The sequence below is a fragment of the Spongorhabdus nitratireducens genome, from assembly GCA_947387575.1.
Taxonomy (GTDB): Bacteria; Pseudomonadota; Gammaproteobacteria; order Pseudomonadales; family Endozoicomonadaceae; genus CANDOC01.
This window is the reverse complement of the sequence record CANDOC010000011.1, coordinates 173,015-220,096: the sequence shown is the minus strand read 5'-3', so window position 1 is coordinate 220,096 and position 47,082 is coordinate 173,015. Positions and strand designations below refer to the sequence as shown.

General features: G+C 49.5%; 46 protein-coding genes, 2 tRNA genes and 1 rRNA gene (1 of these 49 running past the window's edge). 31 read left to right on the top strand and 18 right to left on the bottom strand.

What is annotated here, in order from left to right:
* Both rrf and ACYZZ0_RS19420 read left to right on the top strand, forming a co-directional pair.
* A 5S ribosomal RNA gene (gene rrf, locus ACYZZ0_RS19425) occupies positions 1-76 on the top strand; the annotation flags it as partial.
* A gap of 124 nt (positions 77-200) precedes the next feature.
* Positions 201-611: a hypothetical protein gene (locus tag ACYZZ0_RS19420; protein ID WP_461538316.1), complete on the top strand. Its 411-nt coding sequence runs from the start codon at positions 201-203 to the stop codon at positions 609-611.
* A gap of 168 nt (positions 612-779) precedes the next feature.
* On the opposite strand, the gene ACYZZ0_RS19415 is transcribed toward ACYZZ0_RS19420, so the two are convergent.
* The 5 genes from ACYZZ0_RS19415 to ACYZZ0_RS19395 all read right to left on the bottom strand — a co-directional run bounded on the left by ACYZZ0_RS19415 (position 780) and on the right by ACYZZ0_RS19395 (position 4,134).
* Positions 780-855 (bottom strand) — tRNA-Trp (locus ACYZZ0_RS19415).
* A 156-nt stretch (positions 856-1,011) separates the two neighbouring features.
* A tRNA-Gly gene (locus ACYZZ0_RS19410) sits at positions 1,012-1,085 on the bottom strand.
* Positions 1,086-1,175: 90 nt separating this feature from the next.
* Positions 1,176-2,099: an ABC transporter permease subunit gene (locus ACYZZ0_RS19405; protein WP_461538315.1), complete on the bottom strand. Its 924-nt coding sequence runs from the start codon at positions 2,097-2,099 to the stop codon at positions 1,176-1,178.
* Positions 2,096-3,004, bottom strand: coding sequence for an ABC transporter permease subunit (locus ACYZZ0_RS19400; protein ID WP_461538314.1), 909 nt, complete (start codon positions 3,002-3,004; stop codon positions 2,096-2,098). The genes ACYZZ0_RS19405 and ACYZZ0_RS19400 overlap by 4 nt, the downstream gene beginning before the upstream one ends.
* Positions 3,001-4,134, bottom strand: a complete 1,134-nt coding sequence (locus ACYZZ0_RS19395) for an ABC transporter ATP-binding protein (RefSeq protein WP_461538313.1) — start codon at positions 4,132-4,134, stop codon at positions 3,001-3,003. Before ACYZZ0_RS19395 ends, ACYZZ0_RS19400 begins: the two co-directional genes overlap by 4 nt.
* Positions 4,135-4,451: 317 nt before the next feature.
* Here ACYZZ0_RS19395 and lrp point away from each other — a divergent pair, with 317 nt between their 5' ends.
* A complete protein-coding gene (gene lrp / locus ACYZZ0_RS19390) occupies positions 4,452-4,940 on the top strand; it encodes a leucine-responsive transcriptional regulator Lrp (RefSeq protein WP_461538312.1) in 489 nt (162 codons plus the stop codon).
* 113 nt (positions 4,941-5,053) lie between these two features.
* On the opposite strand, the gene ACYZZ0_RS19385 is transcribed toward lrp, so the two are convergent.
* Entirely contained in the window at positions 5,054-5,401 is a 348-nt protein-coding gene (locus ACYZZ0_RS19385) for a PilZ domain-containing protein (RefSeq protein WP_461538311.1), read from the bottom strand.
* A 348-nt stretch (positions 5,402-5,749) separates the two neighbouring features.
* On the opposite strand from ACYZZ0_RS19385, the gene ACYZZ0_RS19380 reads away from it, so the two are divergent.
* The 9 genes from ACYZZ0_RS19380 (at position 5,750) to ACYZZ0_RS19340 (ending at position 17,197) form a co-directional block, all read left to right on the top strand.
* The gene (locus tag ACYZZ0_RS19380) at positions 5,750-6,796 is read left to right on the top strand and encodes a Leu/Phe/Val dehydrogenase (RefSeq protein WP_461538310.1); all 1,047 of its coding nucleotides are present in this window, start codon (positions 5,750-5,752) and stop codon (positions 6,794-6,796) included.
* Between the two features lie 150 nt (positions 6,797-6,946).
* A complete protein-coding gene (gene pdhA / locus ACYZZ0_RS19375) occupies positions 6,947-8,041 on the top strand; it encodes a pyruvate dehydrogenase (acetyl-transferring) E1 component subunit alpha (RefSeq protein WP_461538309.1) in 1,095 nt (364 codons plus the stop codon).
* Positions 8,038-9,024: an alpha-ketoacid dehydrogenase subunit beta gene (locus ACYZZ0_RS19370; RefSeq protein WP_461538308.1), complete on the top strand. Its 987-nt coding sequence runs from the start codon at positions 8,038-8,040 to the stop codon at positions 9,022-9,024. The genes pdhA and ACYZZ0_RS19370 overlap by 4 nt, the downstream gene beginning before the upstream one ends.
* Positions 9,025-9,098: 74 nt before the next feature.
* Entirely contained in the window at positions 9,099-10,199 is a 1,101-nt protein-coding gene (locus tag ACYZZ0_RS19365; RefSeq protein WP_461538307.1) for a dihydrolipoamide acetyltransferase family protein, read from the top strand.
* A 472-nt stretch (positions 10,200-10,671) separates the two neighbouring features.
* Positions 10,672-12,594, top strand: a complete 1,923-nt coding sequence (locus tag ACYZZ0_RS19360) for a PrkA family serine protein kinase (protein ID WP_461538306.1) — start codon at positions 10,672-10,674, stop codon at positions 12,592-12,594.
* Between the two features lie 185 nt (positions 12,595-12,779).
* The gene (locus tag ACYZZ0_RS19355) at positions 12,780-14,066 is read left to right on the top strand and encodes a YeaH/YhbH family protein (RefSeq protein ID WP_461538305.1); all 1,287 of its coding nucleotides are present in this window, start codon (positions 12,780-12,782) and stop codon (positions 14,064-14,066) included.
* Between the two features lie 16 nt (positions 14,067-14,082).
* Complete coding sequence (locus ACYZZ0_RS19350) at positions 14,083-14,652, top strand: hypothetical protein (RefSeq protein ID WP_461538304.1); 570 nt, start codon at positions 14,083-14,085, stop codon at positions 14,650-14,652.
* 28 nt (positions 14,653-14,680) lie between these two features.
* A complete protein-coding gene (locus ACYZZ0_RS19345; RefSeq protein ID WP_461538303.1) occupies positions 14,681-16,195 on the top strand; it encodes a SpoVR family protein in 1,515 nt (504 codons plus the stop codon).
* A gap of 570 nt (positions 16,196-16,765) precedes the next feature.
* The gene (locus tag ACYZZ0_RS19340; protein ID WP_461538302.1) at positions 16,766-17,197 is read left to right on the top strand and encodes an H-NS histone family protein; all 432 of its coding nucleotides are present in this window, start codon (positions 16,766-16,768) and stop codon (positions 17,195-17,197) included.
* Positions 17,198-17,365: 168 nt separating this feature from the next.
* Here the strand turns inward: ACYZZ0_RS19340 and phoR are convergent, their stop codons facing one another.
* From phoR to ACYZZ0_RS19310, 6 genes are all read right to left on the bottom strand, one after another.
* Entirely contained in the window at positions 17,366-18,706 is a 1,341-nt protein-coding gene (gene phoR / locus ACYZZ0_RS19335; RefSeq protein WP_461538301.1) for a phosphate regulon sensor histidine kinase PhoR, read from the bottom strand.
* Positions 18,707-18,984: 278 nt separating this feature from the next.
* Entirely contained in the window at positions 18,985-19,674 is a 690-nt protein-coding gene (gene phoB / locus ACYZZ0_RS19330; protein WP_461538300.1) for a phosphate regulon transcriptional regulator PhoB, read from the bottom strand.
* Between the two features lie 106 nt (positions 19,675-19,780).
* Positions 19,781-20,674 (bottom strand): 4-hydroxybenzoate octaprenyltransferase, encoded by an 894-nt coding sequence (gene ubiA / locus ACYZZ0_RS19325; RefSeq protein ID WP_461538299.1) that lies wholly within the window; start codon positions 20,672-20,674, stop codon positions 19,781-19,783.
* Between the two features lie 86 nt (positions 20,675-20,760).
* Complete coding sequence (locus ACYZZ0_RS19320) at positions 20,761-21,399, bottom strand: chorismate--pyruvate lyase family protein (protein WP_461538298.1); 639 nt, start codon at positions 21,397-21,399, stop codon at positions 20,761-20,763.
* A 24-nt stretch (positions 21,400-21,423) separates the two neighbouring features.
* The gene (locus ACYZZ0_RS19315; RefSeq protein WP_461538297.1) at positions 21,424-22,677 is read right to left on the bottom strand and encodes an FAD-dependent monooxygenase; all 1,254 of its coding nucleotides are present in this window, start codon (positions 22,675-22,677) and stop codon (positions 21,424-21,426) included.
* Between the two features lie 89 nt (positions 22,678-22,766).
* Complete coding sequence (locus ACYZZ0_RS19310; protein ID WP_461538296.1) at positions 22,767-23,105, bottom strand: hypothetical protein; 339 nt, start codon at positions 23,103-23,105, stop codon at positions 22,767-22,769.
* A 144-nt stretch (positions 23,106-23,249) separates the two neighbouring features.
* Here ACYZZ0_RS19310 and ACYZZ0_RS19305 point away from each other — a divergent pair, with 144 nt between their 5' ends.
* Positions 23,250-23,615, top strand: a complete 366-nt coding sequence (locus tag ACYZZ0_RS19305) for a TraR/DksA family transcriptional regulator (RefSeq protein WP_461538295.1) — start codon at positions 23,250-23,252, stop codon at positions 23,613-23,615.
* A gap of 143 nt (positions 23,616-23,758) precedes the next feature.
* Positions 23,759-24,586 carry a glutamate racemase gene (gene murI / locus ACYZZ0_RS19300; RefSeq protein ID WP_461538294.1) on the top strand — a complete coding sequence of 276 codons (828 nt, stop codon included), beginning with the start codon at positions 23,759-23,761 and terminating at the stop codon, positions 24,584-24,586.
* Positions 24,587-24,613: 27 nt separating this feature from the next.
* Here murI and ACYZZ0_RS19295 read toward each other — a convergent pair whose 3' ends face one another.
* On the bottom strand, positions 24,614-25,720 hold the full coding sequence (locus ACYZZ0_RS19295) for a TRAP transporter substrate-binding protein (RefSeq protein ID WP_461538293.1): 1,107 nt from the start codon (positions 25,718-25,720) through the stop codon (positions 24,614-24,616).
* Between the two features lie 178 nt (positions 25,721-25,898).
* Between ACYZZ0_RS19295 and ACYZZ0_RS19290 the strand changes: the two genes are divergently transcribed.
* Positions 25,899-26,681, top strand: a complete 783-nt coding sequence (locus tag ACYZZ0_RS19290) for a hypothetical protein (protein ID WP_461538292.1) — start codon at positions 25,899-25,901, stop codon at positions 26,679-26,681.
* 46 nt (positions 26,682-26,727) lie between these two features.
* Here ACYZZ0_RS19290 and uvrD read toward each other — a convergent pair whose 3' ends face one another.
* Positions 26,728-28,887 (bottom strand): DNA helicase II, encoded by a 2,160-nt coding sequence (gene uvrD, locus ACYZZ0_RS19285; protein ID WP_461538291.1) that lies wholly within the window; start codon positions 28,885-28,887, stop codon positions 26,728-26,730.
* Between the two features lie 481 nt (positions 28,888-29,368).
* On the opposite strand from uvrD, the gene ACYZZ0_RS19280 reads away from it, so the two are divergent.
* Both ACYZZ0_RS19280 and znuA read left to right on the top strand, forming a co-directional pair.
* Positions 29,369-29,584 carry a PA3496 family putative envelope integrity protein gene (locus ACYZZ0_RS19280; RefSeq protein WP_461538290.1) on the top strand — a complete coding sequence of 72 codons (216 nt, stop codon included), beginning with the start codon at positions 29,369-29,371 and terminating at the stop codon, positions 29,582-29,584.
* A 211-nt stretch (positions 29,585-29,795) separates the two neighbouring features.
* Positions 29,796-30,842 carry a zinc ABC transporter substrate-binding protein ZnuA gene (gene znuA / locus ACYZZ0_RS19275; RefSeq protein ID WP_461538289.1) on the top strand — a complete coding sequence of 349 codons (1,047 nt, stop codon included), beginning with the start codon at positions 29,796-29,798 and terminating at the stop codon, positions 30,840-30,842.
* A 5-nt stretch (positions 30,843-30,847) separates the two neighbouring features.
* Here the strand turns inward: znuA and nfsA are convergent, their stop codons facing one another.
* Entirely contained in the window at positions 30,848-31,585 is a 738-nt protein-coding gene (gene nfsA, locus ACYZZ0_RS19270; protein WP_461538288.1) for an oxygen-insensitive NADPH nitroreductase, read from the bottom strand.
* Positions 31,586-31,748: 163 nt separating this feature from the next.
* Here nfsA and ACYZZ0_RS19265 point away from each other — a divergent pair, with 163 nt between their 5' ends.
* Together ACYZZ0_RS19265 and ACYZZ0_RS19260 are read left to right on the top strand one after the other, a co-directional pair.
* Positions 31,749-32,105: a hypothetical protein gene (locus ACYZZ0_RS19265; RefSeq protein ID WP_461538287.1), complete on the top strand. Its 357-nt coding sequence runs from the start codon at positions 31,749-31,751 to the stop codon at positions 32,103-32,105.
* A 276-nt stretch (positions 32,106-32,381) separates the two neighbouring features.
* A complete protein-coding gene (locus ACYZZ0_RS19260; RefSeq protein WP_461538286.1) occupies positions 32,382-32,855 on the top strand; it encodes a bacteriohemerythrin in 474 nt (157 codons plus the stop codon).
* Between the two features lie 37 nt (positions 32,856-32,892).
* Here the strand turns inward: ACYZZ0_RS19260 and ACYZZ0_RS19255 are convergent, their stop codons facing one another.
* The 3 genes from ACYZZ0_RS19255 to ACYZZ0_RS19245 all read right to left on the bottom strand — a co-directional run bounded on the left by ACYZZ0_RS19255 (position 32,893) and on the right by ACYZZ0_RS19245 (position 35,175).
* On the bottom strand, positions 32,893-33,357 hold the full coding sequence (locus ACYZZ0_RS19255; RefSeq protein WP_461538285.1) for a methylglyoxal synthase: 465 nt from the start codon (positions 33,355-33,357) through the stop codon (positions 32,893-32,895).
* On the bottom strand, positions 33,333-34,751 hold the full coding sequence (locus ACYZZ0_RS19250) for a purine-cytosine permease family protein (RefSeq protein WP_461538284.1): 1,419 nt from the start codon (positions 34,749-34,751) through the stop codon (positions 33,333-33,335). Before ACYZZ0_RS19250 ends, ACYZZ0_RS19255 begins: the two co-directional genes overlap by 25 nt.
* A 94-nt stretch (positions 34,752-34,845) precedes the next feature.
* Positions 34,846-35,175 carry a DUF3301 domain-containing protein gene (locus tag ACYZZ0_RS19245; RefSeq protein WP_461538283.1) on the bottom strand — a complete coding sequence of 110 codons (330 nt, stop codon included), beginning with the start codon at positions 35,173-35,175 and terminating at the stop codon, positions 34,846-34,848.
* A 167-nt stretch (positions 35,176-35,342) separates the two neighbouring features.
* On the opposite strand from ACYZZ0_RS19245, the gene ACYZZ0_RS19240 reads away from it, so the two are divergent.
* The 12 genes from ACYZZ0_RS19240 to ACYZZ0_RS19185 all read left to right on the top strand — a co-directional run.
* Positions 35,343-37,802: a heavy metal translocating P-type ATPase gene (locus ACYZZ0_RS19240; RefSeq protein WP_461538282.1), complete on the top strand. Its 2,460-nt coding sequence runs from the start codon at positions 35,343-35,345 to the stop codon at positions 37,800-37,802.
* Between the two features lie 96 nt (positions 37,803-37,898).
* On the top strand, positions 37,899-38,291 hold the full coding sequence (gene cueR, locus ACYZZ0_RS19235; protein WP_461538281.1) for a Cu(I)-responsive transcriptional regulator: 393 nt from the start codon (positions 37,899-37,901) through the stop codon (positions 38,289-38,291).
* Positions 38,292-38,381: 90 nt separating this feature from the next.
* On the top strand, positions 38,382-39,398 hold the full coding sequence (locus ACYZZ0_RS19230) for a LysR family transcriptional regulator (protein ID WP_461538280.1): 1,017 nt from the start codon (positions 38,382-38,384) through the stop codon (positions 39,396-39,398).
* A 101-nt stretch (positions 39,399-39,499) separates the two neighbouring features.
* Positions 39,500-40,945 carry an ethanolamine permease gene (eat, locus tag ACYZZ0_RS19225; RefSeq protein ID WP_461538279.1) on the top strand — a complete coding sequence of 482 codons (1,446 nt, stop codon included), beginning with the start codon at positions 39,500-39,502 and terminating at the stop codon, positions 40,943-40,945.
* Positions 40,946-41,045: 100 nt separating this feature from the next.
* Positions 41,046-42,419, top strand: coding sequence for a glutamine synthetase family protein (locus tag ACYZZ0_RS19220; protein WP_461538278.1), 1,374 nt, complete (start codon positions 41,046-41,048; stop codon positions 42,417-42,419).
* Between the two features lie 15 nt (positions 42,420-42,434).
* A complete protein-coding gene (locus tag ACYZZ0_RS19215) occupies positions 42,435-43,829 on the top strand; it encodes an aldehyde dehydrogenase family protein (RefSeq protein ID WP_461538277.1) in 1,395 nt (464 codons plus the stop codon).
* 23 nt (positions 43,830-43,852) lie between these two features.
* Positions 43,853-45,022 carry an iron-containing alcohol dehydrogenase gene (locus ACYZZ0_RS19210; protein WP_461538276.1) on the top strand — a complete coding sequence of 390 codons (1,170 nt, stop codon included), beginning with the start codon at positions 43,853-43,855 and terminating at the stop codon, positions 45,020-45,022.
* Positions 45,022-45,741 carry a glutamine amidotransferase-related protein gene (locus ACYZZ0_RS19205; protein ID WP_461538275.1) on the top strand — a complete coding sequence of 240 codons (720 nt, stop codon included), beginning with the start codon at positions 45,022-45,024 and terminating at the stop codon, positions 45,739-45,741. The genes ACYZZ0_RS19210 and ACYZZ0_RS19205 overlap by 1 nt, the downstream gene beginning before the upstream one ends.
* 236 nt (positions 45,742-45,977) lie before the next feature.
* The gene (locus tag ACYZZ0_RS19200; protein ID WP_461538274.1) at positions 45,978-46,565 is read left to right on the top strand and encodes a TetR/AcrR family transcriptional regulator; all 588 of its coding nucleotides are present in this window, start codon (positions 45,978-45,980) and stop codon (positions 46,563-46,565) included.
* Between the two features lie 34 nt (positions 46,566-46,599).
* Positions 46,600-46,770 (top strand): hypothetical protein, encoded by a 171-nt coding sequence (locus ACYZZ0_RS19195; protein WP_461538273.1) that lies wholly within the window; start codon positions 46,600-46,602, stop codon positions 46,768-46,770.
* 6 nt (positions 46,771-46,776) lie between these two features.
* On the top strand, positions 46,777-46,899 hold the full coding sequence (locus ACYZZ0_RS19190) for a hypothetical protein (protein WP_461538272.1): 123 nt from the start codon (positions 46,777-46,779) through the stop codon (positions 46,897-46,899).
* Positions 46,900-46,986: 87 nt separating this feature from the next.
* Positions 46,987-47,082, top strand: the beginning of a protein-coding gene (locus ACYZZ0_RS19185; RefSeq protein WP_461538271.1) for a sterol desaturase family protein. The gene runs 768 nt beyond the window's last position; the window shows 96 of its 864 coding nt (coding positions 1-96); it begins with the start codon at positions 46,987-46,989; its stop codon lies beyond the right edge, outside the window.

The window sequence follows — 47,082 nt, the reverse complement described above, 5'->3', positions numbered from 1 at the left end:
CGAACTCAGTAGTGAAACGGTTCCTCGCCGATGGTAGTGTGGGGTCTCCCCATGTGAGAGTAGGTCACCGTCAGGCTTTAAATATAAAACCCCAGCAGATAACTCTGCTGGGGTTTTTTCGTATGCGCAGAATAAAAAAAAATCAGGTAACTGGGTGATTGTGAGAAAAACTCTCAACCCTTCAGTTATACGTCAAAACTATGATCGAAAGATCAAATAAGCATCCAGCAGCTTTATTCGAGCAATTTGTGAGTGACTGGTTTGAGTTAATTGCACAAGGTAAATGGGATGAAGCATTCGCTTTGATTGATCTCCCTCCGAACTATGGTGATGCGTATACACCAGACAAGTACAAAGACGAAATTGAGAATGACCATTTTTGTCCTGGTACTATTTTCCGAGATGACAACCCAGAAATTATCTATAGCAACCCGAAAGATATATCTGAGAGTGCTAACCCAACTTTATATCCGTTAGATGGCACATCTGATTATTCATTTGAGTACGATGTCCCACTCAACGATAAAATCAGTGATCTAACATCAGGCTGGGAATTCAAGGATTTTGGTAAGTTCTATAAAGTTCGTTTGGATTTCTTGAATGTACTTTAGAAGATCAGTGCAAACGATATCAGGTGACGTTTATGGGCTTGGTAGGATATCCATGTGATTTTAGAAAACGTCTGTAGATTTGGTCAGTTGAGGCTCTGAGGCAATAACCAGAATAAAAGAAGCTGAATTGGATAGGATAAGAAAAGGGATAAGAGGAAAAGAAGAATATGGCAGGCCACGAGGGAATCGAACCCCCAACCCCCGGTTTTGGAGACCGGTGCTCTACCAATTGAGCTAGTGGCCTGCAGAAGACTGCGACAAACTGCCGTCTATCTCTGGCGTAGCAAAGGATAGCCACGCCGAACTGCGGAAAGAATACTAAAGCAGAGTGCTGTCAGGGTCAACTGTCTGAGGCTGAGAGGACGAGGCAAGGTAAATACGGGAGTAGGATAGAGATGTGTGGAGCGGGTGAAGGGAATCGAACCCTCGTCATTTGGTTGGGAACCAAAAGCTCTACCATTGAGCTACACCCGCATTCCTGAAGAAGAGTAGAAAGGCAGTAAATACAGAGGCTAAGAAAATACTAGCGATAGTTTCTTAACCTCTGCAAGTGACAGACGACAGTCAGCGCCTTAACAGAAGTGTGGCAGGTTGTTCGAGACCGGTTTCATCATCCGGATTTTGTTGGCGCTGCTCTTCAATATGCAGCTCTTCACTTTTACTCATCAGAGCCATTTGCTGCTGTTGTTGCTTCTCTGCGCGTCGCATCAGCCACCAGGCAATAAAAGCGACCAGAGACACGGCAAAGATGATCAGGGTGGCCAGAGCATTGATTTTAGGCGATACCCCCAGCCGCACAGACGAAAAGACAACCATCGGCAATGTACTGGCGCCAGGACCGGATACAAAGCTGGCAATCACCACATCATCCAGTGACAGGGTAAAAGCCAGCAGCCAGCCAGCTACAACAGCCGGCATGATTGATGGCAGTGTTATCAGAAAAAATGTTTTGACCGGTGGTGCACCCAAGTCCATCGCCGCTTCTTCAATGGAGATATCCATTTCTTTCAGGCGGGAAGAGACAACAACACAAACATAAGCCGTACTGAAGGTGACATGAGCTATCCAGATAGTGGTCATGCCCCGCTCTGCAGGCCAGCCAAACATCTGTGCCATGGAGACAAACAGCAGTAGCAGGGAAATACCGATGATCACATCAGGCATTACCAAAGGGGCTGCAATCATACTGTTAAACAGGGTTCTGCCACGGAAGTTACCAAAGCGGCTGACAACCAGTGCGGCCATGGTTCCCAGCACAATAGCCATAGTGGCACTGAAGAAAGCAATTTCCAGACTGGTCCATACCGCACTGATCAGTTGATCATCTTCAAACAGTTCAAAGTACCATTTGGTGGAAAAACCTGACCAGAGGGTCACCAGGCGGGACTCATTGAAGGAATAGACAATCAGCACCAGCATGGGCAGGTACAAAAAGATCAGACCCAGTATCAGCATGATATTGGAAAAACTGAAACGACTGCGGCTCATCGTTGTCCCTCCAGTTCACGGGACTGCTGGTGCTGGAACAGCATAATCGGTACCACAAGCACAACCAGCATCACCATGGCCAGCGCTGAAGCGATGGGCCAGTCGCGGTTACTGAAGAACTCCTGCCATAGCAGTTTGCCTATCATTAGCGTCTCTGAGCCACCCAATAACTCAGGAATAACGTATTCTCCGGTTGCAGGAATAAATACCAGCATGGAGCCGGCGATGATGCCGGCTTTGGACAGTGGCAGGGTCACTTTGAGGAACGTTGTCAGAGGACGTCCTCCGAGGTCTGCTGAGGCCTCCAGTAGCGAATTATCAAGTCTTACCAGGTTGGCATAGAGGGGCAGCACCATAAACGGCAGATAGGCGTATACGATGCCTATGTAGACGGCGATATTCGTATTCATGATCTGCAGTGGCTGATCAATCATACCGAGCCACATCAGACTGTTGTTGAGTAGACCGTTGGTACTCAGGATGCCCATCCAGGCATAAACCCTGATCAGGAATGAAGTCCATGATGGTAATAGAATCAGCAACAACAGAATGTTTTGCCATTTGGACTCCATCCGGGCCATGGCGTAAGCCATGGGATATCCCAGCAGCAGGCACAGCACTGTAGAAACAAATGCAATCTCTATCGCGCCGAGATAAGCATTGATATACAGACTGTCTTCTACCAGATAAAAGTAGTTACCCAGATTTAGCAGTATTTCCAGCTGTTCATCAGCATAGGTGACAAGATCACTGAAAGGAGGAATGGCTACCATTGCCTCGGCGAAACTGATCTTCAGTACGATGGCAAAGGGCACCATAAAGAAAATCAGCAACCACAGGTAAGGAATGGCCGTGACAATACGGCGGAGAACATTCCGGTCAGAATGGGAGGTGTATGCATTCATGAGTTCAGGACAACTCCACTGGTTGAGTCCCAGCTAACGTAGATTTCGTCCTCCCAGGTCGGGTGATCGGCAGTCCGAATGACATTGGCACGGTGAGATTGAATCAGCATGCCGGAAGGCAGGCGGATATGATAAACGGACTGGGCACCGAGGTAGGCAATATCTTCGATTACACCCTTGGTCCAGTTATATTCCTGTTCCGGTTTTTCCCGGGTAACCAGCATTTTTTCCGGACGCACTGCAACCCAGACTCGGGGCTCTTCGAGTGCACTGGTAATACCATGTCCGATATGAATTGGCGCTGTAATGGCTGAAGAGTTGATCATTACGTGATCAGCTTCCTGATGCTCAATTTCGCCCTTGAAGATATTTACCGAGCCCACAAACTCGGCAATCATGCGTGAATTGGGGGTTTCATAGATATCCACCGGGGTTCCGACCTGGACAATCCAGCCGGCATCCATAATGCCAATGCGATCAGCCATGGTCATAGCTTCTTCCTGATCATGGGTTACCATCAGGCAGGTGACGCCTACTTCTTCAAGAATATCGACAACTTCGAGTTGCATGCGGGTGCGCAGCTTTTTATCCAGTGCGCCCATCGGTTCATCAAGCAACAGCAGTTTCGGGCGCTTGGCCAGAGAACGTGCCAGGGCAACCCGCTGGCGCTGACCACCGGATAGCTGATGTGGCTTACGGCGGGCGTAGCTGGTCATATGAACCAGTTTCAGGATTTCATTAACACGGTCACGAATTTCATCTTTGGGCAGCTTGTCTTGCTTCAGCCCGAATGCGACGTTTTGTTCCACCGTCATATGTGGAAACAGGGCGTAAGACTGAAACATCATATTTATGGGACGCTTGTAAGGTGGCAGGTTGGTTATATCCTGACCATCGAGGATGATGCGTCCTTCGGATGGCTGTTCAAAACCTGCCAGCATTCTCAATAAAGTTGACTTGCCGGAACCTGAGCCACCGAGCAAAGCAAAAAATTCACCTTTATTGATTTTCAGGGTGACATCATCAACCGCTACGGTTTCATCAAAATGTTTGCTGACTTTTTCGATCGACAGCAGCACTTCTTTTTTTTCAGGCTGTGACTGTTTGCACGCCCCTGGAGGTAATGTCATTGCAGCTTTTCTCTTACAAGCGTTTCAGAACCATGTGTGACACCGGAAATATGAGGGGTTTATTCTCTTTTACCGAGGCGGCGCATTCTCGCTGATTTGTATCGGGTTGGAAATGGTGGCAGATGTACTTATTTAATCCGTGTCAAGACAGTGCTTTTTGATCGTAGTATCCCGTGCGATACCTGCTATTATTAGCCGCTGTTTTCACTTTCCGCGGTGACAGGGAGTGTCAGGAGTATAAAATAGAGTCGTAATTCGTACGATTCCGTACTTCCTCCCTCACTTTTTCAGTTACCCATGAGCCTTGTCTGTACATCATGAGAAGTAGAAAAGAAGTTACTCGTCAGCTGGACAGAATTGACAAAAATATTCTGCGCGCCCTTCAAGAGAATGGTCGTATCTCCTATGTGGATCTGGCTGACCAGGTGGGCCTGAGTACGACCCCTTGTATGGAGCGGGTTAAGCGACTGGAACGCGAAGGTATTATTCAGGGCTACTCGGCTGTTCTTAACCCGAAGCAGTTACGTGCCGGTTTGCTGGTTTTTGTCGAAATCAGTCTTTACTCGAAGTCTGCAGATATTTTTGACGAATTCCGTCAGGCTGTAGGCAGTCTGCCTAACGTTCTGGAATGTCATCTGGTATCCGGTGATTTCGATTACCTGATTAAAGCCCGTATTTCCGAAATGGCATCTTACCGTGAGCTGCTGGGGGATATCCTGCTCAAGCTGCCCGGTGTACGGGATTCCAAAAGCTATATTGTGATGGAAGAAGTGAAGGAAACTCTGAATCTGCCCATTCTGGACTGAACAGGGTAATCACGGCCTGCAGAATTTTGCCAAGCATTGAGTGACAGCATGCTGCAGGCCATGAAGGGTGTGTTGTCTGAGAATATTAATGTTCGGGGCTATTTTCTTTTGCGTTAGTAATCCCGGATGAAATATTTGAGTGCAACCGAATCCTGCTCTTCTATTTCGATCAGCTGAAAACCGGCAGCAAACTTTTCGGTATCTTCTACCGTAGGCTGGCACCATACACACTCCGCCTGAAGCCTGATCGTTCTGACGCCCGGATACTGGGGGGGCAATGAGAGATCAAATTCAAAAGTTTCGCTGGGCTTGACTGCCCGGTGGGTATGCAATTTGAAACCGGTACTGGATACATCAGACAGTTGACCGATATCTTCTCCGTTTTCGCTTAAACAGACTCTGGCATCAGCCTCGAGTTGCTTCCGAGGATTTAGACGCTGTTCTTTTATGGTTTCATCCATAATGCACTCCTGGCGTTTGTTCTCAATTAAGAAAACAATCCTTATATATTCTGTTTATGACTGAATAATTACTGCTTTATTCCATGGCAAAATGACTTAGATAAACCCTTTTTAAGGTTTGTTATTGTTCTTTGTCTTTTCAGAGAATGGAATTTCAGTATACGGGGACATTTATTTTAAAGCGAATCAGCCTGTAACCCTCTAAAACGCTGCCTTCTTTCGCTGTGTACTAAAATTAAAACAATGAATCGACACCGGGGAACCTGTGGGACAGTTTCAAGTCCGACAAGCTCCTGGAAGAGACTAACCTGAAGTTTCTATACCTGTCTGGTGCACGGAGGGACCCACATGTTCAGCCGAATGAAAGAAGCACAAATCAACGACATTCATTTCCGGCACGATAAACCAACGGGTTTAAAAGCCATGATTGCTATTCATAGCACACGGCGCGGGCCGGCTCTGGGAGGATGTCGCTGTATACCTTATGACCACACGGAAGATGCGCTGGCAGACGCCATCGATCTGGCCCGGGGAATGAGCTACAAAGCGGCATTAGCCGGACTTGATCTTGGTGGTGGCAAGGCAGTGATTATGGAGCCAGCTGAGGCTTATGACCGTGAGGCACTGTTCAAGGCTTTTGGACGCTTTGTCGAGGAGTTGGGCGGACGCTATATCACTGCGATGGACAGCGGCACCATGTTGCAGGATATGGACTGGATCTCCACCGAAACGAGGCATGTCACTTGTACTTCACACAGTGGTGATCCATCCCCCTATACCGCCAGAGGTGTCTTTGCTGCGATTAAAGCCTGCCTGCAGGCCTCAGATGCGTTACCGGATACATTGCAGGGATTGCGTGTTGCCGTTCAGGGCGCAGGTAACGTCGGATTCGAGTTGTGCCGCCTGTTACATGAAGCGGGTGCGCAGTTGCAGGTTGCTGATATTGATGAGGAACGGCGCCAGTGTTGTATTGATGCGTTTGGTGCGAACACTGTACCGGTGGATCAAATTCTGACAACAGAGTGCGACATCCTGAGCCCGTGTGGGCTTGGTCACATTCTAACCGAAGAGCTGATTCCCAAACTGCGTTGTTCTGCCATTGCCGGCTCAGCCAACAACCAGCTGGCAGGACCGGAAGTTGGTCTGGCGCTTTATCGACAGGGTATTCTTTATGCACCGGACTACCTGATTAATGCGGGTGGACTAATCTTTGTTGCGATGAGCCATGAAGGGCAATCAGAAGCAGATATTTATCACCGGGTTGATGAATTGGGTGATACCTTGCTGAAACTGTTTCATCGTCAGGAACAAAGCGGAGAGGCAAGCAGTCTCATTGCAGACCGGATGGCGGAACAAATTCTCTATGGCAATAATGATGAAGCTGTAGCAAGCTGAACAGAAGCCATACATAACACTACCCCCAAGGTGTCTTCAGGGATGAGCGTTGTGGATAACGACCGATCAGCCATGAGCAGAAAATGTCGCCACGCCTAACTATGAAAACAGCGGCATTTTCATAGTAATAACATCTGAAGAGGCTACTGCATGATAACTCCTCGTGTTGAGGTTCCTTTTCTTCAGTACCTGGATGAAAAGGGGGCGCCGATTGCCCCCCTTCCGGACTGGACAGCAAACCCGGATATTCTCCTCCACTATTACCGACAAATGGTTCTGGCCAGAGTTGTAGACCAGAAAGCCATTGCTTTGCAGCGTACCGGTCAAATGGGCACGTATCCTTCCTGCATGGGACAGGAAGCGGTCAGTACCGTATTTGGTCATCTGTTACAGCATGATGATGTGCTGGTACCCTATTACCGCGATGTGCCGGGTCAGCTACAACGAGGAATGGAGATTGAAGATATTTATCTCTATTGGGGGGGGGATGAAAGAGGCAGTGCGCGGCCTTCGCAACGCAAAGACTTTCCCAACTGTGTGCCTATTGCAACTCAGGCCGGCCATGCTGCAGGCATTGCGACCGCAATGCGAATTCGCAATCAACACAACGCCGTCTTGTGCAGTTGCGGTGATGGAGCGACATCTAAAGGGGACTTTCTTGAAGCACTGAATCTGGCAGGTGTCTGGCAGCTGCCCATGGTCTTTATTATCAACAATAACCAGTGGGCTATCTCTGTTCCTCGTAAGTTGCAGTGTGGTGCACCGACGCTGGCTCAGAAAGGTATCGCTGCGGGGCTGCCGTGTGTGCAGGTGGATGGTAATGATGTCATTGCATTGCATGAAGCCATTGATCAGGCTTTGCAGCATGCCCGCTGTGGCAAGGGGGCAACTGTTATTGAGGCGATCACCTACCGCCTCAGCGACCACACCACGGCTGATGATGCGACACGCTACAGACCTTCCGAAGAACTGAAGCAGGCTTGGCTGAAAGAGCCGATTAAACGGTTACAAACCTGGCTGCATCAGAACGATCACTGGGATGAAGGTAAGGAACAGCAACTTCAGGAAGAAGCCTCTGCCAAAGTTCAGAAAGCCGTCGAGAACTATCTGAATACACCGCATCAACCGATTTCGGAACTGTTCGATTATCACTATGCTGAGATTCCGCCAGGGCTGGAGAGCCAGAAAGAGGAAGCACTTTCAAGAATGACTGGGCAAGCAGCCGGGCAGGAGTCTTCGATATGAGTGAACAACGTATCACGCTGGTGGAAGCAGTAAATCAGGCCCTGCACTATTCGATGACCCATGATGATAATGTCGTGGTGTTGGGAGAAGATGTTGGCACAAATGGCGGTGTGTTTCGGGCAACCGTCGACCTGAAAGAAAAGTTTGGTCTGAAACGGGTGATGGATACTCCGCTGGCGGAAACCCTGATTGCGGGTATCAGCATTGGCATGGCCAGCCAGGGACTGAAGCCGGTTGCTGAAATCCAGTTTATGGGTTTTATCTTTGCTGCTTATGAACAGATGATCTCCCATGCTGCCCGAATGAGAAATCGCACCCGGGGCCGGCTTACCTGTCCGATGGTGATGAGAGCGCCGTTTGGTGGCGGAATTCATGCACCGGAACACCATTCTGAAAGTACCGAAGCGTTATTGGCTCATATTCCCGGATTAAAAGTTGTGATGCCTTCATCGCCACGTCGAGCTTATGGTTTGTTGCTGGCAGCCATCAATGATCCAGATCCGGTTATTTTCCTGGAGCCCAAGCGCATTTACCGTGCGGTTAAACAACCGGTTCCTGATGATGGTAAAGAGTTACCCATTGGCACCTGCTTTACGCTCAAACAGGGGGATGACATCACGCTTGTCACCTGGGGCGCATGCGTGAAGGAAACTCTGGAAGCATGGCAGCAACTGAAGCAGGAAGGTATCAATGCTGAAGTCATTGATGTGGCCACTATAAAACCACTGGATATGGATACCATTCTGGCTTCTGTTTCCCGTACCGGGCGCTGCGTCATTATCCATGAAGCGGCTCGCAGTTTCGGTGTTGGTGCTGAAATTGCTGCAGAAGTTTCCAGTCAGGCCTTTCTGAGTCTGGAGGCGCCAGTCAGGCGGTTAACCGGATACGACATCACGATGCCCTATTACCGAATGGAGCATCACTACTTGCTGAGTTCAAAAGATATTGTTCAGGCTGCCAAAGAAACACTTGAGTATCAGTAGATAGCAGTACATCAGCCTGTTTTTACAAACAAGGGCTTCATAAATAACGGGTTTCATAAATAAAGGTACTGATAATGAAGTTTTTCAAACTGCCTGATCTCGGTGAAGGTATTCCTGAAGCAGATATTGTCGAGTGGAAAATAAGCGAAGGTGATGAAGTTAAGGAAGACCAGATTATTGTTGCTGTTGAAACTGCCAAGGCTGTTGTAGATGTGCCGTCACCCTGTGATGGTGTGGTTGAGAAACTGTTTGGTCAGCCCGGTGACACGATTCATACCGGTGAGCCGCTGGTGGGTTTTGCCGGTGATGAAGAAGCCGGAACCGTTGTTGGCAAAATTGAAGAAGCTGTAAGCCATCAGGATGAAGACGATGATTTTATTATTGGCGCCGCTGCTGCAACAGGGCCGGTAATTAAAGCTACACCGGCAGTAAGAGCTTTGGCCCGGCAATTAAAAGTCGATCTGAATACACTGGCTCAAAGCAGTGGTGGAAAAACAATTACCGCGCAGGATGTTGAAGCTGCTGCCAAACCACCGGCCCTGTTTCCGGATGGTATGCCACTCAAGGGTGTACGCAAGCATATGGCGCGCACTATGGCTCAGTCCCATGAGCAGGTTTCGGCAGTAACCCTGTTTGATGAAGTGGATATTCATCACTGGAAAAAAGGTGAGGATATTACCATTCGGCTGCTGCAGGCTATTGTTGCTGCAGCCAATACTGAGCCAGCTTTGAACGCCTGGTTTGATGGTCCGAATCTTTCTGTACGACAGCACAAATCGGTTGATATCGGTGTTGCTGTTGATTCTCCACAGGGGCTTTTTGTTCCCGTGCTGCGCCATGCAGAAAAGTGTAATGGAAAAGAAATGAGACAGCGGCTGGATGAATTACGTGCCGGCGTTGCTGATCGTTCAATTCCTCAGGAAGACTTGCAGGGAGCGACGATAACTCTGAGCAATTTCGGCACAATTGCCGGCCGTTTTGCGACGCCGGTTGTTGTTCCGCCGATGGTTTGTATTATCGGTGTAGGGCGTATTCATCAGGCAGCTGTGGCGGTTGAGGGTAATATCGAAGCCCATAAAACAATTCCGTTGTCGCTTACATTTGATCACCGTGCAGCCACTGGTGGCGAAGCTGCCCGCTTTCTTGCCGTGCTAATTGAACATCTCAAAAACTAACCGCTATCTTTGGTTTTCCATCATTGAAAGATAATAATTTTTTGATGATGGAAAGCCGAAAAAACAAATAATTCATCATTTGTGCAACGTTTTTGGTTGCACAATGCCTTAAAAAATTCAAGAATCAAGTAAGTGTCAATTTTTTGAATAGTGTATTTGCCTGCTTAAACAAGCAAATCCATTAAGTCCTGCAATCAAAGGCGCAGGCTTCTAATAAAAAAGACACATCAAACAGTTAAAAGGGTAGAAAAAATTCATTGGCAAGGTAAGTCAGTGAATAAGAACAAAAAATACCCACTGTTTAAACCCGGGGAACTCTATCCCCGGCTGCTGACAAGGACGCGGCGGGCCGCCAGAGTGCAATCCAACGCATTGGTTTCCTGCCGAGAAAAGCAGCTCTGTAGTGTTGCCGTCGAGCTGTGGAAAACAAACCACCGGGCAGGCTGAACCGAACCACAGGGGCAGGTATAACATGGATATATTCAATAAATTTCAGGAACGTTATCAAAGCGTCCAGCAGGAAGAACTGACCCTTCAGGAATATCTGCAACGATGCAAGGAAGACCCAACCACTTATGCCAATGCGGCGGAGCGATTACTTTCCGCGATTGGCGAACCGGAGATGATTGATACTTCCAGAGATTCTCGTCTGAGCCGGATTTTTTCCAACAAACTGATTAAACGCTACCCTGCCTTTTCTGAATTTTACGGTATGGAAGAAGCGATTGAGCAGATTGTTTCTTACTTCAAACATGCGGCGCAGGGGCTGGAAGAAAAGAAACAGATTCTCTATCTGCTGGGACCTGTAGGTGGTGGTAAATCATCGCTGGCTGAACGTCTGAAAGCGTTGATGGAACGTGTGCCCTTTTATGCCATCAAGGGCTCACCGGTTTATGAATCACCATTGAACTTGTTTAATCCGACCGAAGATACGGAAATTCTGAAAGAAGAATATGGTATCCCCAGTCGCTATATCCGCGGTTTGATGTCCCCTTGGGCAGTGAAGCGCCTGAATGAATACGGTGGTGATATCACCAAATTTAAGGTGGTGAAGCTCTATCCCAGTATTCTGAATCAAGTGGCTATTGCCAAGACCGAGCCTGGTGATGAGAACAACCAGGATATCTCCAGCCTTGTGGGTAAGGTCGATATTCGTCAGCTGGAAGAATATTCCCAGAATGACCCGGATGCCTACAGCTTCTCCGGTGCACTCTGTAATGCCAACCAGGGCATTATGGAATTTGTGGAAATGTTCAAGGCTCCGATCAAGGTCCTGCACCCGCTGCTGACCGCAACTCAGGAAGGCAACTACAACAGTACCGAAGGCATGGGTGCAATTCCGTTTGACGGTATTATCCTTGCCCACTCCAATGAGTCCGAGTGGCAAACCTTCCGTAATAACAAGACCAATGAAGCGTTTATTGACCGGGTAAATATCGTCAAGGTGCCTTACTGTACCCGGGTCAGTGAAGAGGTGAAAATCTACGAAAAACTGTTGGCCAACAGCTCGCTGCGGGATGCACCTTGTGCTCCGGATACGCTGAAGATGCTGGCACAGTTCACCACGCTGTCGCGGATCAAGGAACCGGAAAACTCCAACCTGTTCTCCAAGATGCGGGTCTACGATGGTGAAAATCTGAAGGATACCGATCCCCAGGCCAAGCCGCTGCAGGAATATAAAGACAGTGCCGGTGTGGATGAAGGTATGGAAGGGCTTTCCACCCGTTTTGCCTTCAAGATTCTGTCCAAGGTCTTTAACTTTGACCCCTCTGAAGTGGCGGCTAACCCGGTGCATATGCTTTATGTGTTGGAGAAAGAGATCGAACAGCATCAGTTCCCGCAGGATACACAGGAGCGCTATCTGCGCTTTGTGAAAGAATTCCTGGGGCCGAAATACATCGAGTTTATCGGTAAGGAAATCCAGACTGCTTATCTCGAATCGTATAGTGAGTATGGTCAGAATATCTTTGACCGTTACATCACTTACGCCGACTTCTGGATTCAGGATCAGGAATATCGTGATCCCGAGACTGGCGATATTCTTGATCGTGTTGCCATCAATGATGAGCTGGAAAAAATCGAGAAGTCAGCCAGCATTGCCAACCCGAAAGACTTCCGTAATGAAGTGGTTAATTTCGTATTGCGGGCCCGGGCGAATTACAACGGCAAGAATCCAAGCTGGCTCAGTTATGAAAAAATGCGTACTGTAATTGAGAAGAAGATGTTCTCGAATACAGAAGATCTGCTGCCGGTTATTTCCTTTAATGCTAAAGGTAGTAATGAAGATCAGCGCAAGCACAACGACTTTGTACAGCGGATGATGGAACGTGGTTATACCGAGAAGCAGGTTCGCTTGCTGTCCGAGTGGTACATCCGGGTTCGTAAATCGCAGTAAGCTAAAATATAAGTAGTAAACAGGGGCGTGTCCGGTGCAGGGAAAAGGTGCCGGACACAGCCGGAAAAGCGGGGCAAAGGAGCCCGGGATGTAGTAAGAACAATAACAGCGATAGCAATGGCTGCAGTGCAGTAACAACCATAGCTGCAACATAGCTGCAACCAGGTACAGCGAGGGATAGTTGTATGAGCATTATTATCGACCGTCGGCTGAACGGTAAAAACAAGAGCACCGTTAACCGCCAGCGTTTTCTGCAGCGCTATCGCAAACACATCAAGAAAGCCGTTTCCGAAGCAGTTAATGGCCGCAGTATTACCGATGTTGAAAGCGGCAGCCAGGTAACCATTCCCAGTAAAGACTTGAACGAGCCGACTTTCCGTCATGGGCAGGGCGGCAAGTTCACTCATGTTCATCCCGGTAATAAAGATTTTATTAAAGGTGACCGCATCAAGCGTCCGCCCAGTGGCGGTGGCAAGGGCGGTTCCGGTTCAGGTCAGGCCAGTAACAGCGGCGATGGCATGGATGAGTTTACTTTCCAGATCAATCATGACGAATTTCTGGAATATATGTTTGATGATCTGGAACTGCCCAATCTGGTTCGTAAACAGATGATGGACGCGCAGGAATTCAATATGCGTCAGGCAGGCTATACAACGGATGGTTCGCCTGACCGATTGAATATTGTTCGTTCACTTCGCAGTGCTCATGCTCGACGGATTGCACTTTCCGGCAAGGACCGGCGGGAGATTCGCCAGCTAAAGCGTGAACTGCGAGAAATGGAAGTAAGCCCGGACGAAACCGATGAGTCCAGGGCAGAAGAATTGCGCGACAAAATTCGGGAATTAAATGGCAAGCTCAAACGACTGCCGTTTATTGATGAGTTTGACCTGAAATATAACAACTATGTGAAGGTCCCCAGCCCGAGCAATAAGGCTGTGATGTTCTGTGTGATGGATGTATCCGGCTCCATGACCCAGGAAATCAAGGATATGGCCAAGCGGTTCTTTATTCTGCTTTACCTGTTCCTGCAGCGAAATTATAAAGAGATCGAAGTGGTGTTTATTCGTCACCATACCGCTGCAAAAGAAGTGGATGAGGATGATTTCTTTTATTCACGGGAAACTGGCGGCACCATTGTTTCCAGTGCCCTTGAGCTGACCCATGAAACCATCTCCAGCCGCTACTCGCCAAAAGACTGGAATATTTATGTTGCCCAGGCTTCCGATGGTGATAACTGGGAAGGGGATTCCAGTGTCTGCAGCAAGATTCTGTGTAACAAGCTGATGCCATTGGTACAGTATTTCTCTTATGTCGAGATCACCGATCGTCAGCATCAGAATCTGTGGCGGGAGTACGAGTCAGTACAGGACCAGCATCCGGAAAGTTTTGCGATGCAGCAGATCAAGTCTGCCAATGATATCTATCCGGTGTTCAGAGAACTGTTTCTCAAGAAAACAGCCAAGGCTAACTAGAGGCGGAAGGCAGGGTATGGAATACCTGAAACGATTCGTCCTGCTATTTTTTGCTGCTGCACCGGTGATAGCTGACGACAGTATGTCTCAATCCGGCAATATGATGACGCCGCTGAATCTGGAGTGTACGACGTTTGTCCAAAAAATGGTCAACAACCGTCCCCTGAAAGAGCCGGTGATGGAAGTCAGCTGTGGTGTGAACGGCTCTTCTCTTATTCGGCAGGCTTACTTTTATCCCCAGCTGAGACCTTTTGATAATCGATATAACTCCGGTGATCCGGTTAAATCTCCCCTGTTAATCAAGCAGGCTGGAAAACCCGGATTTACCTTTTCAGTTCCTCTGAGTGAGAACTATGCGTCCTGCAGAATAGAAGGGTTCAGTAATACCAGAGGGTGTAGCCCTGCTTCATTTGATAATGGTCAGCCGGGCACTTTGTATATGGATTTCCCGATTCAGCTTCCGGGAACCCAGGGTTATGACAATCTGGGTGATGGCAGCTATTGCCGTTTTGTGTGTGCCCGAAATGAGATGCCAGCTGCGGAAGAAGCTCCGCTGGATATTACTGACTTCTCAGTACTTGAATAATTATAACAACATGTGTGAGTAACAGATTATGAGCAGGGAACCGCTATCTACTGGCTCTGAATGGACATTTGATCTGATCGATGAGTATGACCGGGAGCTGGCGCGTATAGCGGATGGTTACCGGCTCGATACTTATCCAAACCAGATTGAAGTTATCAGTTCAGAGCAGATGCTCGATGCCTATGCTTCAACCGGTATGCCCCTGATGTATAACCACTGGAGTTTTGGCAAACACTTCCTGAGTAACCAGCAGAATTACCAGCGTGGCCGAATGGGGCTGGCTTACGAGATTGTGATTAACTCCAATCCCTGTATTGCCTACCTGATGGAAGAAAACACCATGACCATGCAGGCGCTGGTACTGGCGCATGCCTGCTATGGTCATAACTCGTTCTTCAAGGGGAATTATCTGTTCCGGGCCTGGACAGATGCTGACTCAATTATTGATTACCTGTTGTTTGCCAAAAGCTATATCAGTCAGTGTGAAGAGAAATACGGCATTGAAGCTGTTGAAGATATTCTGGATGCCTGCCACTCGCTGATGAATCAGGGCGTCAATCGCTACAACCGCCCCCGCCCGGTTTCAGCAGAGGAAGAGAAAGAACGTCAGGATGAACGGGCAGAATATATTCAACGAACCCTGAATGATATCTGGTCGACAATTCCAAAGCAGGAAAGTACTGAAGAGAAGGTATCAGAAGAACGTTTTCCAAAAGACCCGGAAGAAAACCTGCTCTACTTCTTTGAGAAAAATGCTCCGCTACTGGAAACTTGGCAGCGTGAGTTGATTCGGATTGTGCGCAAGGTTGCCCAGTACTTTTATCCCCAGCGACAGACTCAGGTAATGAACGAGGGGTGGGCCAGTTTCTGGCATTATACGCTGTTAAATACCATGTATGATGAAGGTCTGGTAACAGACGGTTTTATGATGGAGTTTCTCCATTCTCACGCCAATGTCATTTACCAACCACCTTTTGATAGCCCTTATTATTCAGGTATAAACCCTTATACGCTTGGGTTTAATATGTTCTGCGATATCAAGCGAATTTGTGAAAATCCGACAGAAGAAGACAAACGCTGGTTCCCTGATATTGCCGGATCTGACTGGTTAGATACGCTTCACTTTGCGATGAAAAATTTCAAGGATGAAAGTTTTATCCTGCAATATCTTTCACCTAAAGTGATGCGGGAGCTTCGTCTTTTCAGCATTAATGATGATGAAGCAAGATCCTATCTTGAAGTTGAAGCGATACATGATGATTCAGGGTATCGGGAAGTGAGAGAATCTCTCGCAGCACAATACAATATTGGTAATCGCGACCCCAATATCCAGATCTACAATGTCAATGTTCGCGGCGATAGAACGTTAACTTTACGACACTATATGCATCAGGGAAGACCTTTGGATGATAGTTGTGAAGAAATCCTGCGGCACGTTCATCGGCTGTGGCGATTTGATGTGGTGATGGAGTCAGTTGATGAAGAAGGGAATGTAAAAAAGACTCGCCGCTGTCCTCCAGCTGATGGAAAGGAAAGCAGGTAGTGCAGGTGAAATAGAACAGGATAAATGGCGAGTTATTTGCTTTTCTTACGCACTTAGCCAGATGTTTTTTTATAGAAGAATTTTCTGCTTTGGCGGAAAATTCTTTTTTGTAACGATTCTAAATAGATATTTTACTTTATGAATCAGTTGTCTTCTCCCACCTTGTTTGATGATCACAATTGATAGTAAATAGCTTTCACTGAGTTTTTATCATTGCATGATTTTATTAGAAGACAGACAATACCCTCCTGAAAGATATTCACAGAGTATCTTTCAGAAGGGTATTGTAGAAAGTGATTCGAAAACAGAAGTAACCTGCTTGAAGGTGTGGAAGATATTGAACTGAGTTCCTCTGTATTAATACGGATCAATTTTAAAACGCTGATATTTGACCAGTTAATTATAACTTGTTAAAACAACCCTATATCCGGTATGCTCCACACCAGCCACTATGATAAAAGGGCGCAAGTAGCTGAAATTAAGGAATGGAATTACCCCCCCGCCCTGTTTTCAGTCTGCCAGAAATACATACCTTTAAATCAATAAAGTACCCATTCAGGTAGCCAAGTTATGAATATTTTTGAAGAGATCACTCATCGTCTGAGCAGTAAAACCCGTATTCGTTCTCTGTTTAAAGATGTTCACGCTGAAGACCTGGAGCGTATGATTGCGCGCATGTCTGATGTACTGGAAGAAAAGAAAGCTGTTTCTGCTGAAGAAGAAGCTCGTCGCAAGGAAAAGCAGGAAAGCATCGAAAAGATCAAGGAACTGATGGCTTCCCAGGGCGTTTCCATGGACGATCTGGGCACTCTGGCTGAAGCAACTACCAAGCGCAAGAAGCGTAACATCCAGAAGTACACCTTCGAATACCAAACTGAAGATGGCCAGACCCACTCCTGGGAAGGTGCTACCACCGGTCGTCTGCCACGTGACTTTCAGGAATACCTGAACCGCACTGGCAAGAAGCGTATTGAGTGTGCTGTTACCGAGATTGAAGAGTAATATCAGATTCTCACTTATTAACTGGCTAACAGTTAATAACACGTAACATTCAGACTTGTTTACATCGGAAGCTTAATAGCTTGTTGATACCAGTCTGGTTGTTATTAAAACAAGGGGGATAAGCAATGCTTATCCCCCTTGTTTATTTATGCAGTGATCACATAATAATCAAGCCTGGGCAATGGCTCGGGAATTTTTCAAATGCAGCAATCGTGAAGTTGGAAAATGACAGCTGAAACGACTTCCCTTGCCTAACTGGCTGCTGATTCCCAGCCGGGCGCTGTGTCGAATCATTACATACTTCACAATCGCCAGTCCCAGACCAGTGCCTCCTGTTCGAATGCTTCGGCTACGATCTACCCGGTAAAATCTCTCTGTCAGCCGGGGAATATGCTGGGGTTCAATACCTTCACCGGTATCTTCGACAATCAACTGTCCGCCATCCCGATCATCGTGCCAGCTAATCGTGATACGGCCTTCCGCCGGGGTATATCGAACAGCATTAAAAATAAGATTGGAGAAAGCACTGCGTAATTCATGCTCACTACCGGCAAGACAGATATCCGGATCACAGGATACGGTAATGTTATGGTTCTCTTCACCACTGAGTGCCTGGGCGTCCGTCGCAATATTATTCAACAGCTGATGTAAATGAACTTCATCATGCTCGGCAATCTGGTTGGCTGTTTCCAGTTTGGAAAGCAGCAGCAGATCTGACACCAGATTTTGCATTCGGGTCGACTGTTCCTGCATCTGTCCCAGTGCACGACGCCACATACGTACCTTTGGACTTTCCTCTTCATCCAGCAGGGTATCGGACATAGTTTCGATATAGCCGGTGATAACCGTCAGTGGTGTTCTCATTTCATGAGAAACATTCGCCACAAAGTCTTTTCTCATACTCTCCAGCTGATGCAAACGTGTCACATCGCTGACCAGCATTAAACGACTACCTTTGCCATAGAGCGTAATACTGAACTGTAGATAGCAGTCTTCTTTAAGTGCAGAAGGTATTTCAAGCGGCTCTTTATATTTTTGCTGTTCGAAATATTCAACAAAGCGGGGGTCTCTGATGAGGTTGGTGACCACCTGGCCAACATCATAAGCGTGTCGAAATCCCAGTAATCTTGCTGCGGCACGGTTCCACCATTCAAGGTTACCCTGCTGGTCGAGCATAATAATGCCGCTGTTCAGTGCGCCTGTTGAGTCTTTAACCCGGTCAATTACAGCCTGCAGCTTGTCCATTGAGCGGTGATGACGCCGTTGCAGACGATAAATAGAGTCAAAGACTTCACCCCAGAAGCCCTGAGCCTCCGGTGGTTCGACATCATCTTCGGCATCCAGCCAACCTGCCAGCCGTGAGGCTTGCCACAGGACCCAGCCCAGATAAACAGATAATCCGGCAACCAGCCCCCAGGCAATTTCGCCAACCAGCCAGCCTAAACAGGCAGAACCCCCGACCAGCAGTATCAACCGCTGAATCAGCTCTGATTTCCAGTCCCGCTTCACCGAGCAACTCCGTTTTTATTCATGATGGAAATGCCGCTATGATCGCTGAAATATGCGACATTTTTATTTCGATTTTGGGCGTTGTGGTATATGCCCGCAACAAAATGGAGCAGTGTTAAACTGCGACTGTCGGCCATTCAGGTACACTGCATTTGCTCTCTGCAGTGTATCAGGAAAGCATTTACCCTTCAGAATTGTAGCGAGCAGGTAGAATGCCTTACCGGTGGGTGTTAAGCCTTTCAGGCATTGCTGAAAGGCCGATGAGCCTGATACTCGGTTCAGGCTCTGGTTGAAAACCTGTAACCGGTGCCTCTTACAGTCTGCACCATATTTTCGTAGGGGCTGCCAAGTACCTTGCGCAGTCGACGAATGTGTACATCAACCGTACGTTCCTCGACGTAGACATTACCACCCCAGACATGGTCCAGCAGCTGACCACGGGTATATGCCCGTTCCTGATGAGTCATAAAGAACTGAAGCAGGCGATACTCGGTAGGGCCCATGGAGGCTGCATCGCCGTTTATGGTGACGCGGTGGCTGACCGGATCCAGCTCTAGCCCTTCAATACGAATAGGTCCCTGATCTTCCATGCCTGCGGTACGACGGAGAACGGCTTTTAAACGGGCAACCAGCTCACGGGGAGAAAACGGCTTGGTGATGTAATCATCAGCACCGGTTTCCAGTCCCTGGATTTTATTATCTTCTTCGCCTTTTGCTGTCAGCATGATGATGGGCACATCCCGGGTGGCATCTTCACGCTTGAGTCGACGAGCCAGCTCCAGTCCACTGGTACCGGGCAGCATCCAGTCCAGTAGCACCAGATCCGGTTTGTTATCTACGATGATGGCATGAGCCTGTCGTGCATCTTCCGCTTCGAGGCAGTTGTAACCGGCCATTTCCAGCGCTACAACGATCATTTCCCTTATGGGGGGCTCATCATCGACAATTAGTATAGTTTTACTGACCATGAGCACTCTGTTCCTCAATCCGAACTTTGCTTTTGCATTGTCCTGAATTACAGCCTGTCATTGTTACAGGCTGATGACAAAATCCTATCTCTGATGCGGTTTACCACTAGATCATCAAGTCGAGAGCAATACCTGCGAAAACAATACAGCCAACCCAGTTATTGTTCAGAAAGGCCTTGAAGCAGGGCATACGCTCCCGGTTACGAGTCAGGCGATACTGATATATGAATAAAACCAGAGCTGTGGCCAGCCCAAGATAATAAGGAACTCCGCTATCCAGCTGAACGCCGAGCATTATCATGCAGAGCAGAAACAGTCCCTGCAGTGATAAATTGATAACGTTATCAAGATCACCAAACAGGATGGCGGTCGACTTGATCCCGATTTTCAAATCATCGTCCCGATCTACCATGGCGTATTGAGTGTCATATGCGACGGTCCAGAGCAGGTTGGCGATAAACAGCAACCACGCCGTAGTGGGTAAATCACCGCTTTGTGCCGCATAAGCCATGGGGATCGACCAGCCAAAAGCCGCACCCAGCACAACCTGCGGCAGGTGGGTATACCGCTTCATAAAGGGATAGATGCTGGCCAGAAGTACACCACCAACCGACAACATAATTGTCAGCATGTTGGTCATCAGCACCAGAACAAACGAGATGGTTACCAGAACCGTAAACAACACCAGTGCTTCCCGGGTTGATACCCGGCCGGAAGGCATTGGCCGCTGTGCAGTGCGTTTAACATGTCCGTCAAAATTACGATCGGCGAAGTCATTCACCACACAACCGGCACTGCGCATCAGAACTACACCAGCAGTGAAAATCAGCAGTACGGATACATCCGGCATACCTTCAGCTGCCAGCCACAGTGCCCACCAGGTGGGCCATAGCAGTAACAGAATACCGATTGGACGATTCAGGCGGGTTAACTGAACAAAGTCCTGAAACCGGGTTTGCCAGTCTGGTTGCTGTAATGTCGGCTTGTCCGCTGCACTCATGATCTTGCTACTTGTATCATCGGTTATTACATCCTGTATCGTCAGGCCGCTGTCCTGTTCGAGAGATCGTTTTGTTTGAAGGGTAGTCAGACCCGGTCAGGCAGAAAAGCTTCATAGACAGAAAGAGGCTTGCTGTTCAGCCGGAATCTGGAGTGTCTTCCCCAAACCTGAGTATTCCTGGCGTAGTGCTGTTCCAGGCATGGATGCAGGTCGGCAACGGGCAATCGCGAAACTTCAATACATTCCCGCTTTACATTGGCCCGGGTAAACAGAAACTCCCCCAGTGGCTTGCTGCCAAGAGAGAGCAGATTACGGTTCTCTCCATTCAGGCTGGACCAGGGCAGGACACTACGGGCATAAACCCGTGGCTGATTATTGCAGATCAACAGCACTTCCCGAATATTGGCAATCCGGCGTGGTGCTGTGCCGAGAAAACGGCTTTCCCATGAGGTGGGAATATCCCACTCCTGTCGCAGTACTTTAACTTCAAAGGTACCGGGAAATGCCCGCTGTAATCTGCGGGTCAGGGAGCCCGGATATAACAGCCAGTCCTGAAGCTCGCCTGGCAGGTCTTCAGGTGTTATATCCCGGTAACCGACATGGCTGACATGACGATTGCGGGCATAAAGCCGATCAAGCCGGTCCGGCTCGATACCATGACCGGCTGAAAAAACATGATAGGCGCGCCGGTCTGTTTCCAGCGCAGTCACAGGAGTTTGATTCACCAAATTATCTCGAGCTTTGATTGATCAGCGTGTTGCCTGAGCCAGCAGGGGTAATCTGCCTTCCATTCCCATGGCATAGCGCATGACGCGCTTCTGGCCAGCCCGGGTACGGCCGGCCACAGCAAGACCAATATTCCGTGCGACTTTTAACGGTGTCACTTCATTACTGAATAGGTGATAGAACGCATCCATCACCAGCATCATGTTACGGTTATCTGAACGACGGGCCTTTTCATAACCTTTCAGGACGTCGGCAGAAGCATAATCTGCACCCTGATCACGCGCTTCGGATAAAGTCTGGGCCAGCCAGGCAACATCCATAAACCCGAGATTAACGCCCTGTCCGGCCAGCGGGTTGATGGTGTGGGCAGCATCCCCAACCAGAGCAACGCCCGGTTTAACATATTGATGGGCATGACGTCGTGTCAGAGGAAATGAAGCACGGCCATGCAATGCTTTCAGCGCTGGCAGCTCTGATGGGAAATGTTCCCGTACCGCTTTGAGGAAGACGGCTTCATGCATGGACTTCAGCTTGCGCACTTCATCCGGCAGGTTATACCAGACCAGAGATGCATAGCTGCGACCGTCAACATCTGGCAGAGGCAATAAAGCCAGAGGTCCGGTTGAAGTAAAGGCCTGCCAGGTAATGTCCAGCGGTCCACCGCCAATTTCAACGGTGGCAACCAGAGCCTGCTGTTCGTAATCATAGGCACCAACGCCCATACCGGCAGCATCTCTGACCTGGGATTGAGCACCATCGGCCCCCACCAGTAACCGGGCGGTGAGTGTTCGACCATCATCAAGTTGTAATTGAGGCTGTTTGTTACCAGTCAGAATTGTAGTGATACGGGCCGGGCAGATCAGTTCTACATCCTGGCTGCTTTTCATTGCAGCATGCAGCCCGAGTTGAACGATGTTGTTTTCAACAATGTAACCCAGTCGGGGCTCGTTGAGCTCTGAGGCCTGGAACATTGTGCGGTTAAAGCGGGTGTGCTTGCCAATCAGGGGAATATTCAGTTTTTCCCATACTGCCATGCGACGGTAAGGACAGACTCGCATGGCTTCAATATGCTGCCAGGCACCGAGACGTTCAAGAACACGGATTGTAGCCGGGCTTAATGCCGAAACGCGAAGGTCAGGGGCAGCATCTGGCTGAAATTCGGCGGGAGGCTGGTGGTCAACAACTCCAACTTTAAACCCTGCCTGTCCGAGTGCACATGCAACGGCTGCGCCGACCATGCCGGCACCCACAATCAGAACATCATAATCCGGCGTCATATCCCTTACCTTCCCGTTTTATCCCGGAGTGATCCGGGTATTTTCAAGCGCCATCATACCAGCCTGTTCAATAGTCATCACGACAATTACTAGGACGTAACACCCCGGCGCAGCATGACTGAAATTACTCCAGATCTGTCGCCTGTATCATGCGCTTTGATTAGTAAGCTGTTATCAGCAGGAGAGAAGACAAAATTGGCACGACCCTTCGCATCAGCCCTACGAGTACATAGCTTCCGCTGTGTGTTGGCATCATACACCGTGAATTGAATGGGCTCGTTTGTATCCTGTCTATTGAGCACCCGGATCTGCACCAATTGACCCGTCACCATTGCTTGTAATCGCAGACCTTCACGTGCCGCCAGGCCTGAAGAAACCATAACTGCCAGTATCGCCAGAAGGAGTAGACTGCGTGAGCCAAACTTCATGATGATCACCGTTAACCCTGTTGTATCTGTGCTCTGAGGTTAAGTAAGAATATGACGTCTGTCGCAGTGGCCGGGCTGTTTGTTTTAAAAATGACAGGTACGATAGTTCTTATCAGGTGAGCAATGCAGGTCGGGCAAATAATAATGAATAATCTTGATCAGGCTCAGCGGGATTTGTTACTTCAGGCGCTGGAAGATCTCAGGGCTTTACTGGAAGATACCCTGACGCAAACTGCCGTTTCGGCAGACACTGTTATGCTAGATCAGCAGCGACTGGGACGTGTTTCCCGGGTTGATGCCTTACAGCAACAGAATATGGCTCAAGCCAATGAACATCAGGCCCGGCAAAGACTTAAGCAGGTGCTGTCTGCATTGCGCCTGTATGAGGAAGATCCCGATGAGTACGGCCTTTGCCGCAGCTGTGATAATCCCATAGGCTTTGCCCGGTTGCAGGTTCGTCCCGAAACGCCGCTTTGCATCAAATGTCAGCAGTCTGCAGAGAATAATTAACAGGGACTCGCGTTGATAACGTGTGACTAAAAAGTGTGGGGCTTCTATGTATGCTTCAGTCTCGTTACGTATTGGCGAGTTGAAATGTAATCGCTAAGCTCCGCGCTCGGGAATCATTTTTAAAGGTACTGTTCTAATCAATTATGGCGGCGCAGAATAATACGTCTATCAGCCCGGCAACGGCGAACCCCATTGTGATTTTTGATTCCGGTGTGGGGGGGCTCAGCATCTTTAACTCCATACAAGCCCGTATACCCGGCTTGTCGGTTATCTATTGCTCCGATAATGCCGGCTTTCCCTATGGCTCCCGCCCGGAAGCTTTTGTCATTGAACGTACTCGCAACTGCCTGATGAAACTGGTTGAAAGGTTTGATCCGGCTCTGGCTGTCGTCGCCTGTAACACCGCGAGCACCGTTGCCTTGCCGCATGTTCGAAGCCAGCTGGATATCCCGGTTGTCGGTGTGGTTCCGGCCATAAAAACAGCAGCACAGGTCAGTCGCAATCGTCATATCGGACTGCTGGCAACCCCGGCAACAGTAGAAAGAGCCTACACCCGGCAGCTGATTGATGACTTTGCTTCAGATTGTGAAGTAACGCTGGTGGGTAGTAGCGAGCTGGTGCATCTGGCGGAAGATCATTTACAGGGCAAGGTAGTTGCCCCGGATGCTCTGGAGCAGGTTATTGCCCCCTTTGTGGATAACTTTGAAAAGGACAATGGGCCCGATACGATTATTCTGGGTTGCACCCATTTCCCTCTACTCTCGAAAGAGCTTGCTGCAGTCGCACCACAACATATTCAGTGGGTTGATTCCGGAGATGCGATTGCACGCAGAGTTTCCAGTTTGATCTCACAGCCAGCAGTAAATTCTGTACCTGAACACAAAGCTGTTTTTACGGGCGATATACCTGTCAACGGACTGGTTGACTATCTGCAGCGTCAGGGATTCGAGCTGGAGGGGCTAAACGGCTGATACTTAAGTATCAGCCGTTGGATGAGGCTAGAGGTTTCGAGCCTTGTAATAAGCGTGTTCAGAAATTGTGTGATAAGCCTGAGACTGGTCCCGGAATGCTTCAAATGAAGCCATAACCCGCTGAGCGAGTTCACTTCCTCCAGCCACTTCCTTGGTTACTTCGTCTGCTACTTTTCGCAGTTCAGACAGCACGTCATCCGGCAGTGGCAGAACTTTAACACCATGCTCTTCAACCAGCTGTTTCAAAGCTGCATTGTTACGAGCGGTATATTCGTCCAGCATCTCCAGACTGATTGCGCGGGTTGCGGTTTCAACAATCTGCTGCAGATCTTTTGGCAGTGCATTCCAGGCTTCCAGATTGATGCTGAATTCCATCTGGCTGCCTGGCTCGTGCCAGCCCGGGTAGTAGTAATATTCAGCGACTTTGTAGAAGCCAAAGGCCAGATCGTTATAGGGGCCAACCCATTCGGTCGCGTCGATCGCACCGGTTTGCAGGTTGGTGAAGATTTCACCGCCCGGTACGTTGACGGGCACACCGCCAAGTCGCTTCAGTACTTCCCCGCCCATGCCGGGAATACGCATCTTCAGGCCTTTCAGGTCATCCAGTGATTCAATCTTCTTGTTAAACCAGCCTGCCATCTGAACACCGGTATTACCTCCGGGGAAGGCCTTGACACCGAAAGGTTTGTAGACCTCGTCCCACAGCTCCTGACCACCGCCATAGTTGATCCAGCTGCTGATTTCCTGAGCATTCAGCCCGAAAGGTACGGCAGTAAAGAACTGGGCTGCAGGGGTTTTGCCTTTCCAGTAATAGGCGGCGGCATGGCCCATCTCGGCAGTACCGGCGGATACGGCATCAAATACTTCCAGTGCCGGTACGAGTTCGCCGGCGGCGAAAATCTTGATATCCAGCCGGCCATTACTCATGGTGCGGACCATTTCGGCAAACCGCTCGGGTGCCATGCCCAGCCCCGGGAAGTTCTTGGGCCATGAGGTGACCAGTTTCCACTGGAAGGTTTGCTGGGGTTCGCTGGATTGGGTTGAGGGTGCGGATTCCTGTCCGCCGCTACATCCGGCCAGTACGGCTCCGGCTGCACCCAGGCCGAGTGCAGTCATTACCTGACGACGCTTCATACTTCACTCCATTTTTTGTTATTGGCCTGCTGAGAGGCGCTTTATTACGGCATGGACAAGCCTACCACTGGTATTAGCCGGGGGAAAAGGGGCCAAGTGAAAGGAGCGGTTTTGTTATAACCGTATATTCTTAAAAGATGGGGTGCCAGAAAGGCTTTAATGTTTCAGGGAGAGAACTATGCCAAAAGTACCACTGGGCGTGACGAAGGCTCTTCATGCACTTCACCTGAGTGGCAACAAGAAAGCTGGCAAGTCGTCTGAAGTCAGTGATATCAAGTTTTTGCGATTCAGGAAAGGACGAAAGTTCTCTCCACTGAAACGTTTGCAGGCAGGTGTAAAACGGCCCACATCAAAACCAATCCATAAGCGTAAAGCTGTACGATCAAAGCCGTTGCAGTTTCTGAAAGATCCATTGGGACTTAAAGCCCGGGCAGAAAAGAAAGAATTTGCCAAACTGGAGTCGCAGCTTCAGGAAGCAAAATCGACCCTGAATCGTCTGGAAAGTGAACAAGCAGCGCTTCCTGACAAAGATAAGTTGCTCAGCCAGAGGAAACGCGCTCGCGTTAATTTGGCTCTGGAAAGAAACAAACTTCCCCGAAGCCGAAATCAACAGAGAATTCAAAGATTACACAGAGCTTTCGTTCAGGCTGATAATCAGGTCAAGCGATCAAGTTCACTTGAGGGACAGATTGCCAATGCCAGATTTGCTGTGAATGTGCTTGAACAGAGTTATGCCGCTCACCCTCTTGCTCAGCGTCAGCAGGATATCAGCTCGGCCTTAACCTCAAGCATCACTGAAGATAGTGAGGCTGAACTCAAGGAAGAGCTTGAACAGCTGCTGAGTGAGGATGATGTTTCCAGCACTGACTCTACTCCACCCCCTCCCTTAAATCCTGATCTTGATGAAGATGAGTTAATACGACAGTTGGAGGAATGGGCTCTCTCGGACCGCAGGAAATAACCGGTAGATACAGCCTCGACCCGGAGGCTGTATCTTGATCAGACAATCAGGCCGGTTCCAGTTTTGCTACAGATAACATCAGCCACTTGCTGCCTGCCCGGTCAAAATTGATATGAACCCGTGTCTGTGCACCCTGCCCTTCAAAGTCCATCACCGTGCCTTCGCCGAAAATATCATGATGTACCCGCTGGCCCAGTGCCATACCTTCCGGTGCCGGCTCCTGCATGGCTTTTGAAGACATGGGGCGGGTAATTGTCGCACCCAGACGGACTTCCTGAATCAGTTCCAGAGGTATTTCTCGAATGAAGCGGGAAGGACGGTTGTAATTGTCTTGACCATGCAGCCGGCGGCTTTCAGCGTGAGTGAGATAAAGCTTCTCCATTGCACGAGTGATACCGACATAGCAAAGACGACGCTCTTCCTCTAATCCGTTGGGATCTTCCATCGACATCTTGTGCGGGAACAGACCTTCTTCCATACCGGCCAGAAAGACCACCGGAAATTCCAGACCCTTGGCGGAGTGGAGGGTCATCATCTGCACGCTGTCGCTGTGCATATCTGCCTGCTTGTCACCGGCTTCCAGTGCAGCATGGGCTAGAAAGGCATCCAGCGGCGACATATTCTGCGGCATGTCTGGATCATCCAGCATATCTTCCGGATCGAACTCACGACAGGCAGAAACCAGTTCTTCAAGGTTTTCGACCCGGGTTTGACCCTTTTCACCCTTCTCCTTGCCGTGATGTTCAACCAGTCCGCTAAGGCTGATCACCTGCTCGGCCAAATCGTGCAATGGGGCTTTATCACCTCGCGAAGAAAGCTCTTTAATCAGCTCAACGAAGCCGCCAACGGTTTTGGCTGCACGTCCGGTCAAGTTACCCTGACTGGCGATTTGCCACATGGAAACACCTTGGGCGACAGCCGCTTCCCTTAAGCCCTGAACCGTTTTTTCACCAATACCACGTGGTGGCAGATTGATAACCCGTTCCATCGCTTCATTGTCGTGTGGATTACTGATCAGGCGCAGGTAAGCGAGTGCATTCTTGATTTCCAGCCGTTCGAAGAAACGCTGACCGCCATAAATTCGATAAGGAATAGCAGAGCGAATAAGGGCTTCTTCCAGTACCCGGGATTGGGCATTGGAGCGATACAGAATAGCGATCTCCTTGCGGGCACGCCCCTGATCGGTTTCTGCCTTGATGCGTTCGGTAATGTAGCGGGCTTCTTCCACTTCATTGAAACCGGAGTACAGCAGAATCGGGTCACCATCGTGATCCTGAGTCCATAGTTCTTTGCCCAGACGATCCGGATTACGGGAAATGACCGCATTGGCAGCATTCAGAATATTGCTGGTAGAGCGGTAATTCTGTTCCAGCTTGATGGTACTGGCAGTCGGGAAATCCTGGCTGAACTGACGGATATTTTCGATCCGTGCACCACGCCAGCCGTAGATAGACTGATCATCATCACCTACCACCATCAGCTTGTCTTCATCGCCAACCAGCATCCGAAGCCATGCATACTGTACGGCGTTGGTGTCCTGAAACTCGTCTACCAGCACATAGTTGAAGCGCATCCGATAATGCTTCAGCAGTGCCGGGCAGTTCAGCCACAGTTCGTGAGAACGTAACAGCAGTTCGCCGAAATCTACGACGCCGGCTTTATCACAGGCTTGTTGGTAAGCCTGATAGACCTGCAGCATGGTTTTCTCGAACAGGTCATAACCGGGGTCGATATAATCCGGGCGCAGTCCTTCATCTTTTTTGCTGTTGATATACCACTGTGCCTGACGCGGAGGCCATTTACTGTCGTCCAGTGCCAGTGACTTCATAATGCGCTTGATCAGACGCAGCTGATCATCACTGTCCAGAATCTGAAAATTTTCGGGCAGTTTTGCCTCTTTATAGTGCATTCGCAGCAGCCGGTGCGCCAAACCGTGGAATGTGCCGACCCACATGGAGCGTGGAGAAACGCCTAGCAGGTGCTCAATCCGCCCCCGCATTTCGTGGGCAGCCTTGTTGGTAAAGGTCACCGCCATAATGGAATGGGGCGACAGGCTTTCCTCCTGAATCAGCCAGGCAATGCGGTGTACCAGTACCCGGGTTTTGCCACTGCCGGCACCGGCCAGTACCAGTGAACTGCGCACCGGCTGGCTGACAGCTTCGCGCTGGGCATCGTTAAGGGAATCCAGAAGGGGATGATTAGTCATTCGGCAATTCAGCTATGAAAACGGGATTTCAGTTGTTGTAAGTGTGCTGAAATCCCGAGGAAGTTTCCATGGTTTGTTCATTGGTAAAGAACATGATCGTGTTAATGAACGCTATGCACACTCTTTTCTACTGTGAACTGTTACCTTTGTGGCATGAATGTACCATTTCTACACAACTGACCAGACACAAACACGAGCAGTTGGATGTTTGGCGTAACTGCTTTATGCTCAATGTACCAAGATTAGTGTCGTTGAAGTGCTAATACAAAACTTGGTACGGAGTTTGCTGTAACAATATTGCCTAGAGCTGAAGAAGAAAAACAGCACCACAGACTACTACGGATAGCGGTCTGACAGAGCGAACAGAGACAGGAAGGGTTTCCGTTTGTAATGTGTTCTTCATCTACGCCGGGCACACTATGGAATAAAAATAACAGCCAGGAATGAGACGTGTGGCCCATCCCCATCAAGCAAGGGCGACATGATCAATGGCGATAGTCGAGAGGGACTGACAATGGAACAGCACACCAATACCGTTGATAACTATCTCGAGTCTGACACTCTGATCTCCCAGGACGATGTGCCGCAGAAAGGCTCCAAGCGCTCCCTGCACATTCGCCGAGCTATCGAAGATCACTTCGAAAACATTCGCCTGAGCCACCTCGAGGATGACAACTATTGGGATACTCTGGCCTGACCCTGATTGCTGTACTGCCCGAAATCTGAGCATCTGCTGATCTCTCTCCCCCGGCAGATGCTCACACCTATTCTTTTTTACTTCTAAACTGAGTCACTTGAAACTGAATAAAGCTCAGACGTAAACACTGCGTCAGTGCTAGTGGTTTGTTTATCAAAAAGCGGATGTTATATTGTAACACCTGCGTTTCTTTTTCTGGTTGTACTCACTTATGCTGTTTTTCTCATTTGGTCGCGTGTTATCAATGCGGCTTCGATCGGTACGGTCTGCTTTTATAAAACCGGCTTTATTATCCCTTGGCCTGATGGCTTCCATTTCTCAGGCATCTTCTGCCCCGGAAGTTGTTGTCAGTATCCACCCGGTTCAGTTGATTACCGCAGCGATTACAGCAGATGTGACCAAGCCACAACAGCTGGTACCTTCCGGTGCATCGCCACATAACTACAGCCTTAAGCCCTCTGATATGCGGAGACTAACCCGATCTGATCTGGTGATTCGTATTGGCAGTGAGCTTGAGCCTTTTCTGGACAAGCCACTTAAGGTTACCGGTGCTGCTCATCTGGACCTGCTTGAAATACCGGGTCTGAAACTTGAGTATTTTGAGGAAGATGAGCATGATGGCCATGATCATGAAGCTAAGGGTCATGAAGACCACGATGATCATAAGGGCCATGACGATCATGAAGGCCATGATGACCACAAAAGCCATGCAGGCCATGAGGGGCATCATCATGAAGACGGAGCAAATCCGCATATCTGGCTTTCACCTGAAAATGCGATCAGGATGGCAGAGGCGATCAGTCTGAAGCTGCAGCAAATAGATGCCAAAAATGCGGAGCTTTACAAGCAGAACCTGCAAGCATTTATCAACGAAGTCAGTGCAACAGACAAACAGTTGAAGAAGTTACTGGCAGCACAGCCGCAAGCCGGTTTCTTTGTATTCCATGATGCCTGGGGATATCTGGTGCACCACTACGGGTTGCAGCAGCTGGGTGTATTCACTGTTAGCCCGGAAAAACAGCCGGGAGCCCGACACTTGGCACAGTTGCGTGATCAGTTAAATAATAACCCCACGGCCTGTATCTTTACCGAGCCCCAGTTTCGTCCGGTATGGATTTCCCGTTTAACCAGCGGACTAAAGAATCGGGTTGCGGAGCTTGATCCACTGGCAACAAGTCAGCCTGCAACCAAAACCGGTTATGTTGATTACCTGAACAATACCGTAACAACACTGCAGCAGTGCCTGTCTGAAAGCTGATTTTGTCAGCGCATTTCAAAGCCACGCTTCCGCAGGAATTCTTTCATGTGGGGGCGTGACTCCTTTCCCAGCAGCTTGTTCATCTGTTCGCTCCAGGTCTGACTCAGTTTGCCTCCGGTGCGCTGCTCATAATACTGACGAATGATCTGATCATAATCGTCCAGCTGTTTGTTATCCCTGTCGTGCTGATAGGTTTCTTCCATCAATACCATGTCGACAGGCAGGCGAGGCTTGGGTAAAGGGTCCTGATCCGGATAGCCAAGGCATAAACCGAATACCGGATAAACCATACGCGGCAGTTGAAGTAATTCACTCACTTCTTCCGGGTTGTTGCGAATGCCCCCGATATAGCAGATTCCCAGCCCCTTTGATTCTGCAGCCAGAGCAACATTCTGAGCCATCAAAGCAACATCGACGGTGGCGATAATAAAGTGTTCGGTCATACCCTCTACAGCTGTATGATCATTTCTCTCACAACATTGCCCGGAGCGATTCAGGTCGGCACAAAAAACCAGAAAAGTTGGTGCACTAGCCACATAAGATTGATTACCGGACAGCTCGGCTATTTTCTCCCGTGTTTGTATATTTCGGACACGAATAACGCTGACTCCCTGTAAATAACTGGAGGTAGCTGCACATTGTCCCGCTTCAATTAATTCACGAACAAGATTGTCATCAACCGCCTGATTGGTGAATTTGCGTATTGATCGATGAGCCTTCATTAATTTAACAACGTCATTCATTATTTTTCTCTCAATCGCATTCAATTAAAAACAGGTTTTTCAGGAATAACCTGTTAAAGATTTTGATCGTATCTGTATTGGCTGATACAACATTAAGAAGGGTTTTTAAAAGTCAGGAATACAGTTTTTCATTTTTGAAAAAGAGTATTGCACAGGGATGGCTATGTTGGAAAAAATACAAAAAACACCGCTGACAGAGACACCTGCGGATCATCAGCATCAGGCGTATGTTCAGGAAGATCAGACTGATGTTCCAAAGCCGTGCCCTTCCTGCAATATTCCCGTTATTACAGACTTGATGGACGTTGAGGGGGTAAAACTCTGGCAGGTACTGTGTCCCCGCTGCGGTATGAATACAGAAGCCGAGGAGGATCTGGTGTTATGTCTGGAGCGATGGAATCGTCGCCCCCGCGAGGACCGGTTGCACCGGATTGCACTGGTTCTGGGGGTTCTGGCGCCGTTATTACTGATTATCGGGTTCATGGTTGGTATGGTCGCCGGGCTGTCGATGCCGCTCTAAAAGCCATATATATTGATCTGGGTCAATTATTGGGGTTCGGTTTTCCGCAATAATGCGCAAAAATGGCGTAAGTATCCCGGGGTGTACTCCACTTCTATGCCTGCTTGTGTGGTATGGATCAATAATCGTTATTACCAGCCCCTTTGGCCTCAGCTGTCTACGTTTGTGTTCTCAGTCTGAAATTGCTTATTCCTGTGGAGTTTTTTTGCTCCTTCTGTTTATTTGTACAACAAAATTTTTTACAACAATATTCATTCTCAATAGCAGTAGCAGCCTATGAACCTGGTCATTTATCAAAATGGAACCACGCCTTCGTTGGAGTGGGACAAAAGTCTTAGCGTTGGAATCGCTGAGCTGGATGACCAACATAAAGAAATGATTGATTTGCTCAATGAGCTGCATCGTTCTCTTTTAAAGTCAGATCAGGTTCAGGCTCGTAAAATTCTGGATGCTTTGATTCAATGCACCCAGATTCATTTTTCAGTGGAAGAGAGTTTGATGCAGATTCTCAATTACCCTGAATATGACGAGCATAAATATCGCCATTCAATCCTGCTGGTTGAAATGCGTAAACTGCAGAGCCGGGTAAAAAACTGGCAACAGGCAGACTATGAAAGACTGATCTTGTTAAAGACCAGTTTTTCACGACACTTTATGGAAGAAGATAAAGATTACAGTGCCTTCTTCCATAATCACGGTATTGAGAAAAAGAAAAGCAGCTCTCGTTCCTTGCTTGGCCTTTTCGGTTAAAAGTCAGCAGTTAACATTTGTAGCCAAATAGCTGCAGTTAAACGTCGTCTTTTCTGGCAACCTGGTAAGCGTGATAATCCGGTACTTCACGTTCATAAGCATCGTTCATCAGAGCAGAAGTCATCAGAAAATCTGCAGTGCTTCGGTTACAGGCAACTGGAATATTCCATACCGCAGCAATACGCAGCAAGGCTTTTACATCAGGGTCATGGGGCTGAGACTCCAGTGGATCCCAGAAGAATACCAGTCCATCCAGCCGGCATTCGGCAATCATGGCACCGATCTGCTGATCACCTCCCAGTGGACCACTCATCAGACGTGTGACTTCAATTCCCAGTTTGTCTTCCAGCAGACCACCGGTGGTTCCTGTTGCATACAGTTCATGTTGTGACAGGACGGCCTTGTGATCACAGGCCCATTGAAGAAGGTCTGGCTTTTTGTTGTCGTGTGCAACCAGAGCTAGCCGTTTGCGGGCATTCATTTCAAGCAGCGTGTAGTCCATTGTTGTGGGCTCTTCTGACCGGATATGTTGAAAGCATACTGTACCAGCCATGACGTCACAGCATACCCGCAACCGGTCAATAAAAGCGTGACTACCGAGCGCAGTGCGACCTCATCCAGCAGCCATTCATGAGCGGCATAACCGGCCAGTAGCCAAACCAGAGCCTGTGGATTAAAGCCATAAAAGAACCGGTAGCAACCGTTTGGATTAAGCAGTTCTATCGGATCCAGACACTGTTTTCGCAATACAATATAGTCAGTGATCAGAATGCCTGTGACGGGAGCAAACAGGGCGCCCATTGCTGTCATCATCTGCTGGATAGACCATACAGTATCAGGCAGCAGGCAAAGTAATAGCGCCAGAATAGTAATCAGCCAGGTCGTCACTCTCCTTCCCCAGCCTTCTGTCAGATTGCACAGGGAAAGGCCACCGGTATACAGATTGATGGCATTGATGGTCCAGTTATCCAGAATGATCACCAGTGCCATTGCCAATAAGGCAACCGGGCTGGAAATCATGGTTGTCAGCACTGCAAAAGGGTTGGCTTCAGTTCCACCGCCCATGGCGACGATACAGGCACCAAAAGCGGCACCCAGCAGTGTTCCTGTTGCGGCACCCAGCAGTGATCCAAACCACATTTCCCGGTGAGATTTCATATGGCGGGTAAAGTCGGCAGCATCTGTGATCAGGCTCAGAGTGCTGGCAAAAATGGCGTTGGCCCAAAGCCAGATAGCAATGTCATTTCCGGACTGAGTGGAGAACAACAGTAGGTCTTCTGGCAGTAAGGACTGTTGAGGGGCATTGAATAACAGGTAAAACAGATAAGAGAACAGTACCAGTTTGAGTGGAAACGACCAGCATCCCAGCTGACACAGAGAGCGGTAACCGGAAACCGCCACTAAAGCCTGAATAATGGCAAAGCCAACGGCGATAGCTGCTAAAGGCAATTCGATGCCTAGCCCTGCCTTGATAACAACCTGTAGTGCCATAGCCCCGGCCAGGGTCTGAAAAGCAAACCAGTAAACCGAGCACAGCATGCGAAGCAGTGAGGTAATATAGCGTGAGCCCTGAATCCCGAAGGCTGACCGGCAGATAACCTGCCCCGGCAAGCCATAGCGGACTCCTGCACCTGCCATCAGCAGGTAAGGAATCATGCTGACAAAAATGGCTCCTGCCTGAACCGCAATGACTACCCATACCGGCAATCCGGCAACGACAGCCATACCGGCAGTTATCAGGGTGCCGGGGTTAATCAGGTAGTTAACAACAATATTGAAAATGTCATACCAGCGGGCAGCCCTGAATATTTCAGGCACTGTTTCAATACCAAAGGGTTCAGCCAGTTCTCTGGGATTCGGCTGCGCTGGCCGAGGAGTGTCTTTTCTATATGTCATCGCTTCTGGCAGCCCGAGCGGGCTGATTAAAACCGGGATATAGAAAAGTAGACGATATTTCTACTTGCTGCCGAATCAGCTGTTTGTGAACAGGTTACTGGAAGAACAGTCGGGAGCCGCTTTCCGAGTCGTTGTCCCGGGGCTCCGGTAAATCCATATTCAGCTGCAACAACTGGGTACCAAGCAGCTTTGCCTGTCCTTTGTAGCGACGGTCCTGTCCGGCCGCAAATTCGAATTCAAAGGTACGCAGCAACGAGACCTGGCCCATGGTATTGCGCTTTAGCCGGGTTTCAGAGCGAAACACGGTCTCATCCAGCAGCTGTACATTTACCTTGCGGCAAGCCTGTCGGCAGTGGCGAATCGCCAGCTCGGAGACCTTGCGGGTATCTTGCCAGTACCAGGCAACTGCCACCAGGGCAGCCATAAAAAGTAGTTCTGTTATTCCTGTCATGCCCGCAGTTTAGGTCAATCGCCGGTGTAAAAGAACCCTTGCAGAAATCTGTATGAAGAGGAAATTAAACCTTTACCTTCCAGTTAGGGTAAGGGTTATGCTCAGTGCAGGATTTCATTATACGCTGCGGAAAAGCCATCATGAGCAGTCACTCAACCCGGCTGGCGCTGACCGGGGTTAACTGTGCCGGTTGTGTCGGCAAAATCGAAAAAGCCTTACTGGCGGTAGACGGTGTTGTAACCGCTACAGTATCTCTGGCCGAGAAAACGGCAACTGTCGAAAGCAATGTATCGAATCAGCAGCTGCTGGAAAAAGCTGTTGAAGGTGCCGGCTTTGGTGCCAGCATTTTGCCTCCTGATGATGAAAAGCAGCTTGCCATTGCTTCTATGAAGTGTGCCGGTTGTGTCGGGCGGATAGAAAAAGCACTGAATAATGTTACTGGCGTCAGCAACGTTGCCACCAATCTGGCAGATAAAACGGTGACCGTTGATGGTTATGCGGCTGTTGCCGATCTGCTGGAAGCACTTGAAACGGCAGGTTACCCAGGAACTGTCGTAGATACTGAAGAGGAGCGTCGCCAGCAACAGGAAGAACAGGATCACTCCCGTTATCGCTATCTGTTGAAGCATACTTTTATTGCTCTTGGACTCGGCCTGCCTTTGATGTTGTGGGGGCTGATTACCGGTGAAATGAGTGTTGGCAGTCCGGGGCAACAGCTGGCATGGGGCAGTGTCGGGTTGCTGACTTTACTGGTGCTGGTGGTTTCCGGGCGCCATTTCTATACCGGCATGTGGCAGGCACTGAAACATCACAATGCCAATATGGATACCCTGATTGCGACCGGTACCGGTATTGCCTGGCTGTACTCCATGTGTGTGGTGCTGTTTCCTGAACTGCTGCCGGTCAGTGCACGGCATGTGTACTTTGAAGCCTCGGCGATGATTATCGGTCTGATTAATCTGGGACAGGCACTGGAGTTGCGGGCCAAGGGCAAAACCAGTGAGGCGGTAAAACGTTTATTGGGGTTGCAGGCTAAAACGGCGCGTGTCGTTCGTAATGGTGTTGAAACCGATATTCCTGTGGCTCTGGTCAAAAAGGGTGACATTGTACGGGTACGGCCGGGAGAGAAGGTCCCCGTCGATGGCATTGTCACAGAAGGTTCCAGCTTGCTGGATGAGTCAATGCTGACAGGTGAGCCGTTACCCGTCAGCAAAACCGCTGGAGATGATATTTCGGCAGGTACCCTGAACAAAAACGGCAGCCTGCTATTCAGGGCCGAAAAGGTTGGAAGTGAAACAGCACTGGCCCATATCATCGCCATGGTGAAAAGGGCTCAGAACTCCAAAATGCCGATTGCCCGAATGGCTGACAAAATCGCCTCGATCTTTGTGCCAACGGTATTACTGATTGCAGTGGCTTCAGCTCTGATCTGGTTTAACTTTGGCCCTGATCCGAGAGTGGTACATATGCTGGTGGTTGCCACCACAGTACTGATTATTGCCTGCCCCTGCGCGTTGGGTCTGGCAACGCCGATGTCGGTAATGTCCGGCGTCGGGCGGGCTGCCGAGTTGGGTATTTTGATTCGCAAGGGCGATGCCCTGCAGCAGGCCAGCAAGATCACCACTCTGGTGTTGGACAAGACCGGAACCATCACTGAGGGCGCACCAGCTGTCACTGATATTGTGGCAGTTGATGAACGTTTCTCTCGGGATCAGTTACTGGTTCTGGCTGCCAGTCTGGAAACCGGCTCGGAACACCCGCTGGCTGAAGCCGTTATTGAATCAGCCAGAAGTCGTAGTCTGGAATTACTACCTGTTTCCGGTTTCTCGGCGCTGACAGGTCACGGTATTTCCGGTGAAATTGATGGTCGTCAGGTACTGCTGGGTAACCGCAAGTTGATGGCTGATAACGCCATCAATATAGAAATGATCGCAGAACAGGCCGATCTGTTTGCCGCTGATGGCTGTACCCCGGTGTTCCTGGCTGTGGATAACTCTCTGGCTGGTTTGATTGCGATTGCCGACCCGGTTCGAAATGATTCAATTGAAGCCATAAACCGGCTACACCAGATGGGTGTCAAAGTGATTATGCTGACCGGTGATAACGCTGCGACAGCGGCAGCGGTTGCCCGGCAGACCGGTATTGATGCACTCAAGGCTGAAATGTTGCCTAGGGATAAAGAGCAGCATGTGCTGGAGCTGCAGCAACAGGGCGAAATCGTCGGTATGACCGGCGATGGCATCAACGATGCACCGGCTCTGGCCAGGGCTGATGTGGGCTTTGCTATTGGCGCCGGTACCGATATCGCCATTGAATCTGCAGATATCACGCTGATGCGCTCTTCTCTTCATGGTTTGGCTGATGCCATCGAGTTATCCCGGGCAACACTGAAAAATATCAGACAGAACCTGTTTGGTGCCTTCGTATATAACTCGCTGGGGATTCCGGTTGCTGCCGGTGTTCTCTATCCCTTTACCGGTATGTTGCTTAATCCGGTAATTGCCGGTGCAGCAATGGCATTGTCGTCTGTAACTGTGGTGACGAATGCCAACCGGTTAAGAAGGTTCAAACCCTCAACTACAGCTTCTGCCGGGGAGTAATCATTATGGATATGTTGGTTAACCTTGCCGGTTTTGCCCTGATGGGATTGATCGTTTACTGGTTCTGGCTTAGCCCGGGTAAAAAGTGAGTAGGCGATGAATATTTCCAAGGCAGCAAACGCAACCGGGCTGACAGCCAAAACCATCCGTTATTACGAGAGTATGGGACTGCTATCTCCTGCACAGCGGCTGGAGAATGGCTACAGGGATTACAGTGATTCACACTTGAGGGAAATGTCGTTTATTCGTCATGCGAGGGAGCTTGGCTTTACGCTGGAAGAGTGCGGTGAACTACTGGCACTTTATAAAGACGACAGCCGTAAAAGTGCCAGCGTTAAAGCATTGGCACTGAAAAAAATTGAGGATGTAGAGGTCAAAATTGCCCAGCTGCAGGAGATTCGAAACAGTCTGCAAGAACTGACAACCTGTTGTCATGGTGATGATTTGCCGGATTGCCCAATTCTGGAGCGACTAGCCGGTAGGGAATAAGCGGAGAATAAAAATAAGTCAGAGGACAAAAGCTGCGGAAAGTGATATTCAATGAATGCAGAAAAACAAGAGCAGTAACGGAATTGCCCTATGTCCTCTTCCTTCGGATTTGATCTTAAGGCGCTGGAAGTTTTTGTCGAAGTCGTTAAAACCGGGAATATGACAACGGCTGCCCAGCGTCTGGGAATTACCCAGTCCTCGATCTCGCAGACTCTGTCGAATCTGGAAAAAACATTCGAGATTCAGCTGGTGGATCGCTCAGTGCGACCGATGCAGATTACGCCTGATGGGCGCTATTTCTATGATCGCAGTACCCGAATACTGGAACAAGCACGCCAGACCAGCCATAACCTGAAATCAGGACAGACCCGGCAGATTGATCATGTGCGGATTGCTCTGGTTGATTCCATGGTTTCCAGCTTCAGTACACCGATACTGCGAGCCCTTCGACAACAAGTATCAGACTGGTCAATCGCTTCCGGTTTATCCCATGTTCATGCCAGCAGCCTGCTGTCTCATGACGTTGATATTATTATTTCTGATGATGCGGTGCTCGACAGTCCGGAGCTGAATCGTTACCCGCTGTTCCGGGAACCATTAGTGCTGATTACACCGGCACACTTTCCCTATCGCCAGGATCGGATGAGTGATCTGTTAAATGTGCTGGAGCTGGCTCGCTATCCGGATCACACCCTGATCGGAAAATCTGTTGCGCACCAACTGGCTCGGCTGCAACTGGAACCCTCCAGACGGCTGGTGCTGGATAATACCTATGCCGTAATCAATATGGTGGCTTCCGGTCAGTGCTGGGCTATCACTACGCCGCTTTGCCTCTATCACTGTAAGACACTGGTTCAGGAGCGGGTTAAAGTTCATCCCTTACCTTACCCGACTGATTATCGGGAGCTAACGCTGGTCAGCCGGCGCTATGACTTATGGACTATGCCTGAACACATAGCAGAAATAAGTCGTTCAATATTTAGCCGGCAGGTTGTACCCGAGCTGGTTCAATGGCTTCCGTGGTTGGAGAATTCACTGGATATCGGGAAGGCCTCAACTACACAACAATCACCAACTATTAATTTAATTAATACTGCCGTTTTATAGCTGCTTATGCTGTTTGTTTCTAATTTTGTGAGCTTCTACACTGCTTTCAGGCAGTAGTACCCCCCTCTAAAACAAAGAACAAAAACAAGAGAGCAGTCTATATGCTGGAAGCGACTTCAACACCACCTTCAAGCTCGGTGGAATACGAACAGGTCTCTGATGATTATCTGAAACAGCGCCAGTTAAAAAAGGGGGCCGCAGGCTGGATTGTGCTGGCCGGGCTGGGCGTATCCTACGTTATCTCCGGTGATTTTGCCGGCTGGAACTTTGGTCTGGAACAGGGTGGCTTCGGCGGTATGCTGGTGGCAACCCTGATTATGGCGATTATGTACACCTTTATGGTGCTGTCGCTGGCTGAACTGTCATCATCCCTGCCTACCGCGGGTGGTGGTTATTCTTACGCTCGCCGTGCCATGGGGCCCTGGGGAGGTTACCTGACCGGTACCGCAATCCTGCTTGAATACGCCATTGCACCTGCCGCTATCGCAGTCTTTATTGGTGGATATGTAAACGAGTTGTTCGGGCTGGACGGGCCGCTGGTTTATGCGGCGTTTTATGCGCTGTTTGTCGGTCTCCATTTGTGGGGTGCGGGCGAGGCGCTGAAAATCATGATGGTGATTACAGCACTGGCAAGCCTTGCGATTATCGCCTTTATCCTCGGCATGATTCCGGCTTTCGAAGTCGATAATCTGTTCGATATTGCTGTAAATGCTGAAGCGGTCGGAGCCTCTTCCTTCCTGCCCGAAGGCTATATCGGCATCTGGGCTGCGATTCCTTTTGCCATGTGGCTGTTCCTGGCAGTAGAAGGTGTCCCGCTGGCTGCAGAAGAAGCAACCGACCCCAAGAAAGATATGCCCCGTGGCATTATTACCGCGATGGTTATCCTGCTGTTGTTCGGTGGTCTGGTACTGGTTCTGGCTCCTGGTGGTGCCGGTGCGGAGCTGATGAAAGATCATGCCGCCCCGCTGGTTGGCGCCCTGCAGCACGTTTACGGTGAAGATTCTTCCGTTGCCACCTTCGTCAATCTGGTAGGTCTGGCAGGTCTTATTGCCTCGTTCTTCTCCATTATCTACGCCTACTCCCGCCAGGTGTTTGCGCTTTCCAGAGCGGGTTATCTGCCTCGCTTCCTGTCCAAGACCGGCGATCGCAAAGTACCCACTATGGCACTGGTTGTACCGGGCATTATTGGTTTCCTGTTATCGCTGACCGGTGAAGGTGATCTGATGATTACCATGGCAGTATTCGGTGCCACCATCTCTTACGCCATGATGATGCTGTCGCATATTATCCTGCGAGTAAAAGAGCCGAAAATGGAGCGCCCTTACAAGACTCCGGGTGGTATTGCTACTTCAGGCATCGCACTGGTTCTCGCAGTGATTGCCTTTATTTCCACTTTCCTTGTAAGTCAGGAAGCTGCATTCTGGTCAGCTGTTTTCTACGCCATCATGGTGGCTTACTTTGCTTTCTATAGCCGTCACCATCTGGTTGCGAAAGCGCCGGAAGAAGAGTTCGAAGCCATTGCCAAAGCTGAGTCTGAACTGAGCTGATAGTCAGTCATAATCCTAGATAAATAGCTTACGGCGCTCTTGATACGGGTTTTACAAGAGCGCCCCACTGCAGAACAAAAACAACAACAGGAAGTACTGCATGCTGAATCCCAGAGATGTAAAAACCATTGCTGATGCCCGCAAAATTGTGGAAGAGCGCGGCCTGTCGCATGTGAAGGTCGGGCTGTTTGATAACGACGGCGTTATGCTCGGTAAGTACATGAGCAAGTCCAAGTTTTTCTCTTCGCTGGAAAACGGTTTTGCTTTCTGTGATGTGGTGCTTGGCTGGGACAGCAAGGACCAGCTGTACGACAATGTTAAATATACCGGCTGGCATACCGGCTACCCGGATGCGCCGGTTAGAATTTTGCCCCACTCCTGCCGTGAATTACCGCTGGAAAACGGCATGCTGCTGTTTATGGGGGAATTCAAGGATCAGGCGGAGACTATCTGCCCACGTGGCACTCTGCGTCGTGTGATTGAAAAAGCGGCAAACCTTGGGTTTGACGCTAAAGCTGCGCTGGAATATGAATTCTTCATGTTTCAGGAAACTCCGGAGTCTGTTCGTGAAAAAGGATTCCGCAACCTGAAGCCGATGACTCCGGACTGGTTTGGTTATTCTATTCTACGTAACTCGGTTCACTCTGACCTGTACCACCAGATTCTCAGTCTGGCGGAGGAGATGGACTTTCCGCTGGAAGGCATCCATACCGAAACCGGCCCGGGTGTACTTGAAGCCGCTATCGCTGTTGATTCAGCTGAAAATGCTGCAGATAAAGCTGCCCTGTTCAAAACCTTTATTAAAGTGCTGGCGCAAAAAAATGAACTGATGGCGACGTTTATGGCCAAATGGTCACCGGACTATCCCGGTCAGAGTGGTCATATCCATCTGTCGTTGTTTAACACGGGTGATGGCAAGTCAGCATTCTACGACCCTTCCCAAAAGCATAATATCAGCAAGATTCAGCGACACTTTATTGCCGGTCAGCAGCGCCTGATGCCGGAGTTTCTGCCAATGATTGCTCCGACTGTGAACAGCTATACCCGTTTGATTCCAGGCTTCTGGGCGCCAACCGATGCCACCTGGGGGGTTGAAAACCGCACTACGGCATTGCGGGTAATCCCCGGTTCGGAGAAATCTCAGCGGGTTGAATATCGTCTGGGTTCTGCGGATGCCAACCCTTACCTGTCACTGGCGGCAGCACTGGCTGCCGGACTGCAGGGCATTATTCACCAGTGGGAGCCGGATGATCAGGTGAAAGGCAATGCCTACGACCAGAATCATGCTCCAGAGCTGGCGTTACCTTCTACCCTGTGGGAAGCCGCACAGCGCTTCAAGCAGTCTGACGCTGCCCGCACCATGTTCGGTGATGAGTTTGTAGAACATTATGCCGCTTCCCGGGAGTGGGAAGAGCGAGAGTTCCGCAAGCATATTACCGACTGGGAAATGGATCGCTATTTCGAAATTATCTGAAGTTGGAGCAGAGCCATGAATAATATCCAGCAAACGGTCTCTCCCATTGATGGTTCCGTCTATGTTGAACGGACGCTGGCAACCCGGGAACAGATAGATCAGGCCACTGCATTGGCCGTTACAGCACAGCAGGCATGGAAGGGGACTTCCCTTTCCGAACGCAAGCGTATCTGCCGTCAGGCTGTGGATAACTTTGTCAGCCAGAAAGAAGAAATCGCTCAGGAAATTACCTGGCAGATGGGGCGTCCGATCCGCTATACCGCAGGTGAAGTCGGGGGCTTTACCGAGCGTGCCAGCTATATGATTGATGCAGCGGAAGAAGCACTGCGTCCTGTCACAACATCGGATAAAGAAGGCTTTACCCGTTATATCAAGCGGGAAGCGGTGGGTGTGGTGCTGGTTATCGCACCCTGGAACTACCCGCTACTGACTGCAATTAACAGCATTATGCCGGCACTTATGGCAGGTAATGCCGTATTACTGAAGCACTCTGCCCAGACACCGCTGTGTGCAGAGCGGATGGTTGAAGCATTTACTCAGGCCGGGCTACCTGAAGGTCTGTTCCAGTGCCTGCATATGTCACACCAGGATACGGAGTACCTGATTCAGTCTGAAGCGGTAAAGCATGTGGCTTTTACCGGTTCAGTACCGGCGGGTGCCACTGTTGAAAAGGCAGCGGCAGGGCGGTTTATCGGCATGGGACTGGAGCTGGGTGGCAAGGATCCGGCTTATGTTCGGGCCGATGCTGATCTGGATTATGCTGCCGAGACGGTTATCGACGGTGCGTTCTTTAACTCGGGTCAGTCCTGCTGTGGCATTGAACGGATTTATGTGGACGAAACCGTATTTGATGCTTTTGTGGAGAAAGCCGTAGCGCTGGTTAAAGCCTATCGTTTGGGCAGGCCGGATGATCCGGAAACGACACTGGGGCCGCTGGTTAAAACCAGCGCCGCTGATTTTGTCCGTGGACAGGTTGCAGAAGCTGTTGAGCAGGGCGCGAAGGCGCATATTGACCCGGAACTGTTCCCTGAAAGTAAAGCCGGAACACCTTATCTGGCTCCGCAACTGCTGACTGACGTTGATCACTCCATGCGGGTGATGACCGAAGAAAGTTTTGGCCCTGTCGTCGGTATCCAGAAAGTGTCGTCCGATAAGGAAGCCATTACTCTGATGAACGACAGTGAATTTGGCCTGACCGCTTCAATTTTTACTCAGGATATTGAAACCGGTGTAGATCTGGGTGAACAGGTGGAAACCGGTACTTTCTTTATCAACCGCTGTGACTATCTTGACCCTGCACTGGCCTGGACGGGCATCAAAAACTCCGGGCGAGGTTGCACTCTGTCGGTACTGGGTTATGACGCTGTAACCCGACCCAAGTCGTTCCATATCAAGTATTCACAAAAATAGACGTATGGATGGGGCCCCATATTATGAGCATTGAGCGTTTTACTTCGAACTGGAACTATCCGACAGCTGTTCGGGCGGGTATTGGGCGTATTAAGGATCTGCCTGCCGCCTGTCAGGAACTGGGTATTAACAATCCTCTGATCGTCACCGATCCCGGTTTGTGTGAGCTTCCGTTTGTACTGGATGCCATGCAGCACTGCCGTGAAGTGCTTTCAGGTTGCGGTATTTTTTCGGATATCAAAGGCAATCCTACCGGCGAAAACGTCACTGCAGGTGTGAAGGCCTGCCATGCCGGTCAGCATGATGGTGTTATTGCATTTGGCGGTGGTTCGGCGCTGGATGCAGGTAAGGCAATTGCCCTGATGGTCGGGCAACGCAGGGAAATCTGGGATTTTGAAGATGTCGGGGATAACTACCTTCGGGTCAATACCGAAGGCATGATTCCCGTTGTAGCCGTGCCGACCACCGCTGGCACCGGTTCTGAAGTAGGCCGTGCGTCCGTTATTACCGATCAGGCACTGAAAGTGAAAAAAATCATTTTTCACCCGGATATGCTGCCGAAAATTGTGATTCTTGATGCATCCCTGACTTGTGGCCTGCCGCCGCATATCACCGCTGCAACCGGTATGGACGCACTGTCGCACAGTCTTGAAGCTTACTGTTCTCCCTTCTATCACCCGATGGCTCAGGGCATTGCGCTGGAAGGTATTCGATTGGTGAAAGACTACCTTCCGGCAGCTGTCACAGATGGTAATAATCTTGAGGCGAGGATGCAGATGCTGGTAGCTTCAAGTATGGGGGCCACTGCATTTCAGAAAGGTCTGGGCGGCATGCATGCCCTGGCTCACCCGCTGGGGGCCTTGTATGACAAGCACCATGGCTTACTGAATGCAGTTCTGATGCCTTATGTGCTGAAGGCAAACGAGTCCGCAATTGCTGACAGACTGACATCACTCAGCCGTTACTTGGGTCTTGAAAACCCAGGTTTTGAGAGTTTCCTGAACTGGGTGCTGGAACTGAGACAGCAGCTGGATATTCCGCATACGCTGGCAGAGATTGGCATTGATGACCAACAGCTTGAAACGGTTGGTCAGATGGCAGTCGCTGATCCGTCAGCCGGGGGCAACCCGATTCAGTTTACAGCAGCTGAATACCAACAAATTATGATGGCGGCTATCAAAGGGGATACCTGATGAGGGTTGGACTACTTCTGTGTGACGATGTACGACCCGAGCTACAGCCAGAGCATTCAAACTACCCTGAGATGTTTGAGGCTCTGCTTAAAAGACAGTCAGAAGATATTGAACTGGTGACATACCGGGTGCTGGATGAAGAACTACCAGCAACAACAGCAGAATGCGACTACTGGCTTATTTCCGGTAGTCGTCACGGTGTAAACGACGGTTATAGCTGGATTGGCCTGCTGGAGGACTTTGTTCGCCGGCTTTATGCGGAACAGAGGAAACTGGTTGGTATTTGCTTCGGGCATCAGGTGATGGCTACGGCGCTGGGAGGCACTGTCGTTAAATCCGGAAAAGGATGGGGTGTCGGTTTATCGAAAAACGCCATTACTCAGCAGAAACACTGGATGCAGCCAACACCACCCTGGTCCGAGCAACAGTTCCGATTGTTGGTAAGTCATCAGGATCAGGTAGCGACATTACCGGATTCTGCTGAAGTTGTGGCTGGCAGTGACTTCTGCCCGTTTTATATGGTGCAGTACGGCGAACACTTTCTGAGCATTCAGGGTCACCCCGAGTTTAGCAAGCCGTATGCTGTAGCCCTGATGAACTGCAGACGCGAAAGCATTGGTGAAGATATTATCCAGCAGGGTGTTGATTCTCTGGCTGAAGATCCGGACAGTGATTTGATTTGTCACTGGATTGTCCGCTTCTTCCAGCAAACTCCCTGATCCATCCAGGATAGACAAAGAGGCTCGGCATTTTATGCCGGGCCTTTTTCTCTTCATAAGACTGAAAATTATTTTTCGTCTTATCTCTCGCTGTATTTCCTTACACCACAGGCTTTACCGGTTGATTTAGATGTGACTTCCCCACGGAATTCGTGATTTTTATTTGTTGTCACATTTGACAATAAACTTTGGTAGGGCTATAAATTGTCACAAGTGACAATTAACGAGGTTTGATCATGGCCAGACCGAGCAAAAAAGAAGAGAGAACCGAACAGGTACTGCAGGCATTTCAGCGCTGTGTTGCCCGCTATGGTCTGGAAGGCAGTTCGCTGGAGCGTATTGCTGAGGAATCAGGCCTGCAGCGCAGTCTGGTAAGACACTTTGTCGGTAACCGTAACGATCTGATTCAGCGATTGGCAGTACGGGTAGTTGAGCAGTCAGACCAGCAATGGCAGGAGCTGATTGACTGGCTACCTGCAACCAATGTGGTCGATCCCTTGCTGGATGTGCTGTTTGAGTATCACGGCTCCGATCCTGAACTGCTGATGGTGGTGGAAGCGATGATTTTTGCCTCAGCCCGTGACCCGTTCCTGAAAGAGCTGATGCAAGGGTGGATGCGCAAGTTTACCGAAAGTGTAGAGCTGTTATTGCGTCGGGATTTTCCGGATGCAGATCAGGCTGATATTGCGGCGGTAGGGTTCGGGATTGTTTCACTTTACATCAACCTGGATTCACTCAACCCGCTGGGAATGATGAGCCTTTATAAAGTACCGGCCAGACAGGCAGCTGAAAAGCTGATCGAATCTCTAAAAACCAGTTCTTAAAACAATAACTGCATCAAGCTGAGAGGAAAGTAGTATGCCGTGGACTTATATGTTGGGTATCGCCCTGATGCTGTGGGTTTGCTGGGACCTGATTACCGGGAGTGCCTGGCTGCACCGTGAGTATCACCGCTCCAGTGAACCTTTTGGCTACTGGTGCACCCTGTTGCTCTGGTTGGGCGTCGCTGTTTCCTGTTTCTACTGGTAAGGATTGATGATGGAGTTACCCAAGCATAATTCCGTTCTTCGTGGCCTGTACGTTGCCTTGCTTGTTTCCATGTTTGGTTTTCTTGGCTGGTGGGCAACAGTGCCCGATATCAGCAGCTGGTACTACTAAGTCAATTCGTACCGCTATTTAAACTTGTACCACTAATTAAAAGTAAAAGAGTCAGAGGCACCCAGAGGTGCGTAGAGGTAGAGAATTATGGGTGAAGACGCATGGCTGGAATATATCGAGTATATATCCTTTGATATATACGACTGGGTTGTTGTTTTCGCGGTATTGTTCCTGGGACTGGAA

Bases quoted from the DNA above. Each gene is read 5' to 3' on its own strand.
- ACYZZ0_RS19420 (WP_461538316.1), top strand. From the start codon at position 201: ATGATCGAAAGATCAAATAAGCATCCAGCAGCTTTATTCGAGCAATTT.
- ACYZZ0_RS19405 (WP_461538315.1), bottom strand. From the start codon at position 2,099: ATGAGCCGCAGTCGTTTCAGTTTTTCCAATATCATGCTGATACTGGGT.
- ACYZZ0_RS19400 (WP_461538314.1), bottom strand. From the start codon at position 3,004: ATGAATGCATACACCTCCCATTCTGACCGGAATGTTCTCCGCCGTATT.
- ACYZZ0_RS19395 (WP_461538313.1), bottom strand. From the start codon at position 4,134: ATGACATTACCTCCAGGGGCGTGCAAACAGTCACAGCCTGAAAAAAAA.
- lrp (WP_461538312.1), top strand. From the start codon at position 4,452: ATGAGAAGTAGAAAAGAAGTTACTCGTCAGCTGGACAGAATTGACAAA.
- ACYZZ0_RS19385 (WP_461538311.1), bottom strand. From the start codon at position 5,401: ATGGATGAAACCATAAAAGAACAGCGTCTAAATCCTCGGAAGCAACTC.
- ACYZZ0_RS19380 (WP_461538310.1), top strand. From the start codon at position 5,750: ATGTTCAGCCGAATGAAAGAAGCACAAATCAACGACATTCATTTCCGG.
- pdhA (WP_461538309.1), top strand. From the start codon at position 6,947: ATGATAACTCCTCGTGTTGAGGTTCCTTTTCTTCAGTACCTGGATGAA.
- ACYZZ0_RS19370 (WP_461538308.1), top strand. From the start codon at position 8,038: ATGAGTGAACAACGTATCACGCTGGTGGAAGCAGTAAATCAGGCCCTG.
- ACYZZ0_RS19365 (WP_461538307.1), top strand. From the start codon at position 9,099: ATGAAGTTTTTCAAACTGCCTGATCTCGGTGAAGGTATTCCTGAAGCA.
- ACYZZ0_RS19360 (WP_461538306.1), top strand. From the start codon at position 10,672: ATGGATATATTCAATAAATTTCAGGAACGTTATCAAAGCGTCCAGCAG.
- ACYZZ0_RS19355 (WP_461538305.1), top strand. From the start codon at position 12,780: ATGAGCATTATTATCGACCGTCGGCTGAACGGTAAAAACAAGAGCACC.
- ACYZZ0_RS19350 (WP_461538304.1), top strand. From the start codon at position 14,083: ATGGAATACCTGAAACGATTCGTCCTGCTATTTTTTGCTGCTGCACCG.
- ACYZZ0_RS19345 (WP_461538303.1), top strand. From the start codon at position 14,681: ATGAGCAGGGAACCGCTATCTACTGGCTCTGAATGGACATTTGATCTG.
- ACYZZ0_RS19340 (WP_461538302.1), top strand. From the start codon at position 16,766: ATGAATATTTTTGAAGAGATCACTCATCGTCTGAGCAGTAAAACCCGT.
- phoB (WP_461538300.1), bottom strand. From the start codon at position 19,674: ATGGTCAGTAAAACTATACTAATTGTCGATGATGAGCCCCCCATAAGG.
- ubiA (WP_461538299.1), bottom strand. From the start codon at position 20,674: ATGAGTGCAGCGGACAAGCCGACATTACAGCAACCAGACTGGCAAACC.
- ACYZZ0_RS19315 (WP_461538297.1), bottom strand. From the start codon at position 22,677: ATGACGCCGGATTATGATGTTCTGATTGTGGGTGCCGGCATGGTCGGC.
- ACYZZ0_RS19310 (WP_461538296.1), bottom strand. From the start codon at position 23,105: ATGAAGTTTGGCTCACGCAGTCTACTCCTTCTGGCGATACTGGCAGTT.
- ACYZZ0_RS19305 (WP_461538295.1), top strand. From the start codon at position 23,250: ATGAATAATCTTGATCAGGCTCAGCGGGATTTGTTACTTCAGGCGCTG.
- murI (WP_461538294.1), top strand. From the start codon at position 23,759: ATGGCGGCGCAGAATAATACGTCTATCAGCCCGGCAACGGCGAACCCC.
- ACYZZ0_RS19295 (WP_461538293.1), bottom strand. From the start codon at position 25,720: ATGAAGCGTCGTCAGGTAATGACTGCACTCGGCCTGGGTGCAGCCGGA.
- ACYZZ0_RS19290 (WP_461538292.1), top strand. From the start codon at position 25,899: ATGCCAAAAGTACCACTGGGCGTGACGAAGGCTCTTCATGCACTTCAC.
- uvrD (WP_461538291.1), bottom strand. From the start codon at position 28,887: ATGACTAATCATCCCCTTCTGGATTCCCTTAACGATGCCCAGCGCGAA.
- ACYZZ0_RS19280 (WP_461538290.1), top strand. From the start codon at position 29,369: ATGATCAATGGCGATAGTCGAGAGGGACTGACAATGGAACAGCACACC.
- znuA (WP_461538289.1), top strand. From the start codon at position 29,796: ATGCTGTTTTTCTCATTTGGTCGCGTGTTATCAATGCGGCTTCGATCG.
- nfsA (WP_461538288.1), bottom strand. From the start codon at position 31,585: ATGAATGACGTTGTTAAATTAATGAAGGCTCATCGATCAATACGCAAA.
- ACYZZ0_RS19265 (WP_461538287.1), top strand. From the start codon at position 31,749: ATGTTGGAAAAAATACAAAAAACACCGCTGACAGAGACACCTGCGGAT.
- ACYZZ0_RS19260 (WP_461538286.1), top strand. From the start codon at position 32,382: ATGAACCTGGTCATTTATCAAAATGGAACCACGCCTTCGTTGGAGTGG.
- ACYZZ0_RS19255 (WP_461538285.1), bottom strand. From the start codon at position 33,357: ATGGACTACACGCTGCTTGAAATGAATGCCCGCAAACGGCTAGCTCTG.
- ACYZZ0_RS19250 (WP_461538284.1), bottom strand. From the start codon at position 34,751: ATGACATATAGAAAAGACACTCCTCGGCCAGCGCAGCCGAATCCCAGA.
- ACYZZ0_RS19245 (WP_461538283.1), bottom strand. From the start codon at position 35,175: ATGGCTGCCCTGGTGGCAGTTGCCTGGTACTGGCAAGATACCCGCAAG.
- ACYZZ0_RS19240 (WP_461538282.1), top strand. From the start codon at position 35,343: ATGAGCAGTCACTCAACCCGGCTGGCGCTGACCGGGGTTAACTGTGCC.
- cueR (WP_461538281.1), top strand. From the start codon at position 37,899: ATGAATATTTCCAAGGCAGCAAACGCAACCGGGCTGACAGCCAAAACC.
- ACYZZ0_RS19230 (WP_461538280.1), top strand. From the start codon at position 38,382: ATGTCCTCTTCCTTCGGATTTGATCTTAAGGCGCTGGAAGTTTTTGTC.
- eat (WP_461538279.1), top strand. From the start codon at position 39,500: ATGCTGGAAGCGACTTCAACACCACCTTCAAGCTCGGTGGAATACGAA.
- ACYZZ0_RS19220 (WP_461538278.1), top strand. From the start codon at position 41,046: ATGCTGAATCCCAGAGATGTAAAAACCATTGCTGATGCCCGCAAAATT.
- ACYZZ0_RS19215 (WP_461538277.1), top strand. From the start codon at position 42,435: ATGAATAATATCCAGCAAACGGTCTCTCCCATTGATGGTTCCGTCTAT.
- ACYZZ0_RS19210 (WP_461538276.1), top strand. From the start codon at position 43,853: ATGAGCATTGAGCGTTTTACTTCGAACTGGAACTATCCGACAGCTGTT.
- ACYZZ0_RS19205 (WP_461538275.1), top strand. From the start codon at position 45,022: ATGAGGGTTGGACTACTTCTGTGTGACGATGTACGACCCGAGCTACAG.
- ACYZZ0_RS19200 (WP_461538274.1), top strand. From the start codon at position 45,978: ATGGCCAGACCGAGCAAAAAAGAAGAGAGAACCGAACAGGTACTGCAG.
- ACYZZ0_RS19195 (WP_461538273.1), top strand. From the start codon at position 46,600: ATGCCGTGGACTTATATGTTGGGTATCGCCCTGATGCTGTGGGTTTGC.
- ACYZZ0_RS19190 (WP_461538272.1), top strand. From the start codon at position 46,777: ATGATGGAGTTACCCAAGCATAATTCCGTTCTTCGTGGCCTGTACGTT.